The organism is Bacteroides sp. D55t1_190419_B8, assembly GCF_015558905.1.
GTDB lineage: Bacteria > Bacteroidota > Bacteroidia > Bacteroidales > Bacteroidaceae > Bacteroides > Bacteroides vicugnae.
In genome coordinates this window covers 1-44,710 of record NZ_JADMOU010000040.1, presented here as the reverse complement: position 1 = coordinate 44,710, position 44,710 = coordinate 1, and the positions used below count along the sequence as shown (strand labels likewise).

The window sequence follows — 44,710 nt, the reverse complement described above, 5'->3', positions numbered from 1 at the left end:
ACCACATGCCATCTTCCCAATGCCGCATCATACATTCGCGCTCCATAATCATACCAATCCAGTCCGCCTTTTCTATCCAGCTCTTTCCCGTTATATTTGTAGGGTTGAACGGATGAAGTTGAAGCAAACGTACCGCCAAACGGATAATAATGATTCACTTCTTCCACTGCTCCGGCTTGATCTGCAACGACCCGATTGTTACCCAGATGATCCTGTAAGCAATAATGATACTTATTATCATTCAAAGATACAAATCCGGCATCTGTCAATAAAGTCTTAGGAGTCCCATTTTCATAGATCACATTACCGCAATAATCGGTAGTAGTTGTATTTCCTGCGATACTATGTACAACACGTAGTTTTGTGCCTGCTGCATCATAAAGGTAAGAAATAGAGCTGCCATCTTCAAACTCTATACGGTTCGGTAAATTTAGGAAATTATATTGAATATCAACTATCTTTTTATCCAAATCTTTCAATAAATTGCCATTAGCATCATAAAAATACTCCGTACTTTGTTTTGTTCCGTCTTTAAAATCAAAATTATCACCAAAAGCGGAACCCGAAACAGAATCATCAACCCTTTTCAGTTGATTGCCATTCAAGGTGATGGCCAGATCATCTACTAATCCGTAACCATTGGCAGAAGTCTGTCCGTATCGTTTCAACCCCAGGATATTACCATTTTTGTCGTAACCCGTTATTTGCTCATTAAAGCGGTTGGCATTCAGAGAGAGCTTTTCTCCCTCACCGTAAGTGGCATTTTTTAGCCGGGATAACAGATCATATTCAAAACAATAGTTACGAACGTCCGTGTCTACGCCGGTCTTCCAACTCATACTACTGATATTTCCATTATAACAAGGTGTGCCGATACCATCCGTATAATATAGTTTCTGGGAGAATAACGGACTTTCGATAGAAGTCAGCCAACCCCGTAAGTTATAACGGTTGGTCAAAGTCAGTGAATGGGCTCCATTCCCTCTTTTGAAACTGGCGATACGCCCCAATTCATCGTAATTATACGTCAGAGTATCAGATGCCAAATCATTAACCAAACGAGCTTCTGTCAACAGTCGCCCGGCATGGTCATAAGTCTTGTGTTGAACAAGCGATATATTCTCCACTTTATCACTGGATGCTATGACATGGTCGCAGAAATCATACGCCATGCTCTGAACATGCACCTTGCCATTTATATCAGTACTGCGCACTTGCACCGGACGTTGATAATAATCATAATAGGTAGTGGTGCAAAGCATTTGATCTGTACCGATAACCCGTATCATCATTCCGGTCTGCAAATTCTTGCAGTGAAGCGGTTCAGAGTCGTCTCCATATCGATGCCCGTAATCATCGCTATCTATATAATCCATTGCCGCAGTGAAGCGGGAGTTAGCCTTTTTATATTGATAGGTATCATAATATATCACCTTTTGAATATCCAGGCTATCCATCTTTAAATAACTACTAAAGAGATAACCATAATGGTTGTTTAGCCTATCCGGAGCAAATTCAACCGATTCAGAGATGTTGTATGGCATCTGACCTTTATAAATGCCTGTCACCACTTCTCTTCTCAACTTATCATAAAAAGTACATTTCCATTCATTCCTCTTGCGCATCTCCCCATCTCGAACTCTTAATAACTTTCCGTCCTTACTGAAATACATATCTATCCATTCCGCACCGGGAAGTTTCTTACCTTTATAATGATTGAGCTCATCATAGCGATATTGATAAGCATAAAGGTCTAACGCATCTTTCTGTCCGAGAGTATGTAAACTACTGACCGCCATCGGTGGAAGAACAAAAACCAGATTCCCGAAATCATCATATACCTGATAAGTATCGAGCGTGTCCGCACCACTGATGGTACGTGACAAAATGGTTTGTTCCAATTTATTCGTATAAGTAAGCGTAGGAAGCCCTGCTTCATCTTTCTTTTCTTCCACTACCAATTCTCCGGTTGCATAAAATCCTTTTTGAGACAGAACAGGATTATCTTTTTCTCCGCTCACCTCAAATAATCGAACCTGTGATGCTCCCGAATTCGTCTGATAAGAAACTTTTTCACTATGCCCCGTAGTATGCCAGTCCTTTCCCGGATTATATTTCTCGGTCAATCGGTTCAGGGGCGAACCGTCATAAAAAGATTTTCCACAAGCGTACTCATCATTATACAATTCAAGGATATGCTTTCTGAAATCGGATGATGAAACATAATTCCTCGAACCGGGACAAACTGCCGGAAGCCATGAACAGCTATCACGACACATCCTGTCATACTCCTTTCTACTCACCAGACTGTTGAACGCAGGAGTCACACCATATTGTATTGTCTGTTCTGTCCTGCCAAACGGGTCAAGGTAATTTATTTCATGGGTGGCATGCAATGGACTTTGCAGATCCGAAGAAAAAGGAGTATTGGTAGTCGCTTTAATCGTTGATATATAGTTTTTCGTATCAGACCATTTTCCAATAGTTTTCTGACCTTTCACCTTTATATGTATAGTATTGAACCCTCCTTCCGTTGTAAAAAAGTAAGTTCCCGGCGACAGATTAAAAGCATCAAGGATAGTGAAAGGGTCTTCTCTCTTGACTTTTCGAAGCATGCGATGGGTTGAATCGTACAAAACAATACTATTCAGATAATCCTCCGATATAATAGATATATCCATTTCATCTTTTATGGCAAAACGATGATATACAATAGGATCGTAAGAATTAGGAAAAGCGAATGTTGGGGAATAATAAGAATTTTCATAATATAAACTATCCGAATAATTACCAGCCTCAAAAGGACATTTCCAATCAATTCCCGTATAATCTACGACTCCACTTACATTTAATTTGACTTTTCTATATATAGAATCCGGATAATAAACATGAATATAATGCTTACCTATTCCACATCTGGCATCCTTTATTTGTGGTAAGGAATCCTCATTCAACGGATATTCTTCACTGCTTGCAAATGCATAACCATGTTCGTCTTCCAATTCAATAACAGGTTTCATTCCCACATTTTCTTGAGGAGCTACACTTATCATATTTAAACTATCCAAACTAAATGTATGATATACATCTCCGCTGCTAAAAATCCCGGATCTTATATTTTGAGAAAAGTTTCTTGTAAAATGTCCTATATCAACAGAAGTATATTGATTAACTCCCACTGGGGACAAATAGATATTGGTTTCAAGTCTTTTGGTAGGATTTTTTTCATTATTTGACGCAATACTATAGAGCTCATATTCGCCTGGGTCTAAAACGTCATACAATACGGGAGAGTGGAGATGTACTTGTGTGAGATCTTCGTCAAAATTTAAATTAAATTTATCCTGATCACGAAGTACATCTTTTGCTCTATGACTATCATCACTAACTGATTTATTTCCGAATCTACCAGTAGTAGAATTAAATGGTCTATAAAAAAGGCGCAAAACGGTATAATCCGTATCAGTTCCCATCATATTGGCCATGAGCAAAGTAGAGCGATTCTGTATGGTAAAAGTATAGATAACGTAATTATGAAGTTCGCCTTCATAGAAAATATAACGAGGAACATCACTAAAATGGGCGACTTTCGGCTCTTTATAAATATCTGCAAAATGTACTCTTTTATCACTAAACTGCGGAGCGCTATGACCGTTTACCGCCATTAGTGTGCAGAACAAAAAAAAGAAGAATATTAACTGCTTTTTCATGATTGATTTCTTATTTAGAATAATGATATTTATTGTATTCCATCAACTGGAGTGCTCCCTTGTCTCCCCTCCTGAATCTCTGTTTCAGGCGTCCTTGATCATCAAATCGGAAGAAAGAGATTCTTCCACTGGGTTCCGAAATATATTTCAGCCCTACCTGTTGCTTATAAGCAGAGATCGTAATCTGGGCATGAGGTAGAAGTGTACGCAATTGCTCCATTTTCTTCATATTAGGTTCACTCTCTTCTGAAAGAAGTTCCGGTTTTCCTCCTAAAGCAGATTTAACCTTATCATAAGTACTTCCTTTTATTTCAGCTATCGGATATTTACCGTGATACGACCATAGATAAATTGTGGTATTATCATAAAGCCCCCTTAAGGTTACAACATTCCCATATTTATCATAGTTATCATAAGCTTCAATAAAACGGTTCATACTGTTTGAATAATCTGTCAGATCTATATCTTCAGGTAATGTTTTTGCAAAGTTAGCACCACGAAGAACTCTTTTCTGAATACCTGCATTATTTGTCGGTTCATAAATAGCGTAAATAAAATCTACCATTCTCCGTTTCTCATCCTGTGGTTTCTTCAAATACTTTATGATGCCTATCGGTTCCTCTATTCTATTCGAACTAATTAAACTGTCCCAATATATATTAGATGGAAGATTGAACGATTCTCCCGGACGTACATACTTCAAATACACATGATCCCCATTACTATTGACAGTCTCTTTTTCTGTGACAAATCCTTTGGCATTATATTCATAATTATGAAGAATTTCCACTTCATTCTCATCCGTCAGTTTTTCCTGAATCAGCAGACAGGGGACAGTAAATATTTTACTCGCCAGAAAAGCTCCGGTATTGGTATTTATCGAAACTTCATAATCGGTAGTTTTATTTTCTACGTTATAATGATACTCTTCCTCTGCCACTTTATGATAGCGATTGTCATAAGTCTTTTTAAACAGCAGTTTCCCTCTGAAAGCAGAAAGGTCGTTGGGGGCATAGTTCAAAGCTTTGTCTAATATCTGGTAATAGCCGAAACTTCTATTAGTCATATTTCCATACGTTCTGACAGGGCATCCAAAAAGTTCCACATTATCAGGAACATCAGCTAATGAAGAAAAGTGGTAGTGGCAAAAACTTCCATCATCAAAAGTCTCTGTAACATCACTATAACCTATCAGATATTCGGATATATTACTTAGTCGCCCGATGCAGTTGCTACTGACTGAGTAAGCATGCAGATTTTTTATTTCTGTATGATCAAAAGAATCATAAACATACTGCATACTTTCTTGGGGCATATGATAGCGCGGCAATTCATTGATTCTTCCACTTTCTATTCCTGTCGTAGGATCAAGATAACTAAACGAACGTTGCCTATTCTTTCCAGTTACAGGATCATGCAATGTCAGATTCTTAACACGTACTCCACTTAAAGGAGTATCATAAGCCGCCGTATTAGAATCCCACGCAAAAGAGTCCGTTCTTTTAGTCTGGTAATATCTAAAACGGTTATATTCATAATCAATCGCCTCTTCCCCTTTCGTTGGATAAGTTATCCTTTGCAACATCGTACAACTTGCAACATTTGTATTGACAGCCTTTCTCTCTTCAAAATGACCGTCATTGAGAAACGTATCAACATTATCTATATTTTCATAGCCACCATTCCAAAATCCCCAATGGTCAATACTTGTAGTCAGTGGATCCGGCAGATCATTGCTCATATTATAATCAAAAGAGTAAATAGCAGGATTTTCACTTTGATCATACAAGGTCACGTTTTTCAGAAAGAAATACCGTCCCGATATCTGATAATCAAATTTGCATGATTTTATAACCTCCGGTTCTTTGGTCATTGTTATGCTTGAGAGATAGATCAAATCATTTCCATCCGAATCTCCGAAAAAATTGACAGGAAAAGTTTCAGTAATAAAGTTTATTTTCACATCATCGGTATTAATTGTTTTCAGAATAGGAGCATACACTTTATCTTCCATCAAAAAATGGTCAGTATTTATATCGTTTACACTCGATGATTCTGAAGGTTTAGTATATCCTTTACTATCAGGCTTATAATGTATCCATCGAATTCCACTCACATAAGAGTTAATAAAAAGATGATACTTATTCTTTTGCAGACGACTCTGGTATGAGAAGGTGATACGATGATTTTTTGTCTCATCCCGGATAGAGGTTAAATACCAGGAAGTAATCTGCACAGGTCTGCTTCTTAATTTACTGGGATTATTGGGTATGCTGTATTCTAAACATGAGACGTCTCCCCCAAAATAGTAGAGATAGCCATCCGGTGTCGTGATCTTGATGACAGAGGATTTAGGAGCATTCGTCGTGCTATAATCCTGAACGGTCATTTCACTCAAGTCAATCTTATATCCGCCTCCTGATATACATTTAGCATTTCCGTTATTGTCGATAATAAAACGTCCTTTATGCCGCCCGAAATTAAAATCGAAGATATCGGGAGCCATGTCGTATTCAGTTTCCGGATAAGGACGATTTTTCGTAGCATGGGGAATATTCAAATTGAGCAAATCCTCTTTGCTATACTGCTTGAACTGCCCATCACGGATGGCGGCCAACAGTCCACTCTTCTGTTCCTGACGAATATCATCAGGCTCCCCCATTACATTTCGTGTTATCGATCCACCCACATTCAATATCCAATTATTGCCAACCATCGATGGACGTCTGCCCGGCTTGAAACCATCGGAAATATACTTGATAGACATATCCAGCTCAAAAGCCGTATCCTTGTAATCGAACAACGGGATATCCAGATCAAGCAAACCATTATAATAGTTCACATTTGTGTTGCCATATTGCACAAATTCAGCTGTCTGTGGTGTGGCGAATCCCAGATTTTGAGGAGAAAAGTAGTACCCTTGAAAATCTGTCGGAATAAATCCCGAATCGCTTTGTGCATGTATATGTGTACCTATGCCCAACAACAGGGTAAAGCACAACATTTGTTTTATAAAATTTTTCTTTTCCATTTCTTTTTCTGATTTATTTCATGATTAGTAAAAAAAATAGAGAGAGGGTGAAAAAGATAGAAAACTTATACACCCTCTCTTCAAATGAACTAACTTCCTGTAGACTACAGATTCATCGCATTCGCACCAAATACGCCTGCTACTGCCGAAGCCACCGCGATGACTACCTTCAAAATAGTATCCCAAAGGGATCTTTTGACTGCCATAACTTTACACACCTCCTTTCCACGCTCTTTAGTTGACCACAGAGGACACAGAGGGCACAGAGGAATATTTATTTCCCTTCTCCGTATACGCTGCGGTGGTTTGTTTTTTTATACTAATTTTCCTCCGTGTCCTCTGTGTCCTCTGTGGTGAAACCTTCCGCTTTCACCTCAAAACACGGACACGCTTTGATCCATTCTTCCGGTTCTATTTCCCCGTTTCCGTTGCGGTCGGGACTTAAATCCCGGTGACCGCACACCCGGCTACCGGGGAAAGTCTCAAGCAATTGATGTACAAGCAAATGAAGTGTTGCCCGTTGTTCCGGTGTCCGCGTGTCCGCCGGACGACCATGACAGTCCAGCCCACCTTCATAGCAGATGCCTATCGAACAAGCGTTGAATCCTTTCACGTGCGCACCGATACGTTCAATCGGTCGGGTGATGTGCACCGTTCCGTCTTTGCGGATGTAGTAGTGATATCCTGTTCCGTTAAATCCACGCCGACGGTGTTGCGTTTCCAGATCATCCGGGGTGAGCGAACGGTCGGCACGGGTGGCGGAACAGTGAATCACGATCAAATCAATCTTTCTCATCATAGTGCCACTGTTTTTCTTATCAGTTGTAAGCATTATCTACGCTCTATGGCTCAAGCTGCCGGATCCGGAGCTTCACCACCGCCATCACCACTACCTCCACCGGAGTCTCCTCCTCCACCTTCTTCACCGGAATCTCCACCTTCGGTTTTCTTTTTCTTAGGTGCATCGAGGTCAAGGAACTCGATTTTCTCACCGGCACGGGTAGATGTCAGATTAGGACGGACGCTGCTGGAAGGACGGAAATTGATATTCACGCTCCTGATGTTCTTCATCGTACACTCTTCTTTCGTATCCGCCCCCAGTGTGGTAGCGGAAAGACTGAATACACCGAAGTCGCGGATATTGACGGACTTACCGTCGAACAACGCTGCACGCATCGCTTCAACAAGATTGGTTAGCACACTCTGGATATCGCCCAGCGACAAGGAACTTTTCTCTTTCATCGTGTAAGCGAGTTTATCCAGGTCTACACTCTGTCCCTGCGTCACAAGTTGTGGGTGATACTTCACCACCCCATCAACCTCTCTCGGATCTTTACGACCCATTCTTTTAAATGGTATTGCCATGATAAATTAAAAATTGAGAATTAAAAATTAAAAAATAAATGTTACAGATTGCGGTTAGCGCAATGGTATCGGAAGAGAGGAACGAGCTCTGTTTCTTTTCTTTCGATACCTCAAAGGTAGTGTATTACAGGGGAATGGAATGACGTACTTTGTCTCCGATTGGCTTACTTCGTCTTACTTTCATTTAGAATGTATTTACTTTCATTCAGAGTGATTTTATTTTACTTATACATTTGGAGTTCCTATGGATTTTTTGTATATTTGGAATACTATAAACATAATTCCCCGAAGATATGAAAGCTGAAACTGAAGAGGCGGCGGAAGAGCCGTTTGTCATACGTCCGTATTTGAAATCGGAGCTGGCGCATTTATATAATCCTTATGTACCGTTGGTGTATGCCATGCGGAAAATGAGGGAGTGGATCAGAAATAACAATGAACTATATGACGCAATGTATAGTGGCGGTGAAGGAAAAAACGACCACGCTTACAGCGCAAGGCAGGTACGGCTCATTGTGAAGTATCTCGATGAGCCATGAATCTCTTTATGGCAAGTGCTGATTAGCTATAATGAAAATGAAATTAGCTATAATGAAATCGAGATTAGCTATAATGAAAATGAAAGCGGCTATAAGGGATTCTGTGCAACACACAGCATCTTGAGGATAAACAGGCCATATGAGTTTTCTTTATATAATAATGTCCACGTGCGCAGGCGCGGGAGAATATTCTTTTAGATAGAAAAAAGCGTGTATTTGAGGGTGAGGGGTTCACCCTCAAATACACGCTTTTTCCATCAAATAAAATCTATAAAGAGAATAAACAACATAAGTAAATGATAGGAACAAAATAAAATGTACCTTTGCGTCTTTTTAAAACAACATTTTTTAACAACATTGAAATAACACTTAAAATTATGAGAAAAAAGACATTTTTTCCGAAGGCTTCGTTTACCAGAACAAGCAGGCTATAACGCTCGAAAAAGGAGAATTTCCCCAAGTATCCCAGTTTATCACACAAACGCTTGACACCGTCAATAATTTGTATAACAACAGGATAGATGTAAGTCCGCGCGAACGCAAGAAGTATCTCCTTCCCTTTGTCCATCTCTGCTATGATCACGATTCTCCTTTTAACACTAAAGGTCCCAAATTCTTTGCACAATTGTTGTTTATGACTGTTAATTTCAAGAAATATGATGATTCGGACGAATCATTAAGCGTAGAAGAGATTGACTATGAGATACAAAGACTAAAAAGAACGCTTTTTGACGATTAACATTTAAGAGCCGACTGTTAAAAAACTGCTTTTTGAGTACCAAAAGCAGTTTTTTTTATCTACAGGAAAAGCCGTCCTTTGCAGTGTGTTAATATTGACACGACTTAAATTCATATCAACAAATCAAATGGAAAATATCGTAATAACCACATACAGAGGATTATCACTCGTATCAGGAAATATCAGCATCCGGCAACTGTTCGAATTTATCCGGGGAGATGTCTATCGGGACAGAATCCGGAGACTTCGGGAAGCAATGGAGGCAGGAGACACGGCGAAAGCAGACCGCATGAAGAAGCAACTGCCCTACCACACCATCACAGCCACTTACGTAAAGGAAAGACTGGCTTACAGCCTGGACAAGTATCAGGACATCATCACGGTAGACTGTGACGATATGCCGGCAGAAAAGCTCCCGGAATTCCGCCAACTGGCGAACGATTGCCCCGACACATTAGGAAGCTTCATCAGTCCCCGCATGCACGGGTTGAAAATCTTCGTCTACCTCACCGGCAAAGAGGCGGAAGCCTTACGTGCCGAACTGAACGCGCTGGGAACCGTCGACTTCCCTACCCTCGAACGATATCACCACCGAATGTACGCCCTGGCAAGCAGCAAATACGAAACACTGCTCAATACCAAAGTAGATACAAGCGGAAGCGATCCGGGACGCGGATTCTTCGTGTCGCATGATCCGGACGCTTTCTTCGCTCCCGAACGACTGGAAAACGTAAAGCCGCTGACCGTAAAAGTGACACTGCCCACCGAGGAAGAGTGCAAAAACAAGAAACGCAAAAATCCGGCAAAACGATCTCCCCTCCTTCCCGTGCAGGAGAACGCGTCGCCCATCGACCTGCAAGTGCAACTCGACTTCCGGAAAGCGCTGGAATACACCCAACGCAAAGAACGTCTGGAGACAGGCAACCGGGACAATTTCTTCTATTGTCTGGGCAACCAGTGTTACCGTCGGCATATCACGGAAGAGGAAGCCGTCAGTCTGGCACACAGCCATTTCGGCGAACTCCCCGATTTCGACCTCGAACTCCCCCTGCACAATGCTTACCAATATACCTCAAAGACTGACTGTGCGGAAGAAGAAGAGAAAACACCGAGAATCTGCCAGGTAATCAAATTTATGGATGAACACTACGAAATCAGGAGAAACGTAGTGAAAGAGCAAATCGAGTTCCGGAAACTAATACCCGGTGTTCCCCCCACAGAGCTGCCGCCTTTCAGCACACTTCGCGTAAAGGATGTCAACACATTCTATATCAACGCGCAGATGAAGAAGATATACGTCTCACAAGCTAATTTGAAAGCGCTGGTAGACTCGGACTATGCCAAGCCATTCAACCCATTTGTCCATTATTTCACCTCACTCGAGGCATGGGACGGGAAAACAGACCACATCGGGCAACTGACAAAAACAGTAAAAGCGGCAGATCAGGCTTTTTTTGAAGACAGTTTCCGCCGCTGGCTGGTGGGAATGGTGGCATGCGCCATCAATGACGAAGTGCAAAACCACCAGTTGATGTTACTCCACGGCGCACAGGGAAAAGGCAAGAGTACCTTTATCCGCCGTCTCCTCCCGCCGGAACTCAAGGATTATTATCGCAACGGCATGATTTATCCTGAAAACAAAGACCATCTCCTGCAAATGTCGTCCTGCCTGATCATCAACCTGGATGAGTTTGACACGCTCTCTCCCGCACGGATGCAGGAGTTGAAAAGTCTCATCACGCAAGATGTGATGAACGAACGGAAGGTTTACGACATCCAGAATTATACGTTCACCCGCCGCGCCTCGTTCATCGCCAGCACCAACAACCCGCACTGCCTGCCGGACATTGGTGAAAACAGGCGTATCCTGTTCAATACGCTTCTGAAAATAGACTATCACACGCCTGTCAACCATCAGGGGATATATGCACAAGCATACGCACTCTACCGGCAGGGATTCCAATATTGGTATGAGAACCAAGAGATTACGTTTCTCAACAACCGCAACGAGGCGTTCCGCCAAAAAGATCCGATGGAAGAGAATCTTTTCTTCTATTTCCGGGCTGCCAGGCCGAACGATATACAGGCGAAATGGTATCCTGCCTCCTACCTGCTGTCGGTATTAAGCGTGAACGGGCGCACACAGGCCAACGCACAGATGAAACAAATGCTGGTCACGGTACTGGAGAACAACCATTTCCACTCACGGAAGACCTCCAACAATGTCACAGAATATTGGGTGGTGGAGTATACACCCCAGGAACGTACAGAAAATTCAATACGACCGCAAGTTCCGGTTCAAAAAGGATTAGAGTTATAATCAATCTGCCAAGCAGCAGTTTTTCCATAAAATAACGGATAAACGGATAAATTAATGGCATTAACGATGTCACATTCATCCGTTTTCCGTATATTTGCTACGATATGAATTAAAGAAAGGAATCGCAATATGATGAAACAAATACCATACGGATTGACGGATTTCGGAGCCATCATCAAAGATAATTTCTATTATGTAGATAAAACCATGTTTATTGAAAAAATAGAGAAGCAACCCCGTTATCTGTTTCTGATCCGTCCCCGACGCTTTGGAAAAAGCCTCACGCTGGCAATGCTGGAAGCTTATTATGACGTTCGTTACGCTGACCAGTTCGACGAATTGTTCGGCCAGCTGTATATCGGGCAACATCCTACACCGATACATAACCAGTTTCTCATCATGAGATTCAATTTCTCGGAGGTGAGTTCGAATATCAATGAGGTGGAGGAATCTTTCCGGCTGCATTGTTGCGGGAAGCTTAGACATTTTCTGCAAAAGTACGAACATCTATTGGGAAAGGAAATCTGGGATGTGCTGAATGCAGAGACGCTTGAAGAACCGGGAGCATTGCTATCCGCTATCAATTCGTATGCCACTCTCAAGGGAGACATCAAAATTTATCTCCTGATTGATGAATACGATAATTTCACGAATACCATTCTCTCGACTTACGGCACGGACTTATATCGGAAAGCGACGCATGGCGAGGGATATATCCGGAGATTCTTCAATGTAATCAAAGCCGCCACGACGGGAATGGGTTCTGCCCTCAATCGTCTGTTTATCACGGGAGTAAGTCCGGTAACGATGGACGACGTGACAAGCGGATTCAACATCGGCACGAATATCACAACCGATCCCTGGTTTAACGACCTTGTAGGTTTCAGCGAGAAGGAACTGCGCGAGATGCTGGCGTATTATAAGGAGCAAGGCGCTCTTTCCATGTCAATAGATGATGCGGTGGCAATGATGAAACCCAACTATGACAATTATTGCTTCAGCAAAAGTAAATTAGCGGATTGCATGTTCAACTCGGACATGGTGCTCTACTGCATGAAGTCATTGATATTGCACGGAGTTAAACCGGACGAGATTGTAGATCCGAATATCCGTACCGACTTTAATAAGCTTGCCTACCTCGTCCGTCTTGACCACGGACTGGGAGATAACTTCTCCGTCATCAAGGAGGTTGCGGAAAAGGGAGAAATAATAACCGATATCGTCACTCATTTCTCCGCACTGGAAATGACGGACGTGAGCAACTTTAAATCTTTGCTGTTCTATTTCGGACTGCTTTCTATTAAAGGGGTCGATATGATGGGGCGTCCTGTCCTGCACGTTCCCAATCTGGTGGTTCGCGAACAGCTATTCAATTTCCTGATTCAAGGATATGCCCGTCATGATATCTTCAAGCTCGACGTGAACCGGTTGCTTACACTGTTTGAGAATATGTCTTTCAAGGGAGAATGGAAACCGTTGTTCGAATTTGTAGCAGAGGCCATTCGGGAGCAGAGCCGCATTCGGGAATATATAGAAGGGGAAGCTCATATCAAAGGATTCCTCCTAGCCTATCTAAGTATGTTCCGCTATTATCAACTGTATCCGGAATATGAAATGAACAAGGGTTTTGCCGATTTCTTCTTTAAACCCAGTCCGGTGGTACCCGTATCTCCACCCTACACTTATCTGCTGGAAGTGAAGTATGCGAAAGCCGATGCACCGGAAAAGGAAATAAGGACGCTTGCCGATAATGCGCGGGAACAGCTGATTCGCTATAGCAAGGACGAATGCGTGGCGGAAGCTCGTGAGAAAGGGAAACTGAAACTGATTACGATCGTGTGGCGCAGCTGGGAATTGGTGCTGATGGAAGAGGTGTTATAGGGTTATTTGTCGCATGAAATGTGCGGGTGAGTCTTATTAATAAATATAATTGGATATAGAAAAGCATACCTAGTAGTATTTTTCGATTCCCCCAAATCCTTTTATCATTTTATTTTCCTTCGTTTTGTGGATGAAGTTGTTCAATCGCTTTTCAAATTCTTCCGGCCGTTTCCTTGCGGCTTCAATGTACGCAATTCGGATGCGCCTATACGCATCGGAAAATTGGAGGTAATTCTCCCATACTGTTTTATCCTCTTTCAGTTTTCCGATGATATCATTCGGAAAAACGAAAGGAGCTGACAATACTTTTCGTATATTATCTTCCCAATCAGGGTGAATCATTTGATGTTCCAGCAACCATTTCAGTCTCTCTTTGTTGGCTTGCGAATAGGAACTTTTAGGGTTTCTGGGCGTGAAATGCTGGATTTTATGTTCTTTGTCGAGCGCCTTTATAGTGCTGTCGATCCATCCGAAACAAAGGGCTTCTTCGACGGCGTCGTTGTATGTAACACTTTTTTCGCCCGAAGATTTGGAGGGGAATACAAACCAAACGTCACTGGCGGTTTCAAAGTTTTCCGCCAGCCATTTTCGCCAATCTCCTCTATTTTCAAAATATTTTATTTCCATAGTGCTAAAAAGAACAGCAACCCATTGTTGAGAATAGGTTGCTGTAAAAATAGGTTATTCATCAGACTTCATGTATGGGAGTCAGGGACCTTTATTCGTCCGGTCACTTATTTGTCTCCGTACATCTTCGCCCGCAATTCCTTAATATGGTCGGAAGTGATATATTCGTCATATTCCATCATCTTGTCGATGATACCGTTCGGTGTCAGTTCGATGATGCGGTTGGCAACGGTCTGGATAAATTCGTGGTCATGAGACGAGAAGAGGATATTTCCCCTGTACGTCTTCAGGTTGTTGTTGAATGCCTGAATAGATTCCAAGTCCAGATGGTTGGTCGGAGTGTCCAGAATGAGGCAGTTGGCATTGCGCAGCTGCATACGGGCAATCATACAACGCATCTTTTCACCTCCGGAGAGTACGCTTACTTTCTTCAGCACCTCTTCGCCGGAGAAAAGCATACGGCCGAGGAAGCCTTTCATATATACCTCGTTGCCTTCTCCAAACTGGCTCAACCAGTCTACCAGATTCAGGTCGGAATTGAAGAAGTCGGTGTTATCCAGCGGCAGGTAAGCAGTGGTGATGGTTACCCCCCAGTTGAAGGTCCCTGCATCCGGTTTCATGTTTCCGTTGATAATTTCGAAGAAAGCAGTCATCGCGCGCGGATTGCGTGACAGGAATACCACCTTGTCACCTTTCTCTACATTGAAGTTCACATCGTTGAAGAGCACTACGCCTTCTTCCGTCTTCTTGCTCAATCCGGACACTTCCAGAATCTGGTTGCCCGGCTCGCGTTCGGGAGTGAAGATGATGCCCGGATACTTACGTGAAGAAGGTTTGATTTCTTCTACATTCAGTTTCTCCAACATCTTCTTACGGCTCGTTGTCTGCTTGCTCTTCGCTACGTTCGCGCTGAAACGGCGGATAAATTCTTCGAGCTCTTTCTTCTTCTCTTCAGCCTTCGCCTTCTGGTTCTGTTGCTGACGGAGAGCCAACTGGCTGGATTCGTACCAGAAACTATAGTTACCGGCAAACATATTGATTTTTCCGTAGTCGATGTCTACGGTGTGCGTACATACAGAGTCGAGGAAGTGACGGTCGTGGCTTACCACCAATACGGTATGCTCGAAGTTGGCAAGATATTCTTCCAACCAAGTCACTGTTTCCATATCCAAGTCATTGGTAGGCTCATCGAGCAAGAGGTTGTCCGGATTTCCGTACAATGCTTGCGCCAGCATGACACGCACTTTTTCCTTACCACTCAATTCACCCATCAATATGTAATGCTTATCTTCTTTCACGCCCAGTCCGCTCAACAGCATGGCTGCGTCGCTTTCCGCATTCCATCCGTCCAACTCGGCAAATTTTTCTTCCAATTCGGACACTTTCAGTCCGTCTTCGTCTGTGAAATCTTCTTTTGCATACAATTCTTCGCGTTGCTTCATGATGTCCCACAACACGGTATGACCCATCATGACGGTATCCATGACGGTATATGAGTCCCACTTGAAGTGGTCCTGGCTCAACACCGAAAGACGTTCGCCCGGTCCGAGCGCAATCGTACCTGTTGTCGGGTCCAGATCTCCGTAAATCGTACGAAGAAACGTAGATTTTCCCGCACCGTTCGCACCGATAATACCATAACAATTACCACTCGTAAACTTCAGGTTTACGTCATTAAATAACACTCTTTTACCAAACTGAACCGATACGTTCGAAACTGTAATCATCTTATTATTTACTATTTTACTAGTTACTATTTACTATTTGAGCGTGCAAAGGTAGACATTTAAAATGAATTATGAGCTATCTGATATGTGCCAATCTGACATAAAAGTGTTACCTTTGCTGCGTTTTTTGGCAAAACGGCCAACTTGGCAAAGTTTTTGCAGACAAAATCTGTGACATCCGGTCAGTCCGGTATGTTTATAAGCGGTATCTTGCATAGATAACGTGTGTTTCTAAATAGTAAATAATAAAATAGTAAATACCAAGATGGATCCGAAAGAAAAAAAAGTGAAGGAAGAGGAACTGAATGTGGAGGAAACTCAAAATCCTGCGGAAGACCAACCGCAAAACGAACAAACGGAGGAGTCTGCTCCGCTGACTCATGAAGAGGAGTTGGAAAAGGAACTGGAAAAAGCTCAAGAAGAGATTGAAGAGCAAAAGGATAAATATCTGCGCCTGTCTGCCGAGTTCGACAATTATCGTAAACGCACTTTAAAGGAGAAGGCCGAACTGATCCTGAACGGTGGCGAGAAGAGCCTTGGCAGTATTCTTCCGGTAGTGGACGACTTCGAACGTGCCATCAAGACGATGGAAACGGCAACGGATGTCAATGCCGTAAAGGAAGGGGTAGAATTGATTTACAATAAATTTATAGCTGTCTTGGCTCAAAATGGCGTGAAAGTCATCGAGACGAAAGACCAACCGTTGGATACTGATTACCATGAAGCCATCGCGGTAATCCCCGCACCGTCGGAAGCACAGAAAGGTAAGATTCTGGATTGTGTGCAAACGGGATATACACTGAACGACAAAGTGCTCCGCCACGCCAAAGTGGTAGTAGGGGAATAAGGATTGATTACGGATTATGAATGATGAAAAACGAGGGACTTCCCGCAATAATTCATCATCCATAACCCGTAATTCGTAATTCATCATTCATAATTTTAAAAGAAGCATGGCAGAAAAAAGAGATTATTACGAAGTATTGGAGGTGACGAAGACAGCCACAGTAGAGGAAATTAAGAAAGCGTACCGTAAGAAAGCAATCCAGTATCACCCTGACAAGAATCCGGGGGATAAGGAGGCTGAAGAGAAATTTAAGGAGGCGGCCGAGGCTTACGATGTGTTGAGTAACCCGGAAAAGCGTTCGCGTTACGATCAGTTCGGTCATGCGGGAGTGAGCGGTGCGGCAGGTAATGGCGGTCCGTTCGGTGGTTTCGGTGGCGAGGGGATGTCGATGGATGACATTTTCTCTATGTTTGGCGACATCTTCGGTGGCCGCGGCGGCGGTTTCGGGGGAGGCTTCGGAGGTTTCAGCGGATTTGGTGGCGGTGGCGGTTCACAGCAACGGCGGTATCGCGGCAGTGACCTTCGTGTGAAAGTGAAGCTGACGTTGAAGGAAATCTCTACCGGAGTAGAAAAGAAGTTTAAACTCAAAAAATATGTGCCGTGTGACCAGTGTCATGGCACGGGGGCCGAAGGTGATGGCGGTTCGGAAACTTGTCCTACTTGTAAGGGTAGCGGCTCGGTGATCCGTAACCAGCAGACTATTCTGGGCACTATGCAGACTCGCGTCACTTGTTCCACTTGTGGCGGTGAGGGTAAGATTATCAAGAACAAATGTAAGAAGTGTGGTGGCGACGGAATCATTTACGGTGAAGAAGTGGTGTCGGTGAAAATCCCTGCCGGAGTGGCAGAGGGTATGCAGCTCTCTATGGGTGGCAAAGGAAATGCCGGCAAACACAACGGTGTGGCAGGCGACTTGCTGATTCTCGTAGAGGAAGAACCGCATCAGGACTTGATTCGCGACGAGAATGATTTGATTTATAATCTGTTGCTTAGTTTCCCGACTGCAGCTCTGGGTGGAGCCGTGGAAATTCCGACTATCGACGGCAAAGTGAAAGTGAAGATTGATTCGGGTACTCAACCGGGTAAAGTACTTCGTTTGCGCGGCAAGGGATTGCCGAATGTGAACGGGTACGGAACGGGGGATTTGCTCGTCAATATCAGTATCTATGTGCCGGAAGCGCTCAATAAAGAGGAAAAGAGCACGCTCGAAAAGATGGAGGCTTCGGACAATTTCAAACCTAACACGTCGGTGAAGGAGAAGATTTTCAAGAAGTTCAAGAGTTTCTTCGACTAATTTTTTGCTATGAGTATGGGTACATAATTAGTTTATATAGTAATTTAGGCACGGATTACACGGATTTCACGGTTTTTAGTGTTGTCATTACTGAAAAACAACCGCGTTAATCCGTGAAATCCGTGCCTAAAAAAGATAGAAATTTATTAGTGACAAGTACTTAACATATAAAAGTGAGCTGCAATCTTTATTTGTAGCTCACTTCTGTTTTTGGGCTTATCCTTCCTTTTTCACTCTGTTCGGTTAAATAAGTCGATAAAGAATTGTCTTTTTAAAAAAAGGGCATATATTTGTGTAGCAAATAAATAGATACTAAATATAGACTTCAAGTATGGCAGAACCTTTTAAGAATATGTATAACGAGCAATTTTTCGATCTATTTACGAAAGATTTGAAACTTGTTATCGATGATTTTGATGCTCACGGGTTTGTTTCTCAAGTTATGGATGATGAATGGGAAGGCAGGGAACTTAAACAGCGCTGCATACATATCACTACCATTCTGAAAAAGTTTTTGCCGGCAGACTACAAAGAGGCAATCGCTAAGATTCTTGAGTTGTTGGATCATGTAAAAAGTACGCGGCCTGATTTTTCGGTGATAGACGATACGAAGTTTGGATTGATGCTGGAGTATGGGGCGATTCTGGATAATTATGTCGAGCAATATGGGTTGGATGATTATGAAACGTCTGTCAAAGCGATAGAGAAAATCACGCAGTTCACAAGTTGCGAGTTTGTGACTCATCCTTTTATTATAAAATATCCGGATGAAATGATGAAGCAGATGTTGGTTTGGTCGAAACACGAGCATTGGGGAGTAAGGCGGCTTGCGTCAGAAGGTTGCCGTCCGCGTTTGCCTTGGGCGATGGCTTTGCCGAATCTGAAAAAAGATCCGACACCTATTATTCCTATTTTGGAGAATCTTAAAAATGATCCGGCAAGATTTGTACGGTTGAGTGTTGCCAATAATTTGAATGATATTGCAAAAGATAATCCGGAAATAGTCATTGATTTGGCAAAGAAATGGAAAGGTGAGTCGAAAGAGGTAGACTGGATTATAAAACACGGTTGCCGGACGCTCTTAAAGCAAGGGATTCCGGAGGTGATGGAGTTGTTTGGCTTTGATTCTATCAGAAATAATATTAGCGTGGAGGATTTTCAGATTTCAAGTCCTAAGGTTAAAGTCGGGGATTCGTTGGAGTTTGGTTTTAACTTGTTGAATCATAGCAATAAGACGATCAAAATACGGCTTGAATATGGTATTTATTACCAAAAAGCAAATGGAACGCTGACGAAGAAAGTTCATAAAATCAGTGAAAAAGAATATACCGGAAATTCTACCACACGAATAACGCGAAAGCACTCTTTCCGTGTGGTTACGACGAGAAAATTCCATCTCGGGCTTCATCAAATTGCTATAATAATCAATGGGAGTGAATTTGAAAAATATGATTTCGATTTGATTGAGTAATTCGATTGCTGCAACAAATAATATAAATCCTCGATTCTCCGGATGAAAATCGAGGATTTTTTATTTTGATTACTACTATCTTCTTCCTAATACCCCGGATTCTGTTTCAACCTCTCATTCATCACCCGTATTTTCTCCGGTATAGGGAATACAGTTGTATATCCACTTGCTTCATCCGGCAGTTGCGGGCGGCTGCTGTAAGCTCTTGTAAACTTCCCGAAGCGGACTAAGTCCTGTCGTCTCCATCCTTCCCAAGCCAGTTCCAGCTGACGTTCGGCAAGGATATTCTCTAAAGTGGCAGTGCGGGGAGAAGCGTTGACACGGCTACGAACTTCATTGAGTTCTTCATCTCCGTTTGCTCCGTTCCGGACTTTCGCTTCACTTTTCATCAATAAAGCGTCTGCATAGCGGAACAATACAATGTCATTCTCCATCAACTTACCGTCTTTTGTGGCAGTCGGGTCGACTTCATACTTTTTCATGCGGGCTCCTGCGGTTTGTTCGTATGGGGTATCTGTTATATCCAGAGATACTTTCCAGGGCAGATATTCCAGTACCGTTCCATTATCCAGTTTGATTATGTTTCCTTTCAGGTCGTGGACAATTCCTGCAAAATAGCAAATATCAAAACGGGGATCTTGTTCCGCGGTTTCATAACCGAAAGTTTCGAGGGCTTCAATGGTGGCGCTGGGACCGTTCTCACCGCTTAGTCCGTAAGCCTTGGCGTGATTATAGTGGCGGGAACGGAAGAGATATTGCATCTGGTTGGTGTACAGAGTTTTGTTCATCGGGATAGTGAAGACATTCTCTACAGACGGTTCGTTGAATATGGAGAAATTCGTTTCGTATTCCGGTTCCAGTTTGTAGCCCATAGTCTTGAGTTGGTCACAGTAGTAGATGACTGTTTCCCAAGCATTGAGTTCGCTGCCGTTCACAATGAACTTTATATTTTTTCCATCCGGACGTTGTCCGTCCGTCCAATCATTGTCTGTATAAACTTCGGAGTTCAAAGCCAGTTTGGCCAGTAAGAAACTTACCACGGGGCGAGTGATACGACCATAGTAAGGGCCGGACTGGTTGCTATGTGCATCGCTCAACAAAGGAGCCGCCTCTTGCAATTCCTTGACAACAAAGTCAAAGACCGTTTTCCGTTCACTTTGCACTACATCTTTCATTGCTACGGAAGAGGATTGAACTAGCGGGATGCGTCCGAACAAATCCATCAGATAATAATAATACATAGCCCGCATGGCACGTACTTCAGCACGGTATGCCGGTAGTTCCGTAGCGGAATGAGTTTCGGCGAATTTGTCTATCCGCTCCAGTGATTTGTTACTTAACATGACGACTTTATAGAGATATTCCCATGTAGCCTGAATGGCATCATTCTCTATTCCCCAATCGTGCAGGTAAAGTCCTTGCCAAAAACCACCGTCATACCAGTCACCTCCACGGGTGGGGATAATGGCTTCGTCGGAAGTAAAGGTGTTCAGGTCGTAGACTCCCCTACCCGTTCCCTGCAATCCCTGACTATCACTATAACCGCCTACGTATGTATAAAGCGAAGCTACTGCATTGAGATATACTTCCGAGATCGTATTGTAAACGTCATCTTCGGGTAACTTATCTTTCGGATTTTCCTCCAAGAACTTATCACATGAGAATAAGCCCAGACACGCTATAAGAAGGAATACCAACACTTCCGAAGGACGTAAGATCTTCTTTGAAAACAGTTCCGCTATCCTTGAAAGCTGTTCTTCTTTCTGCAAAAAACGACTTTTATTTTTCATATATTGTTTCATCATCTCCTCCTCCATTAAAAGTTAATACTCAATCCCAATGTGTACGTCCGCGCCAACGGATATCCCCGTTTATCATCCACGCCTAAAGTGGAGTTCACCGTGGAACTGTTAATCATGGGTGAAAGTCCCGAATAACCGGAAATGGTTGCCAGGTTGTTGACTGTAAATGCCAGACGCAGGGAACGGACATATTTCTTCAGTTTCTGCACTTTCTCAATCGGCACGTTCCAACCCAGCGTCACATAGTCGAAGTTGACATAATCTCCCTTTTCCAACCAATAGTCGGTGGCGGTTTGATCCTTGATGTTCTGTTTCGGGGCTTTCTTCATTACGTTATAGTCGGGAAATATATTCATGTTCATATAGGTCAGGGAGGTTCCGTTGTAGATTTTATGTCCGAAAGCTCCGTTAATCTGCAAAGACAGGTCGAAACGCTTGTAGCGGAAACTGATGTTGGAGCCAAGAATCGTTTTAGGTACGGCTTGTCCTGCCACGTAGCGGTCTTCACCATCTTCAAGGCTGACACCTCCGCCATTCAGGTCGGCGATGCCATAGGTGTATCCACCGTTTCCATCGGATTCGAGTCCCGTACTGTGGGGAAGATAGAACACGCCCAACGGTTGACCCACCATCTGATATACGATGTGGTTGTATCCTCCGTGAAAGCCGGCTCCGTCGAGGCTGGCAAGACTTTTATATTCGGGGGCAGAAAGCATTTCGCCGTTGTACATACCGCTTAATGAGAGCAGTTTGTTGCGCTGGAAAGTGATATTGGCATTGATATTCAGTTCCATATCCTTCGTCTTCAAAGGGGTGATGCCGATGGCGATTTCCGTACCCCAGTTGCGCATGGAACCGATGTTGGCAAGCAAGGTGTTATAGGTGAAAGGCGGTACGCTTACGTTGTAAAGGTAAAGCATGTCTGTGGTTCGGGAGTTGTAATAGTTGGCGGAAAGCAGCAGGCGGTTGCCGAAAAGAGCTACGTCGATACCGGTATTAAAGGTATGTTTCACTTCCCATTTCAGGTCGGGATTTGTGTTCCGTAAGTCTCCTAAAGATACGACGGCGGAGTTTCCGACGGGGACTACACCGTTCGGCTTTACAAGGTTCAATGTAGTGTATGAGTCAATCCCGCTCTGATTACCTGCCAGACCGTAGCCGATACGGAATTTCAGATTGTCCACCATCGGCAACTGCTTCATAAATTCTTCTTCACTAATCACCCATGCGGCAGATGCGGAGGGGAAAAATCCCCATTTATGGTTCGCTCCGAATTTGGAGGAAGCATCTGTACGGGCGTTCAGCGTCAATATGTAGCGGTCGGCGTATGTATAGTTGAAACGTCCCATGAAGGATGCCAGACGGGGTTGGTCGTAGTATGAATTAGTGCCTTCCCACAAACGGAGTGCACCTGCCTGAAGATTATTATACCCGAATTTGTCGGTGCTGAAATTGCTTACTGTCGTATAATATCCCGTGTAGGTTTCTTTTTGAAGTTCGGCAAGTGCCAGCACGTCAAAGAAATGTTTTTTCCAGTTTTTCTTATAGGTCAGCATCATGTTGCCCAACAAGGATTCTCGCTTTTTGGTTCCTTTGTAAGCCTGACCGTTCGCCCAGACGGAGGTGGGGAGGTATTGCGAATTTTCCACGATATTATAGGTATAGGCGCCGAAGAGGTTTAGTTTCAGTCCTTCCAGCAGATTGAAAGTCAGACGGGCGTGCGTGCTGATGTGCGAAGTGGCATCATCATCCTGCACTTCCATCCATGCCAATGGATTGGTGATTTGGCTGGCGGTCGTTATTCCGTCCCAGGAATTGGTGACGGGGTCTTTATGGTTGGGATAGGTGGGATTGAATGTGGCTGCCGAATAGAACGTTTTCTGATAATCCACCAGATTATGATTCTTCTGAATGGAACCGAACATTCCCAGCTCGCAGTTCAGGAAGCCGTCGAACATCTGCTGATTCATGTTCATATTCGAAGTGAAGTTTTTCATGTCTTCATTCAGAATCACTCCCTGACGGTCCATGAAACCGAGGGAAACACGATAGCTGGATTCACTGGAACCACCATAAAAGGCGACGTGATGGTTTTGTTGCAGTCCTGTCTGTTCAATCTCTTTCTGAAAATCGGTGTTATTTCCTTTGTCCAGAATGGAAATGCCACGCTCCGAAGCCACACGACGGAATTCATCGCCGGACAGCATTTTCAGATTCTTGTAGACGGTGGAAACTCCGAAGCTACCGTTGTAGGCTACCTGTGTCCTGCCGCTCATTCCTTTTTTGGTGGTGACCTCAATCACACCGGAAGCTCCTCGTGAACCGTATTGTGCGGTTTCGGAAGCGTCTTTCAGAATGGTGAAGCTCTCAATATCCGTAGGGTAAATGGAGGTGAGCATACTCAAGTCGCCAAATACTCCGTCAACAATTATCAAAGGGTCGTTGCCACTGGTCAGTGAGGTGGTTCCCCGCAGGCGTACCGCATCCAAGGCTGCCGGACCGTTTGATCCGCGTTGGATGGTCAAACCCGGCACACGTCCGCGGATTGCTTCCAAAGGGTTCGTTATCTGGTCTTTATTCATCTGTGTCTCCGTAATCTTCTCTACGGAACCGGAGAGGTTTTTCAAACTTCCGGTGGCATATCCAACTGTTATCAATGAGTCTATGGGCGTGACGGGAATCTTCTGCGCCAAGGTGCTCTCGCACGGGATTACCAGAAGAAGAAGGCTGTAGAAAATGAGTCTAGCGTGTTGTACCATATTCTTAGTTTTTAAGGTAATAATACAAATATAACAATAAAAGAGGGAATCTGGTTGAGTAGATTCCCTCTTTTATTCATAAATGATATTGACAATGTCTATTTCACGATTATCTCATCCGTAAATATCCAGCCTCCGAGTTCGCTTCCGGCCTGTGCCTGATAACGTACGTATCTTCCTTTGGCTTCTCCCTGCCATGAAATATCCGTAAAACGGATGGGTGTTTCTTTACTTACTTCAAAGTGTTGTTTTTGCAGCTCCGTGAAGTTTATTCCATCATCGGAAATGGAAATAATCACTGTCTCCGGCAGGAATACTTCCGCGCCGACCACTTGCATAAAAGCGGCGGTAACGGAATGGATAGGGGTTTCTTTTTCCATATCAATCGTCACATCGAGACGATTGTCCGAGATAAATCCTTGCCATGAACCGTCACCATAAGTCCAGTCACCACGTATGCCGTCTGTCAGGGCTGTGTTGCCTTGTGCGGGATAATGGGGGCTGTAGGGGGAGTTATAGATCACTTTTTTACCGAGCGCCAAATGGCTGACTGGTTGAAGAGATTCGGGACGGCTGCCGATTTCTTTGCTCAAATCGAAAGGATGGTATCCTTTTTTCTGTAAATCGGCCACTGCTGACAGTGCACGGGTATGGAAATCGGACCATGACTTACGTTCCGGAGCCGACCAGGCTACTTCCGCCAATGCCAGTATACGAGGGTAAATCATATATTCCACGTGTTCGGGAGTGGGGATATATTCCACCCATAGGTTGCCCTGCACACCGTAGACTAACTTTGCCTGCTCCGCAGTTAAGGAAGCGGGAATAGGATCGTAGGCATATACTTTCTTCAATGGCAGGTAGCCGCCGATAGCTTCCGGCTGGGAGTATGGGGCGTCCTGATAGCTGTCCAGATAACAGTATGCACCCGGCGTCATGATGGCATGATGGCCGGAGGTGACGGCAGCGATACCACCCTCTTCTCCACGCCATGACATGACGGTTGCATTGGGCGCAATGCCTCCTTGCAGAATCTCGTCCCATCCCAAGAGACGGCGTCCGTGATTGTTGAGGAATTTTTCGATGCGGTGTATCAGATAGCTTTGCAGCTCGTCTACATTGGCCAGATGCTCGTCTTTCATTCTCTTCTGACATTTCGGACAGGTCTTCCAAGCCGATTTGCCGGCCTCATCACCTCCTACATGAATGTATTCGGAAGGGAAAAGTTCCATAACTTCCGTCAGTACATTCTCCAGAAAGGTGAAAGTTTCTTCATTGCCGACACAGAAATCGGAGTTCTTGTAAGGTTCTCCCGAACAGGATAGCTGCGGGTAGGCAGCCAGCACTTCTTCCGAATGGGAAGGCATTTCAATCTCCGGAATCACCGTGATATAGTGCTGACGGGCATATGCCAGTATTTCACGAATATCGTCCTGGGTGTAATAGCCTCCGGAAGCTCCGGGTTCATCGTAACGGAGGTATTTACGTCCGCCGTTCCACCATTTCTTCCAGGTGGGGTCTGTACGCCAAGCTGCAAAATCGGTCAGTAAAGGATATTTCTTAATTTCAAGCCGCCAGCCTGCCGCATCGGTCAGGTGCAGGTGCAAACGGTTGATTTTGTAATATGCCAATGCGTCTATCTGCTTCTTTATAAACTCTTTGGTAGAGAAATGGCGGGATACGTCCAGCATCAGTCCGCGGTAAGCAAAACGCGGGGTGTCTTCTATCTTGACAGAGGCTACGGAATAGCTGCCTGTGCCCGCCAGTTGCATCAGCTGTAACAGGGTTTGCATTCCATAGAATAATCCGGCTCCCGAAGTTGCCCGGATCTCAATTCGTTGAGGGGTGACGGAGAGTGTATAGCTTTCCGGTGATGGCAATTGGGGGGTCTTGGGGGTTATCAATAAGAAAAGCATCTGTTTCCTGTCTTTCATTCTCGCTTCTTTCAATTGAACAGGCAATGCTTTCAGGTAATTCTCCCAGAGTTCCGCTTCTCCACCTTGCAGGTTTGTATAAAGTCTAGTCTTTTCTGACAGTAAAAAAGAGCCCGTCCCCTGCTCCATTTTTAATGGGACAGGTACGACGGACTGTGCCAGAATGGGATGTGCATGGAAGCACATCCCCAATATCCATAAGAAAAGACAAACTTTAGAGTATTCTTTTCTTATATTCATTAATCAATTTTGATTTCGTCTACAAATAAAAATGCGTTTTTACCTTTTCCTCCATGCCATGCCGGAAGTGATTTCTCCGGTGAAGCAATGACTCTCACGTATTGGGTGGTCACAGGATCAAAGGTTAGTTTATGCTCAACGATTCCGTCTTTGTCTGTCTCTTTCATCTCCGGGTATTCTTCGGAAGCAATCTTTTTGAAGTTCTTGCCATCATCTGAAGTTTCTACGGACAGGTTTCTGGCATCAAATACCCAGTCTCCTTTTGCTACATTGGTAGAGATTGCCACGCTTGAGATTTCAGTAGGTTGCTGGAGGTCGATAGTCATATCCATGTCATTTCCGTTGAAAGCGATCCAACGACCTGACCTGTAGCTGCTATTTCCTTTCAGACCGTCTACCAAAGTGGAAGCTCCTTTGAACAGGTATTGTTCATTAATAGGCTGATTGGCTACAATCGGCTTCATGCTGGATTTGCTGAAATCAATCTTCTCCGTCACAGTCTTGCTTTCGCCGTTGGGACGGATGGCTTTAGCGGACAGGGTGACATTTTCCTTAATTTTCAATACTCCTTCGTAAACGGGGGAAGTGGCAGTAGGTTCTGTGCCGTCTAACGTATAGTAAATAGGAGCACCGTCGATGGTAGACAGGGTAACGTCCATTGTTCCTTCTGCCGGATTCGGGTCAAACTCGGCTTGTACGTCAAATACGTGTTTAGCGTAATTGTATCCTTCTGCATCGTACCACTTAATCAGTTGTGGAAGACGGGACAGGAAGTCGGCATAGTTTTTCTTTTCGGGGCTGGACCACTGAATTTCACACAAAGCAGCCCAACGAGGCAATACCATGTATTGTGCATGTGGGAAAGTAGCGATGTATTCTGTCCAGAGGTTGGCTTGCACTCCCTTGATGTATTTCTGTTCTTCGGGAGTAAGAGAAGCCGGCATCGGCTCGTAGCTATACACTCTTTCCATGGGCAGATAACCACCGATACCGAACGGTTCGTTTTCTACGTCTTTAGCTTGGTAGTAGTCGAAATACAGGTAGGTGTTCGGTGTCATGATGACATCGTGTTTCTGCTTCGCAGCTTCGATACCACCTTTCTCACCACGCCATGACATCACGGTAGCATTCGGAGCAAGTCCGCCTTCGAGGATTTCATCCCAACCGATGATTTGACGTCCATGGTCGTTCAGGAATTTCTCAATATGGTTGATGACAAAGCTCTGCAAACGTTCTTCTTTGCTGTGGTTCTGATCTGACTTCAGTCCCAATGCTTTGATACGTGCCTGGCATTTCGGACATTTTTCCCATCTTACTTTCGGACATTCGTCACCACCGACATGAATATATGGTGATGGGAAGATTTCAATCAATTCACCATAGACATCTTCCAGGAATTTCAAGACCTGGTCGTTTCCGGCGCATAGCACATCTTCGGATACACCCCATTGTCTCCATACTTCGTACGGACCACCGGTACAACCCAATTCAGGGTAAGCGGCAAGGGCAGCTTGCATGTGTCCCGGAAGGTCGATTTCGGGAACAACGGTGATGTAGCGTTCGGCTGCATAATCTACGATTTCTTTGGCTTGTTCCTGGGTGTAGAATCCACCGTAAGGTTTGCCGTCGTATTCGCCGGAGTTACGTCCGATGACTGTTTCTGTTCTGTTAGCACCGATTTCAGTCAGTTTCGGGTATTTTTTGATTTCCAGACGCCAGCCTTGATCGTCGGTGATATGCCAGTGGAGGCGGTTCATGTTATGCAAAGCCTGCATGTCGATGTAGGTCTTTATTTCGTCCACAGTAAAGAAATGACGGCTGGTATCGAAATGCGCGCCACGATAGCCAAAGCGGGGAGCGTCATTGATTTCTACGGCTGGCATGGCAATATCCGCACCGACAGCCACAGGCAATGATTTGCGCAGGGACTGGATGCCATAGAATACACCGGCTTCCGTAGGACCGGTAATCGTGATTCCGTCACCGGTAACTTTCATCTGGTAGGATTCCGGATTTTCATTCTCCGTACCTAATGCCAGTATGATTGCGTTTTTACCTTCTGTTCCGGCTTCAATGGCGAAATCTTTTCCGGTAGCCGTTTTCAGGTAGTCTGCCAGAAATTGTGCGTTGCGTTGCATCTTCTCGTTTCCTTCCGGATAGAGAATCTTCACACTGCTCTTCAGGATGAAGGGACTTCCTTGAGCGGTTACAATCTCTTGTGGCATGGGGATGATCTGGTAGTTGGCTTCCTGTTGCGCCGATTGGCAAGAGGCAAAAAGTCCTGCTAGTGCCAGACATCCGGTTAATTTAAAGAGTTGTTTCATAAACTAAAAAATTAGGTGTTAAGTTATTAATAGATTAATTATAAGTTTCACGAATATGTTTGATTGTCAAAGGCAGCTCCTCTCCTTTCTTTATTTGGGGAGAAGTGATGACGACCGTTTTACGTTCTCCGGGAAGAAGGTCGAAAAAGTTGTCGCTGAAACGGGCTCCCTGCAAAGGAATTTCAATAAAGACATCTTTTGCAAGAGTGGGAGAAAACAATGTCAGTTCACACATGCCGTCTTTCTGTTTCATCTTGCAGGAAACGGTTGTTTCAGGCAGAAGCAGGTCTTTTGTTTTTCTAAAGAAGTATACGGTTTCGGCAAGAGTATTTCCTGCCTTGTCTTTCAGGGTCAGTTGCATGAAACAGCGTTGCTGTTCTTCCGGCGATAGCCAGATATCGGGTTTTATACGGTACACACATTGGGAAGTGTTAGCCGGAACTGTCAATGTGTTGAGTCGTATCGGCTTGCCTTGTTTCTTTCCGTCAAAGTCTGTTACTTTCATTTCCAACATCAGGTGGTCTTTGGTGTCCGGACAGTCGGAAATCAGGTAGATATTGAGGCTGTCGTTCTGCCGGATAGGATTGATGAGGATTGGAGCAAAGGCTCGTTTGGCTTGGTAATGCAGGGCTTTCCAGTTACCGTAATAGTCGATGCTCGACCAGGATACTACCGGCCAGCTGTCATTCAGTTGCCAATACAGGGTACCCATACAGTAAGGACGGTTCCGGCGGTGTGCTTCCAGTCCGTGACGCATTCCTTGTCCTTGCAGCACTAGTCCGACATAGACAAAGTCTTCAAATTTTTCGGGGATGATATAGTCGCGCTCCATGTAGGTACGAATCAGGGCGTTGCCGATACTGCTTTTCTGATGAGCATTCATCACTTCCGATTCTATCTGATAATCTTCCGGAGCGGCGAAAGTGGAGATGGTCTTCATTTCCGGGAAGGACTGGAAACCGAATTCGCTCATGAAACGGGGCAGGTCTGTATCAAGTGACTCGAATGTTTTTTGACCATACCAGACTCCCCAGTTATGGCTGTCTCCTATCCCCCAGGATTCGGGACGTCCCCAGTTGGCAAAATATGGGGAGCTGTGTATGTAGAAACGGTCGGCATCCAGTTCCTTCACCTTGGCAGGAAGGAGCTGATGGAACAGTTTGTCGTAGCCTCGAAACATTTCCTGATAGATTTCGGGCGGGAAGTTCTTGTCGAATCCCCAATATTTTAAGGCTTCCAGTATTTCGTTATTGCCGCACCACATCGCCAGGGAAGCATGATTACGAAGGCGGCGGATGTTGTAGCAGGCTTCCGCCTCTACCCTTTTCAGGAAGGTGGGGTCGGACGGATAGGGAGTGCAGGCAAACATGAAGTCTTGCCACACCAGTATTCCGTTTTCATCTGCCAGGTCATAGAAGCGGTCATCTTCGTACGTCCCACCTCCCCATACACGAATGACATTCATGTTCGCTTCGCGGATGTCGCGGAATAAGGTTTGGTAGCGTTCGGTAGTGACGTTAGTCAAGAGTGCATCCTGGGGGATGTAATTGGCTCCTTTGGCAAACATCGGTACACCGTTTACTTCAAAATAGAAAGATTCTCCGTCTTTATCTTTTTCATTAACGAGGCGAACGGTACGCAGTCCTATCCGGTGCGATTGCTCGGCTACGACTTTATCTTCTACTATGATTTGAGCGGAGAAATCATACAGGGCGGGCTTTCCCCATCCATTCGGCATCCAACGTACGGGGGATGCCACTTCGGAAGGTATGGAAACATGATTGATTCCGGGCTGTAAGGTGATTGCCTGGCTGATGCTTTTTTCTGCACTTCCTTCGAATGAGGTATTGATTCTCACCTCTGCCTGAAGTGGGCGGGGGAGTATGTTGTTTATTTCTAACTCATTAGACAGGTTTGCGAGCTGGTCGGTCAGTGCGAGTTGCTTTACATGGTAGTCACTGATAGAAGCTGCGTCATAAAAACGGATGGTCACCGGACGCCAGATACCGCTGGTCACCATGCGGATTCCCCAATCCCAGCCATAGCTGTAAGGGGCTTTACGGGAGAATACGCTTAAATGTTTGTCGTGATGGTCGTTGTCTGCCGGATAGTTGAATCCGTTCGAGTTATATTGAGGCAGTGTCTGCCGGATGGGGGAATGAAAATAGATGTGAAGAAGGTTTTCTCCGATACGGAGTTGGGACTTGACGGGTATGGTATAACCGACAAACATGTTATCGGCTTTCAGCAACAGTGCCCCATTGAGGTATACATCGGCATACGTGTCAAGGCCTTCAAAAACCAATTGGGCGTCATCCCGTTTCAGTTGTTCGGGGGTAACTGTAAAAGCAGTCCGGTATTCCCAGTCTTCATTTTCCACCCACTGAATCTTTTGTTCATTGATGCCATAAAAAGGATCGGGTATTTGTTTATGGTAGATAAGGTCCTGATGAACGGTGCCCGGAACCTGTGCCGATTGCCACAGCTCTGTTCCTGCCTGGGAAAATTCCCAACCTGTATTTAGAACGACAACTTCGGAATTGTCATTGCTCTGTGCATATGCCATACTGCAACAGCATAGTAATCCACATGCTATTTGAGCCTTTTTTCCGATCAAATTAATCATCATAGTGGGGGCATTAGATATTAACGGATTCAAAGATATTGTTTTTTCAGCAAATTTCACTGATAATTTAACAAAATATGTTGTTTACATCTGTTATTCTTTTTATTATTCGACCGTTATCCTAATTATTTCAGAAGTACGGACGCCCGGCTTCAATTCTCCGTTTATGTTGTAATATGTTTTGTTCCATCCTACCAATGACGCTCCCGCACGTGCCGTTTGCGGTGTACGGGCAACTTCCTGCCATGTATTCTGATGGATGTCATATACTAATATCCGGTCATTGAATTTGTACCACTCGGCGGGATGGAGAAGATAGTCCTTTTCAGGGTGTCGAAGAGCAGCGAGGAATATATCCTTATTCACTCCACCGGTACAAAGAATCAGGTTTTCATTGATGGCAATGGCTGTCCCGCCACCCAAAGATATGGTTTCACCATTGTTTCCCGTCGGAGTGGCTATGCGAGTCCATTGCCGGGACGTGGATGAATAGCAATAGCCGTCAGTGGAAAGTGTGGCAGGATTGCCATCGGTGGAAGCGGCAAATCCGCCCCACAGGTAAATACGGGCTTCGCCATCCTTGTACTCCCCGGCACAGACGGGTTGCAGACGCGGTGCTCCGGGAAATTCGGGAAGTTGTTGCCAACCTGCCGCGGGATTGTTTAAGTCAAGGCAAAGAAAAGAGTTTGAAGGCTTTCCGTTTCTATTTGTTTTTTTTTCACTTCTATTTCCACCGGTGATAAAAAGTTGGCTACCGGCTAGTGTTCCGTACATATTGTCTAAGGCGTAGGGCAAATCGGGTAGAGTTTCCAGGAAGACTTTGCCTTTCTTTTCGTCCCACCGGATTTTGTAAACGCCGGTCAATGCGCCGTGGTCGTTCATTCCGCCTGCACAGATAATGCCGTCGGGACAAGATACGGAAACTCCGTATGCGGCAGGTGCAGGAAGCCCGCCTACTTTTTTCCAAAGAAGCAGCGTGTCGGGATTCATTTCCGCTACATAAATGCCTTGGTAGTATTTCTTTTTTCCACCTTCACTGGCAGGTGTTCCGGGAAAGTTACAGCCGCCGGCTATCAATAGCTTTCCGCTCAGGATTCCTGAATAGCAGGCAGAAACACCCGATTCAATACCTTTCTCTGATTTCGGGAATCCTTTCATTTTCTGCAAGTCAATGCTTTTGACGAACGACTCCGGTGCTTCGGCTTTGAAGGTAGAAGCAGGTAGCCCATCTTTATTTACCAGATTCGCCCGCGTGAAAGGCTGCCAGCCATACCGGACATATCGCGGATGCTTTACCTGTTCGCTATATACTTTTATCCGTCCCGTTTCTGCCCCGCAAGTTCTCCCCTCTTCCACTTCGGCAACTGCGGGGTAATAAACGCCATCCGTTTCGGCTACTTCAAACGTACACAAAGATTGACCGTCGGAACTTCTCAAGCCTTCGCCATAATCAAAGATTATATATACAGCGCCTTCCCGAAAATCGGCTTGGCGGAATAACGGGCCGGAAGGCAGTACATGGCACATTCCATACGTCTTGTTCAATGCCCAACGAGCCAAGCGTTCTCCCACCGGCTTCTTATTTCTGGGATGTACATCCAGTGAATCGCCCCAATCACTCGATACCGCCATACCCGTATTCAGTATTTCGTTCATCATCCTGCGCTGGCTGTCGCGGAACCACGGCCATGAAGGACGGGCAATACCGGAAAGTTGTACATAGTAGAAGGGCAGCGTCTCACTCCCCCAGTTTTTACGCCAACTGCCGATTAACAACTTAAAAAGTTTCTCGTGAGCTTCGTAATTATGAGCATTCGATTCTCCCTGATACCAGATAACACCCCTGACGGGATACTGCGCCAACGGACGGATGCCCGATTCGTACAGATAGCAAGGTTCGTAAGGGTGGCGCTGGAGTTTCTCTTCCGACTGTTTGATATTTAATGCAGCCCGTCCGCGCACCCAGTCTTGTATAAAATCATTATGCGTCCAATCTTTTAATATAGCCGGGAACTGGTATTCCAGTGTATTCCGATCAACCCACGATTCGGTAGGCGAACCACCGATAGCGTTACATATCAACCCCACCGGAACTTTCAAGCTATCCCGCAACATCTGGCCGAAATAATAAGCGATGGCCGAGAAACGGGCAGCATTGGCGGGAGTACAGATTGCCCATTCAGTATCTTTATAATATTGGAGATGATTCAGGGAATCAAGGACGGAAGCGTCCCATTGCACCGCGTCCGTGCGCCAGCGTGCTTTCATATCATACAGACGCAACTGTTCATCGGCGGCTTGGGGGATGTCTTTTTTGCCCGTAGTGGCCTGCCGCAACATAAATTCCATATTCGACTGACCGGAACACAGCCACACTTCCCCTGCCAGCACATTTGTATATTTCAAGATTCTTTGAGAAGTGGAGATGGTCAGCGTGTAAGGGCCACCGGCTTTCAACGGTGATAATTTCACCGACCATTTTCCGTCTAGTGCAGCCTTAGTAATCCACTGCTGACGGTCAATGCGGACTGTCACTTGTTCGCCCACATTCGCTGTCCCGTGAATCAGCAAGGGGGTATCGCGCTGGAGAACCATATTATCCGTGTAAAGCGGAGATAACTGCAAGCCGCCATAGTCTCCGGTGATGGCGGAATAAACTGTTTGCGCCATTATCGCAGCCCCTTCGGCAGTAGGGTGAACGGCGTCCGGGAGCAAGGAAGGGTAAGGATAAAGCGGTTCGTGGAAATCTATTAACTGCACACCGGCATAACGTGCTACTGTTTCGATAGCTGTCTGTATCTCGCCGTGCCAGTCGCGGGTTCCCGAAAGGAAACGGTTGTGACGGTCGGCAATCGGAGTCATCCGGGCGATGATAATCCGGACATCGGGATTGGCCTTGCGGAATGTATCCATCAGATTCAAATAGTCTGTCACGAAAGAATCACGATAGTTGGGCCAGTCACGAGGGTCGGTGTCATTGATTCCCAGATGGATGACCACAATATCTCCTGCAAAATCCAATGCTTTGCGGTATTCTTCCTGTCGGGTATATGGACGATGTCCCTGATTGAGCAGGGTGGCGCCGGGCTTCCCGAAGTTTTCAACTTCATAATGCTCTCCCAACAATTTCTGTAACTGTACGGGGTAAGATTGCGTTGCACGGTCGGCCAGTCCGGTTCCATAGGTGATACTGTTTCCTACACAGGCCACTTTCATCCGTTGTTGCTGAGCAGGCAGTGCCCAACAAACGAACAGACAGACGGATAATATCAGAATCTTTTTCATTTATTTCTTTCCGGTATGTATTTCTTTTCAGTATGTATTTCTTTTCAGTACGTATTTCTTTTCGACTTTTCTTTTCTTCCGGCTTTTATTTCTTTCCGATGTAAGGTTTTACAATCTCCACCCATTTCCGATATCCTTTTCCGAGAAGATGCAGTCCGTCATTCGTGTAGGCAGTGTTCATCTTTCCGGTTTCCTCGTCTACAAAATGAGAGTACAAATCTATATAAGTCGCTCCTTCTTTTTCTGCCAGACGGACTAATCCTTTATTGATTTCGGGAATGACCTGCCAGCGCGATGTATGCCCTTTGAACATACCGTAATGGTCGGTCACCGGAAGAACACTTTGCAGATATAGCTTCGTCTTCGGCGAATCCGCCTTTATCTTCTGAGCAATCATGCCGATATGGGCTACAATGGTATCGGCAGAAGTTCCCCGGCTTACGTCGTTTATGCCAATCAGAAGAAATATCTTAGCCGGTTTACCTTTCAGGATAGCATCCAGACGGTCATATACTCCCATGCAGATATCACCGCTGATTCCGCGGTTCTTGATATGTTTGTTATGAAACAGCTCCGACCATTCGCCGCCGTTCGTGATACTGTTTCCTAAGAAGATAATGTCATTGGACGTGACAGGCAACTCTTCAAACAACGTGGCACGCTGGTAATAAAACGTAGAATATTTGCGTTCCTGCGCATGGCATGCCAAAGACAGGGTCAATATGACCGCTAAAAAAAAGTTCTTCTTCATGGCTATTCCTTTTATTTACTCATTAGTATATCTTTTTTTTCATTATAGCATATCTAGTTTTCATTATAGCATATTTGTTTTTCATTATAGCATATCCGTTTTTCATTATAGCATATCCAAATCAGCTCATGGCATATTCATAAATATCTCCCTTCTGATTGACAGGTCACTTTAGTGTTTTATCCGGTGAGTAAATGAGTCCGTCCACCGCCTTCTGCCCGTCGGGAGTGACAAAGACAGTGGTGAACATCCATTTCACCAACCGTACTTCGGGGGTAACGAACTTTCCTACCGGTAATTTCAGAAGTACTTTGTTCCATCCTTTTTGCAGATGCACTTCCAAAGGGGGACGCGCTACACAATTCTCGTTGCCTAAAGCTATTTCATTACTCTTAGTCCGGTGGGTAGCTGTCCAGACAGGCGGGATTATTTCCTTTTCATTTATCCAGATACGGCTTTCCTTATAGTCCCATTTTCCCTGCAAAGGGGGAAGGTCGGCTTCCGAACGTCCGTAATTCTGAAATTCAGCCCACAGGCCTACTGTCTGTTCTTTCGGCGAATAAACATAGGTATAGGCATAAGCTGTATGGTTCTCTTCCGGTTCTTTATAAAATCCGGGGATAAGCGTGCCCCACACATGACGGAGATAGATTCCGGCACCAATAGCGGGACGTACCCGGTAGGTCTTTCCTTCATAGCTGTAACTATCCTGCAAGGCTTCTTCCGGCGGGAAGACCTTTGCCAAATCTCCTTCATTTGGAAAAGCGTCCGTAATGTTCCATTTCACATTTGTCTGACGGACATAGGCAAAGGGATAACCGGCAAAGGTATGTTCCTTATGCCACAACAGACGGCGCTCAAAATCGGCGAAGTTCCTGAACAGCTCCGATTGCTCGTCGGTGGGAAGCAGCGTTCCGTTCTTATCAAAATATTCCGTTCCGCCGCCTTTCCAGGCACGTTCTGCCATAGCCAGCATGTTGGGATAGAAATTATTTTCAATAATCATCTCCCACTCGGTGCTGACCAACCGGTCATTCCAGATAGCCAGAATGGTTCCTGCAAGGTCATCGCTTCCTTGTTCCTTATTATATATACGGCTGTTGTACAATGCGATGATATCACCGAAGGTATCAAAATGGTTCAGATAATGGAAACGTGAATCAATGGCGGGAATACCTTCCTGCGCCTTTCCGCGGTAACTCCAAAGCTGGGTCATGTCTATTTCTCCGGGTTTGTAGTGCCAGCCCGGATTCCAGGAAATCACTTTCTTGCCTTTGGAACGTACGTAGGCCACCATTTCGGGTACAAAACGGGGATTGGTAAACTGCACTTCATCCGTGCCGATATGTAAATAAGGTACATCAAACGTTTCACAGACTTCATCCAACAGGAGTTTCAATATCTTCATCCCTTCGGGGCTTTGCATATCGTGGCGGAAGGTACGTATAAAGGCAGCGCTGTGTCCCGGCATATCTATTTCGGGAATCAACATCATGTGGTGTGCCTTACAGAATGCGACCAGTTCTTTGGCTTCTTCCAGCGTGTAATATTTGCCGGGCATCCGGGTGGTGTTTGCGCTATCGTTCAACATCGGGAATATCTTGCTTTCCAGACGCCAGGATTGATTCTCGGTCAGATGCCAGTGGAAGACGTTGATTTTGAACTTGGCAAGTACGGCGATTTCACGTTTGAGTTCTTCGAGTGAAATGTAACTCCGTCCTACATCCTGCATAAATCCACGAATACGGAAAGCAGGCCAGTCGATGATTTCTGCTCCCCGAATCTGTGTTTTCGAGTTTCTTGTCTCTGCCAGTTGCCTCAAAGTCTGCATGGCCCAATAAATGCCGCGTTCAGTCACGGCCTCAACGGTTATCCGCTTCTTTGTGATGTTCAGCCGGTAGGCTTCCTCCTGATTCATCGGTATTCCGGGGAGAGAAGGCAGCAGTTTCACATCAATGCTACCGGTCGCCTTGGGCGAGACAGTCCCTCCCATTTCAGAGACAAAAGCTTCCCACTCCTGCTGAAGCACAGGAGTGGAAAGCCGCACATTATTCACTTGAAACCAGGTATGAGAGGGGGTAAACTTTTGTGGCTGGGGGAGCAGGTGACAAGCACCTGCTTTTACCACTGAAATTGTGTATAAGTTAATTGTAAAATATATGAATAATATTAATTTGTTTTTCATGATTACAGGTCGTGTGTATATCTCTATTTTATTATATCCTTCAGCCGGACAGCCTGGAAAGTCATGTGGGCTACACTACTTTCATACAGTATGCCAACCGTCTCTTTATCAATCATCGTCAGACAAGAATATCCCCATCCTTCACCTTCGTCCAACATCACCTGATGTTCGGGCAGCCAAGTGATGCCACTGTCCAGACTGGCCTTGATTGTGATATGGTGACGGCCTTTTACCGTATTCGGATTGGAGAATAAGAGAATATCCTTATTTAATGCATTGTCTTTCGCTTTTACGCTAATCAGGCTTGCCATACAAACCGGTTCCTGCAAAGCTTTGCGGGAAGAGGGATGTTCCGTCCAAGTCTTACCGAAATCCTTAGTAGTGGAAACAGCACGGCTACCACCCCGGTTATCTCTCATATTCAGCATCAGTACGCCCGGTTCTACTTCCGCCACTTGGGCTTCTGTAGTATTGGTACGTGCATAGTTATGGATTTTCCATGTCTCGCCACGGTCTTTGCTATACATGATTCCCGCATTCGGAACACGGGTAGAGTCAATAAACTGAATCGGGAATACCAGTGTGCCATCCTGCATGGTGATACCGCGTCCAGGCCCTTGCAGTAGGAAATACCAGGAAGGGTCTTTCACCTGTTCTGTTATATTGATGGGCTTAGACCACGTTTTACCGTCATCCGTACTCTTTGACAACACTAACTGGGCTGTATGATTCATATCCATTCCCGGATAGGAGCTCCACCAGGCACGCTGATTACCCATTCCGTGTGTCCAGGCTGCCACTACCCATACTGTGTTGGTCTTGGTATCTACCAGAATCGAAGGGTCGCCGACACCATTCTGTGCAGCAGGCAGGTCGCCCGTTTCACCGAAAGCCAGAGGCAAACGCATTTTCTCCCAACTTTTGCCACCGTCTACGCTACGGCTCAAGCCTACGTCTACATGTTCCTGCAAATCAACGCTGCTATTGTAACGTACATCATATACACCCAGCAATGTCCCCTTATTGGTAGTTACCAATCCCGGAATGCGGAAGGCTGCCGAACCGTCGTCACCGGCATGACGTACTCCTACTCCTACCCTATGAGCTATATTTTCCGATGAAACGGAATGTACAAGGGCAGCTTTACCATCCACCTTGACTGTTACAATATCAACCGAAACCTTATTGAGCAAGGAAGCACCCAGCTTCATCTGCAAACTAATCCAGAAATAGTTGATTCCGGAGAAAAGTTTCTGGTCGGCTTTCAATGTAACTTTCCGCTTTGGGTTATCCACTTGCGATTTATGAACCGAATAGGAAGGATTTGCCGCCAATGTCTTCCCCGGCGTATGACTGGAAATATAGGACACGGGAGCAAAGAAATTCTTTCCATTATTCTGTCTGGCTTCCGTACCGCTATAATATAACTTGACAGACTGTATATCCGCCACATTCACATCTTTGCCAAAATTTAAAACCACTTCATCCAAAACACGACTCTCTTTTGCGTTCAAACGCAACATAAACAATACATTGTCTTGTCGTTCAATCAAAACTGGAATCTGAGTTTCACGCACAAATACAGTATCCGATGCAACTGACTGCAAAATCACACAGAAAGAAAAGATAATGGATAGAAATAGATTCTTTTTCATGGTATTATTTAAATGTTTCATGCTGCAAATATATAAAATTATAACGAATTTCCTCCATATTTAATAAAATAATTTATTATAAAACACACGATTAATAAACTATCTATTACAAAAGCGAGAACGCATATGCTAAACCACACATACGTCCTCTTGTTTTTATTCGATTATCAACCTGAAGTATTATTATTCTTCACCTTCTCCACTGGTGAGATAACCTTCAGTCTGCCCCAGCTCTCTATTATTGGTCAGTGTATTGGCATCAATCGGCCATAGCAGCCGCTTTTCATTTGCTGTAGAATATTTTGCCGTATAACCCAAAGTACGTATATCATACCAGCGTTTTCCTTCATACATCAATTCGCGCAAACGTTCTTTCAAGACTGCTTCAATAGGGTCATCATCACCTGCCACAAACGGATTGCCGGAATAAAATTCACCGCCTTTTTCATTCGGATAGGCCACCGTTGCTTTATTTGCCTCGAAATAGGTTTCACCGTATGCACGTCTACGAACAGTGTTAATTTCCGTAGCAATATCTTCACCTAACAAAGCTTTAGCCTCTGCAAGAAGTAACAAACAGTCTGCATAGCGATAAATAGGGTAATCATCTAACCATGCACGCTCTGAACCACCGGGCAACATTGTTCCTTGAAATTTATAAGGGATACAAGCCTTATATACCAAGTTTTCCCCCTCTTTCATATAAACAGCTTTCACAGAACCTGCTTTACGGGTATCGCCTTCACGGAATACCTTATTATAAAAATCTTTTTTAATCTGAAATCTTATCAAACCATTCAGTTCAGCATCTTTCGTTTCGGCAAAAGAAACTCCGTTCTCATCAAAATAACTGCCGGAAGTCATGTAAGCTTGCTGAGGGACAAGATTACCTCTAAAACTACCATTCCACATGTTATATTCATCACGTCCATTATGAATGGTGAAGATTATTTCTTTATTTTTCTTGTTCGCATAGGCGAAAACATTGGTAAAGTTGTCTTCCAAATCGATACCCGGACAATTATCCACTTCCTGCAAAGCCGTTTTAGCAGTACGGTAGTCGGCTTCACCACCACCCATCTGCTTGCCACTCCACAAGTATACTTCACCTTTCAACATTTTTGTAGCTCCCAACGACCAGTAATGTTTTCCATATTTGTAGGAATAATCACCATTAAATGCCGTCTCAGACGCAGTAATGTCTTCTTTGATATGGGCCATCACTTCCGTTGCCGGCGAAGCAGCCTTTTGGATATTTGCCAAATCAATGGTCGAACCACTGGTGTAAGTCAAATGCAGAATGACATCTCCCCATGAGCGGAGCAAGTGAAAGTAAAGAAAAGCACGCATCCCATAGGCCTCTCCCAAATAATATTTTTTGGTGGCTTCGGGCAGCAATCCAGTATCTTCCGTTTTGGCAATCATCAGATTTATCTGATTGATAACTCCGTACAAATTAGCAAAATTACTGAGCCCTACGTTCTCCCTGTTCAGCGAATTGGCGGGGAAGATTTCCATGCCCTGAGTTGCCTCACCACCGAACGGTGCATCACCATAGATATCAGCACGAGGTTCACCTAATATAAAGAAATTGTACGAACGCTCTCTGAGTTGTGCATGCAGACCAACGTTGAAAGCACTGAAATGCGTGTCACTCTTCCAATAGTTGGCATCGGTTATCGTACTTTCCGACTCCAGATCCAAAGAGTTACATCCTGTCAGGAAAGGCAGCAAAGCTGCACTTACCCATAAATATTTGAATATATTTTTCATAATTCTATTCCTTTTTAAGTCCTGTTAAATTAGAATGTTAGAGATAAACCGAACAAAAATGTTCTCGGAGTAGGATAACGTCCATTGTCAATACCACGACCATATGTAGTCGATACAGCTGGTTCAGGAGATACACCATCATATCCGGTGATATAGAATAAGTTCTGTCCGGTGACGTACACAGATGCTTCTGTCAAGTGCGCCTTGCTAATAAGCGATTTCGGCAACTGATAGCTCAATGTGATTTCGCGCAAAGCCAGATAATCACCCTTTTCATAATAACGGGAGCTGTTGTTGTCGGCTGCAGTAGAAGCATTATTCGAACGGGTAATATTCTTCTTTGCCAACTGGTCGGCATAGTAGAACTTCGTAAGGTCTGAGTTCGGATTTGCTTCGCTCCACATATCTTTCACATCCGTAATGATATTGAATTGCCCCTGATATTGTCCCAACGAACGCGCTTTCAAGTCATTGTATAAGGTGTGCCCCAAAGCATAGTCGAAACGGGCATAGAGTGACAGACCTTTATATCCGAATGTAGTAGAGAAACCACCCGTGACATTCGGGAAGATGTTACCCATTACGGAACGGTCGTAACCGTTAATAATATTATCACCGTTGATATCCTCCCAACAAGCGTCACCCGGCTCAATAGGTTGCCATCCCGAAGATTCCTTATAAGTCTTTCCGGTAGCGGGGTTGATCTGATCAGCCAGTCCGGGACCATACAAGTTGGCAACTTCATCCACACGTAAATTTGCGTGTTGCTTTACGTCATCCCAGTCTTTGAAAACATGCTGCTGTCTGTATCCAACCAGTTCTCCCAGTTTACCGCCTTCCTGACGACCGGCAATCCATTTGGTCGGAAACTTGCCATCAGCATCTACTTTACCAGCCGCTACTTCATAACCGCCTACGCGGTTGTTCTCAACATTGTTATAAGGTAATGAAATTATCTTGTTGGCAACAGAAGTGATATTCGCAGTCATATCCCATGTGAAACCACCCTTGTTGATGATATTTGCTTTCACTTCCGCTTCGAAACCGGAGTTGCGCAACGTACCCATATTCGTTACAATATCCGAGAATCCGGTATATCCAGGCAATGCTTGTTTGGTCAGCAAATCCTTTGTCCGACGGCTGTAGAAGTCGAGAATAAAAGAAAGTCTGTTCTGCAGGAATCCGATATCCAATCCCACCTCAAAGGTCTGACTCTGTTCCCACCGCAGGTTGGTATTGAGCAATTTTTTATTATAAAGAGCTGTCGCCCCACCATAAGTTTTAGCATCCACCTGTGCGTATTCTCCATAGACTTCATAATTTCCGATGCCATTTACATTACCATTCACACCATAACTGAGACGCGGTTTCAAATTAGAAACGATGTCGGACACTTTGGATTCTTTCCAAAAATCTTCTTCCATAATATTCCACCCTACAGATACTCCCGGGAAGAATCCCCAACGATTGTCTTTCAAACGAGAAATTCCGTCATAACGAGCTGTAAAAGACAACAGATATTTCATATTGTAGTTATAATTGACACGACCGAAACCAGAAAGAATGCGATAAGCCGTTTTTTCGGTACGAGTGAAAGTCCTTTCAGAACCAACATTCAAGGTCGGGACATCGTCCGTAGGAGAACCTTGTGTCTTAGCTTCAAAATCAAATTGATTGTAAGTATAATACTCTCCGCCAATCATTGCATCCAAATTATGCTTTTCGGCAAACGTCTTGGTATATGTCAATGAAGCATTAAGCTGAATCTGATTGTATTTTTGAATCCAAGCTTCCGCATTGCGAGTTGTATTGGGCGTAGAAGCTGTCTGTGTTTGATAGGCCTTGTCAAATTTTTCTCTCTGATACTGATAGTTCAATAAAGAAGCGTTTCCGTTCAAAACCAGTTCCTTTGGAAGAATATCCAACGTAAAGCCGATATTGTATGTGGCACGTGCTGTACTGTTCTTTTGGGTCAGCAAATCACGATAGTAAGCCGGATTACCATCCCCAGTGCCACCCCCTGAGGCAGGAGTTCCGTCTTCCATCCAAGGATTCCATGTAGGACGCTGCGAACGGGTACGATAAAAGAATTCATAAGTACCGATCCATAATTCCGGTCGGGTAGACCATACATAAGAAACACCGGCTTTGATATTTAATATCGGAAAAATCTTATACGATCCGTTAAACGATCCACTGAAACGTTTGAACCCCGTTCCTTTAATCATACCATCTTCATTATAGTACCCCAAGCTGCTCGCAAAGGTGCTTTTATCATTACCACCTGTAATATTAAGGTAATGGTCTTGCGTAATGGCACTGCTGCTAAATACCTCATCATCCAACAGCCCGTTGTAATCTCTAAATAAAATCTGCTTTCCGTCATAGTACGGGTCGTTCATTACAGACCATCCTTCATTCTGAAGATGAGCTGTTTCATGCGTCAAATAACGAATATCGTACAATGCATTCCCTACGCCATATCCAGCTTGTGCATCTACATTGTATGTGCCCATACGTCCATCCCTTGCCTGGTTGGTACGAAGCATACCCAAACGATTATAATAGATATAATCTTCCGCATTTACAAATTCATATCCCTTACGAGTGAAATTTTTGCCTATCTTGAACTTATAATTAACTGAAGTTTTTCCTTCCTTTCCACTTTTCGTTTCAATCAAGATAACACCACCGTTCGCGCGAGCCCCGTAAATAGCCGTAGAAGCCGCATCTTTCAAAATTTGGATAGATTCAATATCAGAAGGATTAACATCCGACATACTATTACGTACTATACCGTCCACAACAACCAAAGCATTACTGTTGTCACCAGTGATAGTCGCCCCACCACGTAATGTAATATCCGGATTCGTACCCGGTTGACCGGTAGTGTTTACCACCCGAAGCCCTGTTACAGATCCTTGCAAAGACTGCCCTGCATTGCTGAACGCTGCATTTTTCAAAACAGAGTTGTCCAGTTTTGAGATTGCAGTCGTCAACGTCGCACGTTTCTGAGAACCACCATAACCTGTAACCACCACTTCATCCAAAACTTCTGTGTCATCGTGTAAGATGACATTCAACGTTTGTCCGGCAAACTTAATTTCCTGCGTTTTATAACCGACAAATGATATTTGGATAATATCTCCGTTTTTCACATTGCCTAAGGTAAATTTACCATCAAGATCCGTAATGGTACCGTTCGTGGTACCTTTCACAATCACGGACGCACCAATAACGGCCTCACCCGCCTGATCAGTAACCACACCTGTAGCAGTTTTAGTCTGCGCCATAGCCCCTATCAAGCCAAATAAGCACAACATCAACAAAAAGATGTTTCTTTTCATAAGTATTACTTTTAGTTAATAAAAAAGGTTTGTTCACACTTCTCACCTAAGTTCGATTAGAACTTAAGTGATTTATATATTAGAATTACTTCTGCTTCATTGACAATTTTATTGTTAACTTTCAGCATCTATTTCTTAAGACGCTGCAAATATACAAATATTATTAATAACAGCAAATGAATTAATAAATTATTTTATTTACATATGCTGTTAAATATCATTTTGTTTAATAAATCACCTTGCTAATACGCTAAACAAATATTCATACATCAAGTAGATAATAGGTATTTCTTTTGAAGTTATTTTTTCATATTGCAATTATAATAGTCGAATTTGTATGAAGAAACCATAAGTATTTCCGGAAGATAAGTTCTAATCGAACTTAGGCATTTATCAGAAACGTAAGCACTCATTGTACGGCTATAATACCCACAAAGGTATTGTAGCCCACATTGAGTTGTATTTTTGATTAATAATT

The 44,710-nt window shown here is 44.3% G+C and carries 25 protein-coding genes; 7 read left to right on the top strand and 18 right to left on the bottom strand.

The window, feature by feature from the left end:
- The 5 genes from I2I13_RS22335 to I2I13_RS22315 all read right to left on the bottom strand — a co-directional run.
- A partial coding sequence (locus tag I2I13_RS22335; protein ID WP_195650551.1) for a DUF6443 domain-containing protein occupies positions 1-3,710 on the bottom strand: 3,710 nt, incomplete at its 3' end.
- A 10-nt stretch (positions 3,711-3,720) separates the two neighbouring features.
- Entirely contained in the window at positions 3,721-6,741 is a 3,021-nt protein-coding gene (locus I2I13_RS22330; protein WP_195650550.1) for a hypothetical protein, read from the bottom strand.
- A gap of 104 nt (positions 6,742-6,845) precedes the next feature.
- On the bottom strand, positions 6,846-6,947 hold the full coding sequence (locus tag I2I13_RS22325) for a smalltalk protein (RefSeq protein WP_167511929.1): 102 nt from the start codon (positions 6,945-6,947) through the stop codon (positions 6,846-6,848).
- Positions 6,948-7,060: 113 nt separating this feature from the next.
- Complete coding sequence (locus I2I13_RS22320; protein WP_167511928.1) at positions 7,061-7,540, bottom strand: N-acetylmuramoyl-L-alanine amidase; 480 nt, start codon at positions 7,538-7,540, stop codon at positions 7,061-7,063.
- A 50-nt stretch (positions 7,541-7,590) separates the two neighbouring features.
- Entirely contained in the window at positions 7,591-8,106 is a 516-nt protein-coding gene (locus tag I2I13_RS22315; RefSeq protein WP_167511927.1) for an HU family DNA-binding protein, read from the bottom strand.
- A 293-nt stretch (positions 8,107-8,399) separates the two neighbouring features.
- Here I2I13_RS22315 and I2I13_RS22310 point away from each other — a divergent pair, with 293 nt between their 5' ends.
- The 4 genes from I2I13_RS22310 (at position 8,400) to I2I13_RS22295 (ending at position 13,585) form a co-directional block, all read left to right on the top strand.
- Positions 8,400-8,645 carry a DUF4248 domain-containing protein gene (locus I2I13_RS22310; RefSeq protein ID WP_148367949.1) on the top strand — a complete coding sequence of 82 codons (246 nt, stop codon included), beginning with the start codon at positions 8,400-8,402 and terminating at the stop codon, positions 8,643-8,645.
- A gap of 502 nt (positions 8,646-9,147) precedes the next feature.
- On the top strand, positions 9,148-9,384 hold the full coding sequence (locus tag I2I13_RS22305) for a hypothetical protein (protein WP_167511925.1): 237 nt from the start codon (positions 9,148-9,150) through the stop codon (positions 9,382-9,384).
- 127 nt (positions 9,385-9,511) lie between these two features.
- Complete coding sequence (locus tag I2I13_RS22300; protein ID WP_148367948.1) at positions 9,512-11,704, top strand: VapE domain-containing protein; 2,193 nt, start codon at positions 9,512-9,514, stop codon at positions 11,702-11,704.
- A 129-nt stretch (positions 11,705-11,833) separates the two neighbouring features.
- Complete coding sequence (locus tag I2I13_RS22295; protein WP_195650549.1) at positions 11,834-13,585, top strand: ATP-binding protein; 1,752 nt, start codon at positions 11,834-11,836, stop codon at positions 13,583-13,585.
- A gap of 69 nt (positions 13,586-13,654) precedes the next feature.
- Here the strand turns inward: I2I13_RS22295 and I2I13_RS22290 are convergent, their stop codons facing one another.
- Positions 13,655-14,212, bottom strand: a complete 558-nt coding sequence (locus I2I13_RS22290) for a YdeI family protein (RefSeq protein ID WP_195650548.1) — start codon at positions 14,210-14,212, stop codon at positions 13,655-13,657.
- A 107-nt stretch (positions 14,213-14,319) separates the two neighbouring features.
- A complete protein-coding gene (locus I2I13_RS22285; protein WP_195650547.1) occupies positions 14,320-15,939 on the bottom strand; it encodes an ABC-F family ATP-binding cassette domain-containing protein in 1,620 nt (539 codons plus the stop codon).
- Between the two features lie 265 nt (positions 15,940-16,204).
- On the opposite strand from I2I13_RS22285, the gene I2I13_RS22280 reads away from it, so the two are divergent.
- From I2I13_RS22280 to I2I13_RS22270, 3 genes are all read left to right on the top strand, one after another.
- Positions 16,205-16,786 carry a nucleotide exchange factor GrpE gene (locus I2I13_RS22280; RefSeq protein WP_148367944.1) on the top strand — a complete coding sequence of 194 codons (582 nt, stop codon included), beginning with the start codon at positions 16,205-16,207 and terminating at the stop codon, positions 16,784-16,786.
- A gap of 106 nt (positions 16,787-16,892) precedes the next feature.
- On the top strand, positions 16,893-18,080 hold the full coding sequence (gene dnaJ, locus I2I13_RS22275; RefSeq protein WP_195650546.1) for a molecular chaperone DnaJ: 1,188 nt from the start codon (positions 16,893-16,895) through the stop codon (positions 18,078-18,080).
- A gap of 331 nt (positions 18,081-18,411) precedes the next feature.
- Positions 18,412-19,551 (top strand): DNA alkylation repair protein, encoded by a 1,140-nt coding sequence (locus I2I13_RS22270; protein WP_008999257.1) that lies wholly within the window; start codon positions 18,412-18,414, stop codon positions 19,549-19,551.
- A gap of 86 nt (positions 19,552-19,637) precedes the next feature.
- Here I2I13_RS22270 and I2I13_RS22265 read toward each other — a convergent pair whose 3' ends face one another.
- From I2I13_RS22265 to I2I13_RS22215, 11 genes are all read right to left on the bottom strand, one after another.
- The gene (locus I2I13_RS22265; RefSeq protein ID WP_272225280.1) at positions 19,638-21,356 is read right to left on the bottom strand and encodes a RagB/SusD family nutrient uptake outer membrane protein; all 1,719 of its coding nucleotides are present in this window, start codon (positions 21,354-21,356) and stop codon (positions 19,638-19,640) included.
- Between the two features lie 11 nt (positions 21,357-21,367).
- Positions 21,368-24,112, bottom strand: coding sequence for a SusC/RagA family TonB-linked outer membrane protein (locus I2I13_RS22260; protein ID WP_195650544.1), 2,745 nt, complete (start codon positions 24,110-24,112; stop codon positions 21,368-21,370).
- Positions 24,113-24,210: 98 nt separating this feature from the next.
- Entirely contained in the window at positions 24,211-26,286 is a 2,076-nt protein-coding gene (locus tag I2I13_RS22255) for a family 20 glycosylhydrolase (RefSeq protein WP_195650543.1), read from the bottom strand.
- Positions 26,286-28,610 (bottom strand): family 20 glycosylhydrolase, encoded by a 2,325-nt coding sequence (locus tag I2I13_RS22250; RefSeq protein ID WP_195650542.1) that lies wholly within the window; start codon positions 28,608-28,610, stop codon positions 26,286-26,288. The genes I2I13_RS22255 and I2I13_RS22250 overlap by 1 nt, the downstream gene beginning before the upstream one ends.
- A 34-nt stretch (positions 28,611-28,644) precedes the next feature.
- Positions 28,645-31,239, bottom strand: a complete 2,595-nt coding sequence (locus I2I13_RS22245) for a glycoside hydrolase family 2 protein (RefSeq protein WP_195650541.1) — start codon at positions 31,237-31,239, stop codon at positions 28,645-28,647.
- A gap of 102 nt (positions 31,240-31,341) precedes the next feature.
- Positions 31,342-34,521, bottom strand: a complete 3,180-nt coding sequence (locus I2I13_RS22240; protein WP_195650540.1) for a cyclically-permuted mutarotase family protein — start codon at positions 34,519-34,521, stop codon at positions 31,342-31,344.
- 85 nt (positions 34,522-34,606) lie between these two features.
- Positions 34,607-35,272, bottom strand: coding sequence for an SGNH/GDSL hydrolase family protein (locus tag I2I13_RS22235; protein ID WP_195650539.1), 666 nt, complete (start codon positions 35,270-35,272; stop codon positions 34,607-34,609).
- Between the two features lie 166 nt (positions 35,273-35,438).
- The gene (locus I2I13_RS22230) at positions 35,439-37,457 is read right to left on the bottom strand and encodes a family 20 glycosylhydrolase (protein WP_195650538.1); all 2,019 of its coding nucleotides are present in this window, start codon (positions 37,455-37,457) and stop codon (positions 35,439-35,441) included.
- A 23-nt stretch (positions 37,458-37,480) separates the two neighbouring features.
- Positions 37,481-39,112 (bottom strand): sialidase family protein, encoded by a 1,632-nt coding sequence (locus I2I13_RS22225; protein ID WP_195650537.1) that lies wholly within the window; start codon positions 39,110-39,112, stop codon positions 37,481-37,483.
- A 183-nt stretch (positions 39,113-39,295) separates the two neighbouring features.
- Positions 39,296-40,885: a SusD family outer membrane lipoprotein NanU gene (gene nanU / locus I2I13_RS22220; protein ID WP_009039370.1), complete on the bottom strand. Its 1,590-nt coding sequence runs from the start codon at positions 40,883-40,885 to the stop codon at positions 39,296-39,298.
- Between the two features lie 29 nt (positions 40,886-40,914).
- Positions 40,915-44,232 (bottom strand): TonB-dependent receptor, encoded by a 3,318-nt coding sequence (locus I2I13_RS22215; protein WP_195650536.1) that lies wholly within the window; start codon positions 44,230-44,232, stop codon positions 40,915-40,917.
- Between the last annotated feature and the right edge of the window lie 478 nt (positions 44,233-44,710).

What these genes read in the sequence shown, in the direction of transcription:
- I2I13_RS22215 (WP_195650536.1), bottom strand. Translation starts at nt 44,232, where the DNA reads ATGAAAAGAAACATCTTTTTGTTGATGTTGTGCTTATTTGGCTTGATA.
- I2I13_RS22235 (WP_195650539.1), bottom strand. Translation starts at nt 35,272, where the DNA reads ATGAAGAAGAACTTTTTTTTAGCGGTCATATTGACCCTGTCTTTGGCA.
- I2I13_RS22225 (WP_195650537.1), bottom strand. Translation starts at nt 39,112, where the DNA reads ATGAAAAAGAATCTATTTCTATCCATTATCTTTTCTTTCTGTGTGATT.
- nanU (WP_009039370.1), bottom strand. Translation starts at nt 40,885, where the DNA reads ATGAAAAATATATTCAAATATTTATGGGTAAGTGCAGCTTTGCTGCCT.
- dnaJ (WP_195650546.1), top strand. Translation starts at nt 16,893, where the DNA reads ATGGCAGAAAAAAGAGATTATTACGAAGTATTGGAGGTGACGAAGACA.
- I2I13_RS22245 (WP_195650541.1), bottom strand. Translation starts at nt 31,239, where the DNA reads ATGATGATTAATTTGATCGGAAAAAAGGCTCAAATAGCATGTGGATTA.
- I2I13_RS22330 (WP_195650550.1), bottom strand. Translation starts at nt 6,741, where the DNA reads ATGGAAAAGAAAAATTTTATAAAACAAATGTTGTGCTTTACCCTGTTG.
- I2I13_RS22280 (WP_148367944.1), top strand. Translation starts at nt 16,205, where the DNA reads ATGGATCCGAAAGAAAAAAAAGTGAAGGAAGAGGAACTGAATGTGGAG.
- I2I13_RS22320 (WP_167511928.1), bottom strand. Translation starts at nt 7,540, where the DNA reads ATGATGAGAAAGATTGATTTGATCGTGATTCACTGTTCCGCCACCCGT.
- I2I13_RS22315 (WP_167511927.1), bottom strand. Translation starts at nt 8,106, where the DNA reads ATGGCAATACCATTTAAAAGAATGGGTCGTAAAGATCCGAGAGAGGTT.
- I2I13_RS22250 (WP_195650542.1), bottom strand. Translation starts at nt 28,610, where the DNA reads ATGAAACAACTCTTTAAATTAACCGGATGTCTGGCACTAGCAGGACTT.
- I2I13_RS22230 (WP_195650538.1), bottom strand. Translation starts at nt 37,457, where the DNA reads ATGAAAAACAAATTAATATTATTCATATATTTTACAATTAACTTATAC.
- I2I13_RS22265 (WP_272225280.1), bottom strand. Translation starts at nt 21,356, where the DNA reads ATGATGAAACAATATATGAAAAATAAAAGTCGTTTTTTGCAGAAAGAA.
- I2I13_RS22295 (WP_195650549.1), top strand. Translation starts at nt 11,834, where the DNA reads ATGATGAAACAAATACCATACGGATTGACGGATTTCGGAGCCATCATC.
- I2I13_RS22260 (WP_195650544.1), bottom strand. Translation starts at nt 24,112, where the DNA reads ATGGTACAACACGCTAGACTCATTTTCTACAGCCTTCTTCTTCTGGTA.
- I2I13_RS22240 (WP_195650540.1), bottom strand. Translation starts at nt 34,521, where the DNA reads ATGAAAAAGATTCTGATATTATCCGTCTGTCTGTTCGTTTGTTGGGCA.
- I2I13_RS22290 (WP_195650548.1), bottom strand. Translation starts at nt 14,212, where the DNA reads ATGGAAATAAAATATTTTGAAAATAGAGGAGATTGGCGAAAATGGCTG.
- I2I13_RS22310 (WP_148367949.1), top strand. Translation starts at nt 8,400, where the DNA reads ATGAAAGCTGAAACTGAAGAGGCGGCGGAAGAGCCGTTTGTCATACGT.
- I2I13_RS22255 (WP_195650543.1), bottom strand. Translation starts at nt 26,286, where the DNA reads ATGAATATAAGAAAAGAATACTCTAAAGTTTGTCTTTTCTTATGGATA.
- I2I13_RS22325 (WP_167511929.1), bottom strand. Translation starts at nt 6,947, where the DNA reads ATGGCAGTCAAAAGATCCCTTTGGGATACTATTTTGAAGGTAGTCATC.
- I2I13_RS22285 (WP_195650547.1), bottom strand. Translation starts at nt 15,939, where the DNA reads ATGATTACAGTTTCGAACGTATCGGTTCAGTTTGGTAAAAGAGTGTTA.
- I2I13_RS22300 (WP_148367948.1), top strand. Translation starts at nt 9,512, where the DNA reads ATGGAAAATATCGTAATAACCACATACAGAGGATTATCACTCGTATCA.
- I2I13_RS22270 (WP_008999257.1), top strand. Translation starts at nt 18,412, where the DNA reads ATGGCAGAACCTTTTAAGAATATGTATAACGAGCAATTTTTCGATCTA.